The following is a 43,892-nucleotide window of genomic DNA, read 5'->3' as shown; positions in this document are numbered from 1 at the left end:
GAGTGAGGAACGCAGGATCAGCGCCGTATCGAGCCCGGGCACCAGCGTGAGCAGGCCCGCGACCACGGCAAACGCGAGTACCGCATCGAGGGGAGACATGGACCCAGGGTAAAGCCGAGGGCGCTCGGCGGCGGAGTGGTGATCCCCCGACGCCCCACCGGTGTTTTGATGGCACCACTGCGAAGAATTCGGCACATAGCCGCAGTGGTGCCAACGAGCTTCGCGATGGTGGCGACGAAACGGCAGCGAGGTCCGGAACGTCCCGGGGCAGGCGACGTCAGGCCGGTTGGCGCTGCAGCTCGGGTTCGGAATAGTTTCTGCCGGCGCGATTGGCGATCACGGCGCAGACCAGCAACTGGATGAGGTGGAACACCATCAACGGCAGGACCATGATCCCGACTTCCGCCGCGGGGAACAGCAGGAACGCCATCGGTAGCCCGCTCACCTGGCTCTTCTTCGACCCGCAGAAGAACAGGACGATGCGGTCGGCCCGGGGGAGGCGGAACACCTTTCCCGCGCCCGCGAACAAGGACATCACGACGGCCAGGAGAACCACGGACACACCCACCACCGTCAGGAGCTGTGCCGGCGGCACCACCGTCCAGAGCCCCTGTGTGACGCCGGTACTGAATGCCACGTAGACCACCAGGAGCACGGACCCCTGGTCGACGATCGACACCAGAATCCGGTGCCGCCCCAGCCAGTCGCCGATCCGGCGGTGGAGCAACTGGCCCGCGACGAAGGGCACCACGAGCTGCCCGACGATACCGAGGATCGACTCCGGGGTGATGTGCACCTGCGAGCCGATGAGGAGCGCCGCCAGAACGGGGGTGATGACCACGCCGAGCACGTTGGAGATGGACGCCGAACTCACCGCCAGGGCCACATTGCCCCGCGCCACCGAGGTGAACGCGATCGAGGACTGCACCGTCGACGGGAGTATGCACAGGAACAGGAATCCCGTGGCGAGAACCGGACTGAGCAGCGACTCCGGGGCGAGGGTGATGAGGAGCCCGAGAACGGGGAACACGAGGAACGTACTTCCCAGCACCAGGAGTTGGAACCGCCACCTCGCGAAGCCCGCCATCGTCTGGGACGGCGCGAGTTTGGCGCCGTGGAGGAAGAAGAGCAGGCAGATCGCGGCGATGGTCGCGGTGTCCAGTGCGTCCGCCACGCCGCCCCGAGCGGGGAGAAACGTCGCGATGACGGGCAGCGCGACCAGCGCGGTGAGGAACGGATCGAGACGGAACCTGGGTAGTGAAGCCACGGCCCGAGGCTGCCACTGGCGCGAACAACGGGAAACCCCATCGCCGTGGTCATTGTTATCATCAAAACCGATGACCATGGAGCGCGATCTCGACCTTCGACTCGTACGGAGTTTCCTCGCCGTGGCGTCGGAGTTGAGCTTCACCCGAGCCGCGCGTCGGCTGGGCCTGAGCCAGTCAACGATCAGTGCACGTGTGCGTCAGCTCGAAGAACACTTTTCACATCCGCTCCTGGAGCGGGACACCCACTCCGTCCGTCTCACGCCGGCGGGCGAGCGCTTCCTGACCTACGGCCACCGCATTCTCGCGCTGGCTGATGAAGCCCTGGACGAGAGCGGGTTCCACCATCGCCGCCACACCGTGCGGTTCGGGGTCTCGGAGGACTTCGCCTTCACCCATCTGCCGACCTTCCTCGAGCGACTGCGGCTGGAGCATCCGTTGCTCGACGTGGAGTTGTCGATCCATCTCAGTGTGGAGCTGCATCGACGGTTGAGGTCCGCGGAGTTGGACATCATCCTCGCCATGCGCCCGGGGCCCTCGCGGGGCGTGGACGCGCTCGAGGTCGAGCCGCTGTTTACGGATCGACTCGTCTGGGCGGCCCGGGCGGGTTACGAACTGCCTCGTGACGAGCCGCTGCCTCTGGTTCTCTACCCGCGGCCCTCGGTGACGCGAGACGCGGCTGTCGGTGCGCTCGAAAGTCACGCCGTCGCCTACCGCACCGCGGCGACGTCGACCAGCCTCGCCGGACTGCGCGCCGCCACGCTCAGCGGCATTGGCATCATGCCCTTTGCCGAGTCACTGATCCCGGGCGGGCTGGCGCTACTGGAGGAGCCGGAGTTGCCGTCGATGCCCGACGTCGTCTTTGCCCTGGCGACCCGCCGGGCACCCACTCGAGCCACGAGCGACCTGGCGCAGGCTCTGCGAGACCACCGGGCGGATTTCACCGCCGGTAACGGGTGACCTCAGACAGCGGGTAGCCGACGACAGCGCGTTGACGCCGCCAGGCGGGACAGCGCGGCGTGGCGGGATTCCTCACACCCAGTCGACCGGCAGCGGCCGCCGCCGCCCCCAGCCGACGGTCTGCAACAGCGGCTCGTCCAGGTCGAGCGACGGGTACCCGATGCACAGGTAGGCCAGCGGCCTGGCGCCGTCGGGGATCGGCACGGACCCGCTGAGGTGTTCGGGGTCGAGCAGGCTCACCCAGCCCATGCCCAGGCCCTCGGCGGTCGCGGCCAACCAGAGCAGCGTGATAGCCGAGATGACGCTGTACTCCGACGCAGCCGGCATCGCCGTCGTCCCCAACACCGGTCCGTCCGGCGGGAGGTGGCTCACCACCAGGCCGACCGGGGCCTGGAGGATCCCCTCGAGCCGCAGCGTGTCGTACAGCGCGCGCCGCTCGCCGGAGAAGCGCTCGGCCTCGGCGGCGCGCACACCCCGGAAACCGGCATGGACGGCCTCGCGCACCGCGCGGTCCTGCACCACGGTCACGTGCCACGGCTGGCTGAGCCCCACGCTCGGGGCCACCGAGAACACCGAGAGCAGCCGCTCGATCAGCTCCCGCGGGACCGGCGTCGGGTGGAAATGGCGGTGGTCGCGCCGGGTGGCGAGCACCCGCCACAGCGCGTCCGCGTCGGCAGCGTGCAGGTCGTCGGGGTTCACGAGCGTCATGCTCGCACGAAACGCGGACTCCACACGCGGCCGGAGTCGGTCACGCGGGTCCCCGACGCGCCCACGATGAGCAGGCACTTCATGTCGATCGCATCACAGTCGAGCTCGCCCAGCGTGGTGACGGTCAGCGATTCCTCGGCGCGGCCGACGTCCCGGCCCACCACGACGGGAGTGGCCCGGTCGCGGTGGCGCAGAAGCACGTCCCGGGCGTCGGCGACCTGGCGCGTGCGCGAGCGGGACGCGGGGTTGTAGACGGCCAGGACCAGGTCGGCGGCGGCGATCGCGTCGAGCCGGCGCGCGATCACGTCCCACGGCTTGAGCCGGTCCGACAGGCTCACCACCGCGAAGTCCGCGCCGATCGGCGCCCCGGCCCGCGCGGCCACCGCCTGCACCGCGGAGACGCCGGGCACCACGCGGATGTCGACCCCGTCGTGCCGCGGGCCCTCGGCGGCCTCGAACACCGCCGACGCCATACCGAACACGCCCGCGTCACCGCCGGAGACCACGGCCACCTGCTCGCCCGTGGCCGCCAACTCCAGGGCGAGACCCGCCCGGTCGACCTCCACGGTGTTGCCGGAGCTGTGCCGCCGCAGACCGGGCCGCTGCGGCACCCGGTTGACGTACGGCGCGTAGCCCACCACGTGGTCCACCTCGGCGAGTACGCGCGCGGCCTCCGGCGTGAGCCAGTCGTCCGGCCCGGGCCCCAGCCCCACCACGTGCACGACGCCGCGGGCGCCGGGAGCGGCGGGGTCGGGGGTCGGCGCGGTCAGCTGTGCGGGTCGGCGGCCGGTGGGGTCGTGGTGGTGGGAGTCCCCGGGGACGACGACGAGGGAGAAGTACGGCACGGTCTCCGGGTCGACCTCGCGAGCCGGGTGATGCGCCTCTGCATCCGTCGAGGCGCGCTCGACGTACACCGCGCCGTCGAGTCGCCCGGCGGATTCGAGCGCCCGGCGCACGGCGGGGAAGTTGCGGCCGAGCTTCATGATGATCGCGCCGTCGGTATCGGCCAGTCGCCGGGCGAGCTCGGGCTCGGGAAGCGTTCCGGGCAGCACGGTGAGCACGTCGGTCTGCCTGACCAGCGGGGTCGCGGCCGCGGCGGTGGCGGCGGCGAAGGCCGGCACCCCGGGCACGATCTCGGTGAGGAACCGCTCCGCGAGCCGGTCGTGCATGTACATGAACGAGCCGTAGAAGAGCGGGTCGCCCTCGGCCAGCAGGACCACGTCACGGCCCGCGGCGAGGTGCTCGGCAAGACGCTGCGCGCTGCGCTCGTAGAAGTCCGCGATCGCGCCCGCGTACCCGCCCGGATGCTCGGTCAGGCCCGTGGTGACCGGGTACTCGAGCACCTCCTCGATCGCGCCGGCGGGGATGAGGTCGGCGGCGATGCGCCGGGCGTTGGACTGCTTGCCGCGCCCGGCGTGGAAGGCCACCACGTCGGCGGCACCGATCAGTCGGGCGGCCTTGAGGGTCATGAGCTCGGGGTCTCCCGGCCCCACGCCGACGCCGTAGAGACGACCCGCGCCAGCACCCGCTTCTGCGCCTACGTCAGCGTCGCCGGCCACACCGGGGGCATCCGCGCCGGTCATCCCGCCGCTCACTCGGCGTCCTGCGCCAGGGCGTTGACGGCGGAGGCGGTCATCGCCGAGCCGCCGCGGCGGCCGTGCACGGTGACGAACGGGATGTCGATCCCGTGGTCGCTGGCGAAATCGGCCAGTGCCGCCTTGGATTCGGCCGCTCCGATGAAGCCGACCGGGCAGCCGATGACCGCCGCGGGCCGGGGCGCGCCGTCGAGCAGCATCTCGAGCAGGTGGAACAGGGCGGTGGGGGCGTTGCCGATCGCCACCACGGCGCCGTCGAGCCGGTCACCCCACAGGGCCAACGCGGCCGCGGAGCGGGTGGTGCCCATCTGTCGGGCCAGCTCGGGGACCTGCGGGTCGTTCAGTGTGCACACCACGTCGTTGTCCCGCGGCAGCCGTGCGCGGGTGACGCCCGAGGCGACCATGTGGGCGTCGCAGAGGATCGGCGCTCCGGCGTCGAGGGCCGAGCGTGCGGCGTCGACGAGTCCGGCATGCACCTGCAGGTCGGCGGTCAGATCCGTCTGACCCGTGCCGTGCACCATGCGGACCGCGAGCTTCTCGGCGTCGCCGGGGATCCGCGAGAGATCGGTCTCCCGCCGGATGGTGGCGAAGGAATCCAGGTAGATGGCGGGGCCGTCGTCGATGTAGTCATAGCGACGCGGCGGCCGGACGGCACCAGGCATGGGTCCTCCTCGGGGTTCTCGCCCCGGTCAGAAGTCGAAGTCGGCGCGGGAGTGACCGCACGTCCATCCCTCGGCCAGTATCTGGCTGACGGCCCTGGTCAGGGCTTCACAGTGGCGGAACCGCCCCGGAATCGCACCGGGTTCCTCGCCGTGGGATGCCCCTGGAGCCTACGCGGACGCCGTCGAACCCAGGGCGGCGGGCCGGGCGCCGGCGGCGGCCGATAGTCTCGGCGGTGCCGTGGTGTTCGGGAAGCCGGAGGAGAAGCCGGCGCGGCCCTCGCCACTGTAGTCGCGGAGTTCCGCGACCCTCGTCCGTCCCTCATGGGGCGGAGGCCACTGGGCTCACCAGCCCGGGAAGGTCGGTCGCGTGGCGTCGATGCGAAAGCCAGGAGACCGGCCACGGCGACATGTTCCACGAGGGTTTGGAGAAGAACATGCGCCAAGACCGGCGTTCGGCGTCCCCTGACGACGCCGCGGCAACACCCGAGTCGTCCGATTCGCGTGCTCCCCGCATCGCACTGCTGTCCACGTCCGACACGGACCTGCTCTCCGCGCGGGAATCCGGGGCGGCGTTCACGCTCGGCAACCCGTCACGCATCGACGTGGAGACCGACCTCCCGCACCTGCTCACCCGGGCCGACCTCGTCGTCGTCAGGATCCTCGGATCCAGGCGCTCGTGGGACCACGGCTTCGAGGCGGTGCTGGGCGCCGGCGTGCCCGTCGTCGTCCTGGGCGGCGAACAGTCCCCGGACGCGGACCTCATGGAGGTCTCCACCGTCCCCATCGGCACCGCCGCCGAGGCGCACCGCTACCTCGCCGAGGGCGGGCCCGCCAACCTCGCGCAGCTGCACGCCTTCCTCTCGGACACCGTCCTGCTCACCGGAACCGGGTTCGAACCGCCGGAGAGCGTGCCGGAGTGGGGGATCGCGGAGCGGCCGCGGGCCGCGGACGCGGCGAGTGGTCAGAGATCACGCGATCCCCGGAGCGTGACCTGGGAAAACGTGAGCGGAACTGACCAGTCGCCGGGCGGCCACGCCCTGGATCACGCGCCGGGCGACCTGCCGCGCGTCGGCGTGCTCTACTACCGCGCCCACGAGGTGAGCGGCAACGCGGGCTTCGCGCACGCGCTGGCGGACGCGATCGACGCCACCGGCGAGGCCGTGGGCGTGCCGGTGTTCGCCGGCTCGCTGCGGTCGGCGCCGGACGAGCTGTTCGACGCGCTCGGGACGCTCGACGCGCTGGTCGTGACGGTCCTCGCCGCCGGCGGGACCACGCCCGGCGCCGCGGGGGCCGGGGGCGACGACGAGAGCTGGGACGTCGAACGCATCGCCGCGCTGGACATCCCGATCCTGCAGGGGCTGTGCCTGACCTGGGGCCGCGACGACTGGGAGGGCTCCGACGACGGCGTGAACCCGCTCGACTCGGCCAGCCAGATCGCGATCCCCGAGTTCGACGGCCGCATCATCACCGTCCCGTTCTCGTTCAAGGAGATCGACGCCGACGGCCTGCCCCGCTACGTCGCCGACCCCGAACGCTGCGCGCGCGTGGCCGGGATCGCCGTGGCCCACGCCCGGCTGCGGCACATCCCGCGGGCCGAGCGCCGGATCGCGCTCGTGCTCTCGGCATACCCCACCAAGCACTCGCGCATCGGCAACGCCGTCGGCCTGGACACGCCCGTCTCCACCATCCGGCTGCTGCGCCGCATGCGCGAGGAGGGCTATGATCTGGGCCCGGACGACGGCCCGATCGCCCGCTTCCTCACCCGCTCCGGCGAGGGCGGGAGCGTGGCCGGTGACGGTGCCGGGGACGGCGCCGGCAGTGGGCAGGACGCCGGTTTCGCCGACGACACCGCCGCCGGCGACGCCCTCATCCACGCGCTCATCGACGCCGGCGGCCAGGACGAGGAGTGGCTGACCACGGCCCAGCTCACCGACTCCCACGTGCGGATCAGCACCTCCGACTACCTGCGCTGGACCGAGGACCTGTCTCCGGCGCTGCGCGAGGAGATGGTCGAGGCGTGGGGCGAGGCACCCGGCGAGCTGTTCGTCAACGACGCCGGCGAGATCGTCCTCGCGACGCTGCAGGCCGGCAACGTGGTGCTGCTCATCCAGCCGCCCCGCGGGTTCGGCGAGAACCCGGTGGCGATCTACCACGACCCCGAGCTCGCGCCGTCGCATCACTACCTGGCCGCCTACCGCTGGCTGTCCCGCGGGTTCGGCGCGCACGCGTTGGTCCACTTGGGCAAGCACGGCTCGCTGGAGTGGCTGCCGGGTAAGAACGCGGCGCTGTCGGCGGACTGCGCGACCGACGCGGCGATCGCCGAGATGCCGCTGATCTACCCGTTCCTCGTCAACGACCCCGGCGAGGGCGCGCAGGCCAAGCGCCGGGCGCACGCCACGATCGTCGACCACCTGGTGCCGCCGATGGCCCGTGCGGAGTCGTACGGCGACATCGCCCGGCTCGAGCAACTGCTGGACGAGTACGGCAACATCGCCGCGATGGACCCGGGCAAGCTCGGCGCCATCCGCGACCAGATCTGGACCCTCATGCGCTCGGCTCACATGCACGAGGACCTGGGCCTGGAGCAGCAGCCGGGCGACGAGGAGTTCGACGACTTCCTCCTCCACGTCGACGGCTGGCTGTGCGAGATCAAGGACGTCCAGATCCGCGACGGCCTCCACGTACTCGGCCAGGCGCCCGAGGGCCAGGCACGCGTCAACCTGGTGCTGGCGATCCTGCGGGCCTCGCAGGTGTGGGGCGGCGAGTCCGCCGCGGTTCCGGGCCTTCGCCGCGCGCTGGGGCTGGCCGAGGGCGCACCCACCGAGGAGGTGGACCGCATCGAGGCGCTGGCCCGCGAGCTGGTCGTGGCGATGGACGCGCGCGACTGGGACGCCGCCGCGGTGCCCGAGGTCCTCGCTGCCGCGGGGGTCGGAGCAGGTATTGGCGCTGCAGGGCTCGGCGCGGGCGGTGACCTCGCCCGCGACTCCGGCGCCGCGGAAGGGGGCGACGACGACAACGTGACCGGCCGCGACGACGTCGCCCGCGTCCTCGAGTTCGCCGCCCGCGAGGTCGTCCCGCGCCTGGCCGCCACGGTGGACGAGATGGACGGGGTCCTGCATGCACTCGACGGGGGCTTCATCCCGGCCGGGCCGTCGGGCTCCCCGCTGCGTGGCCTGGTCAACGTGCTGCCCACGGGCCGCAACTTCTACACCGTGGACCCGCGGGCCATCCCGTCGCGCCTGGCCTGGGAGACCGGTCAGCTCATGGCCGACTCGCTGCTCGAGCGCCACGTGTCCGAGACCGGTGGGTACCCGGCCTCGGTGGGGCTGTCCATCTGGGGTACCTCGGCCATGCGTACCTCCGGTGACGACATCGCCGAGGTGCTGGCCCTGCTCGGCGTGCGACCGCAGTGGGACGAGGCCTCCCGGCGGGTCAACGGCCTCGAGGTGATCCCGGCCGACGAACTGGGGCGTCCGCGCATCGACGTGACCGTCCGCATCTCGGGCTTCTTCCGGGATGCGTTCCCGCACGTCATCGCCATGATCGACGACGCGGTGCAACTGGTCGCCGGTCTGGACGAGCCCGACGAGCAGAACTTCGTGGCCGCCCACGCCCGCGCCGATCTGGCCGAGCACACCGATCAGCGGCGTGCCACCACGCGGATCTTCGGCTCCGCTCCCGGTTCGTACGGGGCGGGCCTGTTGCAGACCATCGAGGCCGGCAACTGGCGCGACGACCGCGACCTGGCGGAGGTCTACACCCGCTGGGGCGGGTACGCCTACGGCCGCGACCTCGACGGCGTGCCGGCGGCCGACGACATGCGGACGAACTACCGGCGCATCGCCGTGGCCGCGAAGAACATCGACACCCGCGAGCACGACATCGCCGATTCGGACGACTACTTCCAGTACCACGGCGGCATGATCGCCACCGTGCGCGCGCTCACCGGGGCCGAGCCGAGGGCGTATGTGGGCGACTCCACCACGCCCGACGCGGTACGCACCCGCACGCTGGCCGAGGAGACCGTCCGGGTGTTCCGCGCCCGGGTGGTCAATCCGCGGTGGATCGCGGCCATGCAGCGGCACGGGTACAAGGGGGCCTTCGAGCTGGCCGCGACCGTGGACTACCTGTTCGGGTTCGACGCCACCGCCGGCGTGGTGCACGACTGGATGTACGAGACGCTGACCCGCGAGTACGTGCTGGACGAGACCAACCAGGACTTCTTGAGACGGTCCAACCCGTGGGCGCTGCGCGGGATGATCGAGAGGCTGACCGAGGCCGCCGACCGCGGCCTGTGGGCCGAGCCCGACGCCGCGCTCATGGATCAGATGCGACAGCTCTACCTGGACGTCGAGGGCGACCTCGAGGATGCCCACGGTGACTGACCGACCCGCGGCCGCCGCGGACTCGCCGACGCGGCGGATCCACGTGGTGGGTATCGGCTCCGGCGGACTCGATCAGATCACCGTCGAGGCGGTACATGCTCTACAGGCGTCCGACTATGCGGTGGCCGCCCTCAAGCGTCCGGGCGATCCGCTGTTCACCAGGCGCGTCGAGCTCCTGGGCCGGCACGCCCCGGGGCTCGAGCTGGTGGGGGTACAGGATCCGGAGAGGGACCGCTCGTCGTCGTCGACCTCCACCCACGGTGACTACCGCGGCGTGGTCCTGGACTGGCACCAGGCCCGCGCACTGGCCTGGGAGCAGATCCTCACCGAACGGCCCGGGGACGTGGCGATCCCCGTGTGGGGAGACCCCGCGTTCTACGACTCGACGCTGCGGATTCTCGACCGGATCGCCGAGCGCGGGCGCCTGGACCTCGACGTCCGGGTGCTGCCGGGCATCTCCGCGCTGCAGGTCCTGGCCGCGCGACATCGGCTCGTCCTGCACGAGATCGGCGCCACGATCACCGTCACCACCGGCCGGCGGCTGCGCGAGGTCGTGGCCGCGGGCGCCGACAACGTGGTGGTGATGCTCAACTCCGACCTGCCGCTCGACGGCCTGGACGACTGGCGCATCTGGTGGGGCGGCAATCTCGGCGATGTCGGCGAGACGCTGGCCGCCGGGCGGGTCGGCGACGTGCTCGATGAGCTGCGGGCCGAACGCGACCGGCTGCGCGCCGAGCACGGTTGGGTGATGGACGTGTACCTGCTCCGACGTGGTGGCGGGCGCGAGACAGAACGTGACGAGAGGACGATGACGTGACGGCTGCGACGGAGGCGATCACCGGTCAGGTGGTGCTGGTGGGCGGTGGGCCCGGAGACCCCGGGCTGATGACCGTCGCCGGGCGGGAGGCGCTCTTCGCCGCCGACGTGGTGGTGACCGACCGCCTGGGCCCGGTCGCGGTGCTCGAGGAGTTGGACGCACGCATCGAGGTGATCGACGTGGGCAAGATCCCCTTCGGCCGGGCGACCCCGCAGGAGGAGATCAACCGGATCCTCGTCGACCAGGCACGGCGCGGCCGGATGGTCGTGCGCCTCAAGGGTGGCGACAGCTTCCTGTTCGGCCGCGGCGGCGAGGAGTACCTCGCGTGTACGGCCGCCGGGGTGCCGGTGAGAGTGATCCCGGGCGTCACCTCGGCGCTGGCGGTCCCGGCCCTCGCCGGCGTTCCCGCGACCCATCGCGGCCTGTCTCAGGGGGTGTCGGTCATTTCCGGGCACGTCCCGCCGGGCAGCCCGCAGTCGACCCTCGACTACGGCGCGTTGGCCCGGTCGGGGACCACCTTGGTGCTGCTCATGGCCGTGACGAACCTCGAGGCGATCACCGCTGAACTCCTCGCACAGGGCCTGCCCGCCGACACCCCGGCGGTGACCGTCGCCGACGGGTCGATGCCCACGCAGCGGATCCTGCACGGGACAGCGGCCACGATCGCCGCGGCCTGCGCCGAGGCGGGGATCGAGCCGCCGGCGATCACGGTGATCGGAGCGGTCGCCGGGTTGTCGGACCTGCTCACCGCCGTGGTCGGCTGAACCAGTCACCGGCGGCCGGTCGCGGGCCGCGTGCACCGTGCCTACGCTGGCGCTCCCGACACATGGAGGTGCACGATGGGATTTCTGGGTAAGACCATCAAGAGCGGGATCGCCCTCAAGGCCGTTGACGTGGTCCGACGCGAGGCCGCGAAGCCCGAGAACCAGCGCAGGGCAAAAGAGCTTCTGCAGAAGGTGAGCAACAGCGCCCGCAAGCGCTGACCGGCTACCCTGGCCGGGCGGCTCGACGGCGCCGCCCGGCCGGGCCAGCCTCAGCCCAGGTCTGCGTGACCGGTGGGCATGGCGGTACCGCTCACGACCGGAGGGTCAGCTGATGTTGCCGATCCTGCGGAGTCCGGCGAGGGCAACTGACGCATTTGTCCCCGCCGGTGGCCACATAGATGAGGCAGCAGGAACTGCGGCGGACGAAACGTCGGGAGCGCTGCGGCCCGTCGACGTCCACGTACCGCACCGGCAGGAGGGGTGGGCGGCAGACAGTCCGGGCCAGGGCGGCGCCCCTGTCTGCGCCGCCGCCCCCGGCGCCGTCCACACGGTCCCCGTCGCCCACCGCCCGACCCGCCTCCAGCGCCCGGTTCCCGATGGAGTCCGTGGCGATAGCCCACAGGGCCCGCGGCGTCGCCCCGGAAACCTCCGCCAGCGCGGTGATCACCTCGGCGTGCGCCTGGCAGAGCGCGTCCGCGAACTCCTCGACAGAGGCGAGCAGCCGGTCCGACCGGGCGGCCTTGAGGTAGCCGTTGGGCTGCAGTGACACGGTGAGCCGCTCCGGCCGCGGATCCGGGGCGAGGCCGGCGGTCAGCAGCATCGTCAGCGGCGCCGCGACCAGTGATGAGCTGGCCGAATACCACCACAGGGTGCCGTTGACCCGCGGATCGTCGTGACTCCATCGTCGGCCGGTGTCGGCCACCCGCCGGGCGAGCCACCGCGGGTCCGTCAGCACCGATCCGGGCAGGACCCGCGGCCCGTGCTCGATCGTGCGGGCAAAATCCCCGAGCGGGCCCGAGACGCGCTCGTACGCCGAGGCCACGGCCCCGGGCGCGCGGCCCTCGTCGTCGTGACCACCGTGGTCTCCTCGCGCGCGGCGGCCGGGCACGTCACTCATCGGCGAGCCCCCATACGTCGAGGGTGCGGCCACCGGCGCGTCCGGGGCGTACCTCGCCGCGGACGCCGAACACGTCGGCCAACAGAGCGGGGGAGAGCACCTTCTCGGGCAGGCCGTCGGCCACCACCCGGCCGCGCTGGAGGACCGCCATCGCGTCGCAGTACTCGGTGGCCATCCGCAGGTCGTGCAGGGTCAACAACACGGCCAGGCCGTCGGCGGCCAGCCTGCGCAGTAGCGTCAGGACGGACAGTTGCTGGTGCAGATCCAGATGATTGGTGGGCTCGTCGAGCAGGAGGACCTCCGGTTGCTGGGCCAGGGCGCGCGCGATCGAGACCCGCTGCCGCTCGCCGCCCGACAGGGCCAGCACATCGCGCTCGGCCAGCTCCGTCATCCCGACCTGCGCCAGGACGGTGTCCACCACAGCGGAGTCGTCGGTGCCGAACGGTTCGAACATGCCCCGCTTGACGGTGCGGCCGAGTCGGACTGATTCGCGGACCGTGATCCCGCCGAGCGAGACCGGTTCCTGCGTGCTCACCCCCACCGTCCGGGCCAGGGCGCGGCGGCGCAGTGAGGTGATGTCCGCGCCGTCGATCGAGACGAGACCGGCCGTGGTGGGCAGCGCCCGGTAGCAGGTGCGCAGCAGGGTCGTCTTGCCGCTGCCGTTGGGGCCGACCAGTGCGGTGACCCGGCCGGGCATGACGGTCAGTCCCGCCCCGTCGAGGATCTGTCGACCCCCGAGGCGGGCGTCGACATCGAGTGCGGTCAACGTGGTCATACCGAGGCCTTCCCGTAGCGACGCCACAACATCAGCAGGAACACCGGACCGCCGATCACGCCGGTCACCACGCCGACCGGGAGCTCGGCCCCGTCGGACACGGACCGGGCGGCCAGGTCCGCCAGCACCAGCGCCACGGCGCCGAGCACGGCCGCGGTCGGCAGCAGCCGTACCGACGTGCGCCCGGTGAGGTAGCCGGCCAGGTGCGGGATCAGCAGGCCGATGAAGCCGATGGTCCCGGACACGGCCACGGCGCCCGCGGTCAGCAGCGAGACCAGCAGCAGCATGAGGATGCGGAAGCGAGGCACGTTGACGCCCATCGCGGTGGCGCCGTCGTCGCCGGTCAGGAGCAGATCCAGGTGGCGGCTGCAGAGCAGGACCACCGTCCCGGCCACCGCGAGGATGCCGAGCGGGGCCCACAGCATGGTCCAGCCGGCGTCCCCGAATCCGCCGGCCAGCCAGCGCATGACGGTGCCGAGCTGGTGATCGTCACCCAGCACCAGGAGCACGAATGTGTTGAGCGCGCCGAACACCATGGTCATGGCCGCGCCCACCAGGACGATCGCGGTGGTGTCATGCGCGCGGCGCGCGACCAGGATGACGCCGGCCAGCGGCAGAAGCGCGCCGAGAAAGGCGGCCATCGGGAGCGTGAACACGCCCCATACGCCGGCGCCGATCCCGAGCACGGTGAGCACCACCACGCCGAACCCGGCGCCCGAGGACACCCCCAGCAGATATGGGTCGGCCAGCGGGTTGCGGGTGACAGACTGGGCCACGCCACCGGCCACCGCCAGCGACGCTCCGACAGCGGCGGCCATGAGCGATCGGGGCAGCCGGGACTCGATGACGATCGCCTCGCGCGCCTGGGTCCACCACGGTTCGAACGCGCCGGGGGCGATGCGGTGGGCGACGATCGCCCACACGTCGCCGATCGGGATCGACACCGACCCCAGCGAGACGCCGGCGGCGATCGACATCAGCAGGAGCACCACCAGTGGGACCAGGATGAGCCACATCCGGCGTCGGCGCGGCGGCGCTGGTGGTGCGGCGGAACCGGGCCGGGAGGCGCGGCCGGCGGCGTCGGCCACGGGTTCGGCGACGGTGGTCATCACCGGCCCCCGAACGCCTGCGGATGTAGTGCGCGGGCGATGGTCTCGGTGGAGGTCGTCATGCGTGAACTCTCGAAGAAGTCCGACAGCGGCACCACCACGATGCGGTCCTCCCGAACGGCCGGCGTGGTGGACATGATGGGCTGGTTGCGCAGGTAGGCGACCTTGTCCTCCGCGCTGGTGGCACCGTAGTCCAGCACCACGATCGCCTCGGGCTGCCGCTCGCCCAGGATCTCCCACGTCGTCGTGACGTACGGCTTCTCGCCCTCCGTGAAGATGTTGTCTGCGCCGGCGTACTCGCCAATCAACTGCCCGACCCCCACGCCGCCGATCGTGGTGGGCTCCGCCTCGCCGCCGTCGTAGAAGAAGGTCGGAATGCCGCTGACGCCAGCCTCATCCAGCGACTCGCGCACCTCGTTCATGTCCCGGGTGATCCGCTCGGTCAGGTCCTCGGCCCCGTCCTCGACGCCGAGCACGCGGCCCAGTTGCTCGAAATCGGTGTCGAGCATCCCCAGGTCGGGAAAGCCCTCGCCGCAGTACTCGGAGAACAGGAACGTGGAGATCCCCTGGGCCTCCAGGGCGTCGCGGCTGCGGCCCTCCTTCTCATCAAAGGCGCTGCGCATACCGCCGACCACCATGTCCGGCTCCAGGTCGATGATCTGCTCCCAGGTCGGGTACTCCTCGGCCAGGGACGGGATGGCGTGGAACTGCTCGGCCACCTCAGGCAGTACATCGTTCTGTTCGCCGTAACCCATACCGACGATCCGGTCGCCTGCGCCCATTTGGATCAGTGTCTCGGTGACGTGGTCGTTCATCGAGATGATGCGCTGCGGCGGCGCCTCAAAGGTGGCCTCGCGCTCGCAGTTGGTGATGGTCACCGGCTCGGCGAACGTCTCACCCCCGCCGCTGCTCTCGATCGCCTCCCCGCGGGAGCAGCCGGTGAGGGCGACGCCGGCCACGACGAGCGTGGACAGGGTGATTCGGGACTTGCGAGGGAACATGATCAGACCTCGGATCGTGTCATGAGGTCAGACGACACGAGAGACCTGTGGGTGGGTAGGCGTCAGCGACGCCGCATCACCTGCAGGACTCCGGTTCGCAGACCTCGGCGATGTACTCGGAGTCGCGGACATCCGGGCAGGTAATCGGGCTCGCGGCCACCTTGGTGGCCACACACCGTTGCGGGTCAGCGCCGGAGTCTCACCGGTCTTCCCCTGCGTGTTCCGGATGTCAGCAGTACAGGGACAGGGTAAGCACAGGGCTCTCACCGGAGGGTCGTCACCCCCTTGTCCGAGACCGTCTGCGCCTGATCCCGGGCACCCTCCCACGCGGTGATGAGACGGCTCACGGTGTCGGCGTCGCGGACGGCCAGGCGCACGTGCCGCGGGTCGAGCCCCGGGAAGGTGTCGCAGCGGCGGACGGCGACGCCGCGTTCGCCGAGCCGGGCCCGGAAGTCGTGGGGATCGTGCCCCTCCGGCGTCTTGACCAGGATGAACGGGGCCACGGGTGGGACGGCGATCTCGATCCCCGCGCCGGTGAGGGCCTCGCACATCGCCGCGCGGTCGGCGGCGAGTCGCCGCCGGATCCGATCGAGGTGGGCCGACGCCTCGCCCGAGCAGCAGGCGGCCACGGCCTCCAGTTGGAGGGTGCCGAGCGGCCAGTGGACCCGGTGCGCGGCCAGGTCGGCGAGGACCGCCGCGTCCCCCACCGCGTATCCGGCGCGCAGTCCGGCCAGCGCCCAGGTCTTGGTCACCGAGCGCAGGACCACGAGCCCGGGCAGGTCGGCGCCGGCGAGCGACGAGCCGTCCTCGGCGTCGACCACGTCGCAGAACGCCTCGTCCACCACCGTGACCCGCCCGGGGCGGCACAGCGCCGCGATGGTCGCCCGTGGGTGGAGGACGGACGTGGGGTTGGTGGGATTGCCGACGACGACGAGGTCGGCCGACTCCGGAACGAGTCCGGGGTCGAAGATGTACGGCTCGCGCAGGATCACCCGGGTGACGGGCACCCCGGCCCGCCGAAGTTCCACCTCGGGTTCGGTGAACGACGGGTGCACCACGGCGGCGCGCAGACCCCGGCGCGCGGCATGGTCGGCCAGCAGATGGAAGCCCTCCGCGGATCCGGCGAGCGGGAGCACCCGGCCGGGGTCGGCCCCGTGCCTCTCGGCCACAGCCCGGCGGGCCCGGTCCTCGTCGGCGGCGGTCGGGTAGGCGGCCAGATCGTCGATGCGTTGCCGCAGCCGGTCGGCCAGCCATGCGGGCGGGCGGTCCCCGTGGACGTTCACCGCGAAGTCGATCGCGCCCGGGCCGACCTGGGTGTCGCCGTGGATACGAAGCTTGTCGAGGTCCTCAGCCATCGCGCCGCACCGTCCTCGCGTGGGCGACGAGCAGACCGGCGATCATCAGGCCGGCGGTAACCAGCTGGACCCGGTCGTGGAGGCGAACGGCCCGGCCGATGTCCTCGGCGCGGACCGGCCGCCCGTCCCCGAGGACCGCGCGCTGCTGCACGCCGTACGGGTAGGGGGTCGGGCCGCCGAGCCGGACCCCGAGCGCGCCGGCGCACACCGACTCCACCACTCCGGCATTCGGGCTGGGGTGCGTGCGGGCGTCCCGACGCCAGGTCCGTAGGGCGCCGGAGGGGCTGCCGCCGATGGTGCCGGCGACCGCGACGCCGATGAGCCCGGCGAGGCGGGCCGGAACGAATCCCAGGACGTCGTCGAGCCTGGCCGAGGCGGTGCCGAAGTGCTGGTACCGCGGTGAGCGGTGACCGACCATCGCGTCCAGTGTGTTGGCGGTCCGGTGCATCGCGGCGCCGGCCGGGCCCGCGATCGCGGCCCAGAACAGCGTGCACACGGCCGCGTCGGAGGTGTTCTCCGCGACCGATTCCACGACCGCGCGGGCCAGGTCGTCGGGGTCGAGGGCGTCCGGGTCGCGGCCGCACAGCCACGGCAGGAGGGCCCGGGAACCGTCGTGATCGCCGGAGCGCAGGAGAGCGTCCTGTCGGCGTGCCACCGAGAGCAACGAGCTCCCGCCGAGGCAGGCCCACGCGACGGCGGCGTTCCACGCGACGGTCCCGGCGGTGCTGCGGGACAGGAGGCGGCCCACGGTATGAGTGGCCGCGGCGCTCCCGCCGACGAGGACCCCGGTGAACAGCACACCCGCCGCCCGCTGCCCGGCTGCGGATCGGCGGGGGTCCAGAAGCCGGTGCTCGACTGCCATCGCGACCCCTCCGAATCCGGCGACGGGGTGCCACCGCCGGGGATCCCCCACCACGCGGTCCAGCGCGACGCCCAGGCCGAGCCCGGCGGACCGGGCGGGTAGTCCGGAAGGGGAGGCCCGGACGCGAACGCGCCGGCGGGCGGCCCGGGCGCGGTTAGCGACGGCCTCGCCGCAGTCAGCCGGAGCGGGTGCGCGCATCGTGGTGCTTTCGAGGTCGCGGGCCTTGAAACGCGAAGCCCGATCTTGACCTGGCGGTGGTCACCGCGAGGGCCAGCCGGTATTCGGACTCGGGATCACCTGGCCGGGAGCGCCTTCCCGGGTCTACCGACCCAGTGGCATCGTGCCCCTGCCATCTCCCTCACCGCTGCGCGTCAGTTCCGGATTCGCACCGGATTCCCGCGACCTGTTGGTCTCGCTGGCCAGGACAACGTAACACGACTGGTGACAACCCATTTCGGGCCACACCGGCAGCGCCCCGGGCTGGACGGGGTCGCGCGGAGCGTCACCGGGCGAGCGGCCACCCGCCGCCGCCCACCTGGCCGAATGCTGACCGAAGTGACGGCTCGCAGTTCGCTGGAGGTTCGCTCCCGGCCTGCTGGCGGGTTTCGAGGCATTCCCCGGCACGAGAGGGCCTCGAGATAACCCTGGTTGACCGCGGCCGATCGGCGCGTCAGGCCTTGATCGAGAAGCCTCGGATCACGTTGAGCACGCCCAGGACGAGAAGTGCGATGCCGGCGAGCCACCACAGGAAGCCGGCTCCCCACAGGGGCGTGCTCACCAGCGAGATGCCGGCGAGCACGGAGATGATCGCGAAGAAGATCGTGATGCCCTTCGAGCTGGCTTCGCCGAGGTTGAACAGGGCAGTGAAGCCCTCGAAGATCCACATGACGCCGATCAACACGGTGGCGAAGATCGCGAGGAAGGCCGCCGACTGCTGCAGTGAGACGAAGGCGTAGATGCCCGCGACGATGTAGAGCACGCCGAGCAGGCCGTGGCCCACCCGACTGCCGGTGGAATGGCCGGTGGTGGCGAACGACACAGCGATGTAGATGAGCCCGGCCACGATGGCCCAGACCGCGATGACGCCGGTGATGACGACGGCGGTCTTGCCCGGCCAGACGAGCACGGCGATGCCGAAGGCGATCGCGATGAGACCGCCGGCTATCAGGGCCAGGCGCATGCCCTTGGCGACAGGGGTGAAGGTGGAAGTGGTCATGTGGGGAACCTCGTTTGTGGAAGCAGGCGAGAACGATCGTGTTCAATAAGAACTTAATCACTTCGGTCGCGAGAAGTGCCCGATCGAGCTCTTTGCCCGCGTGACGCTGCTCACCCGTCGGTGGGCCGGCAGTAGGTGCAGCGGCAGATGCTGGGACCTACGCAGCGACGGAGCCGAGGTGCGCCCGGGTGGGCGCGTGGTCGGTCATGCAGTACACGCGGGCCCGCTCGGAGACGGGCTTGCCATGACGGACAGCACTGGCGGTGTCGAGGGCGAACCACAGCTGGGCGAGAAGGTCGATGAAGGGACGGAACGGCGACATGATTTCCCTCCTTGAGGGGTCGGGCTAGGAGGTGGGTATACAGGTCTGTAAACCTCGGCTTCAGACTATGTATACAGACCTGTCAAGTCAAGGGGTGCACGACTACCGAATTTCCCGGTCTCAGTGGTCGTCCGCGGCCACGCTCGTCGCCGCTGCGAGGCCGTCTCGCACCGCCCGATCCACCGGGCCCCGGACTGGCCGACCCCGGATCAGGACTGCGGCGCGCGCAGCGGTGCCTCGTGCTCCTCGCGGATGAACTCGGGCAGGGGGCCGGCGGAGCGCAGGATCCCGGCGAGAGCCGGGTCGGCCAGGTGCAGGCGGCCCACGGAGATGAGATCGAACTCCCCGCGGTTCATGAGCTCCACGACCGAATCCACGTTGTCCGACACCCGGACCTCGGCCCCGGACTTCTGCTCGCGTAGCGAGGTGCCGATGCCCACCCCGCCCACGGCTCCGGACGCCTTGCCCGTGAGCCGGCGGGCCCAACCGGCCAGGGTGACCTTGCCGTCGTCACCCTCGAGGTCGGGGAACGCCGGATCGCTGAACCGGCGCGTCGACGCGTCGAACAGATCCACGCCGGCCTCCGCGAGCGCGCCCAGGTAGATGCCCAGCTCCTCGGGGTTCTCGGCCTTGCGGGCCGTGTAGTCCTGCTGCGTGTGCTGGGAGAAGCGGTAGAACAGCGGCGCGTCGGGGCCGATCGCCTCGCGGACCGCCGCCACCACGGCCGCCGGGTAGCGGACGCGCGCGGCCAGATCGCCACCCCAGGAGTCGGTGCGGCGGTTGGTGTCGGCCCAGACGAACGCGTCCGGCAGGTAGCCGTGGCCGCCGTGGAGGGTCACGCCGTCGAAGCCCGCCTCCATCGCCAGCTTCGCCGACCGCGCGTACGCCTCGATCGTCTCGGCGATCTCGGCCTCGGTCATTGGCTCGATCTCCGGCGACCACCGTGCGACGCTGCGCTCGGAGTAGGTGGTCACGCCCGGGGTGCCCCACAGTCCCGACGGCCGCATCGGCCGCATCTCCATCAGGCGGTCGCGGTTCGGCTTGTCGAACCGGGCGTTGGCTCCCCAGAGCGGCCCCACGTGCCAGAGCTGGGCGATGATGCTGCCGCCCGCCGCATGCACCGCGTCCGTCACCAGTCGCCAGGCCTCGACCGACTCCGGCGTGTCCAGGCGCGGAATCCAGGAATGGTCCACCGAGGTCGGGTGGTCCACGCCGATGCCCTCCGTGACCACGAGCCCGGTCCCACCGGCCGCGCGGGAGGCGTAGTACGCGCGGTTGACCTCGTCCGGCAGTGCGTCGGGGCAGCCCATGCGGGTCATCGGCGACATCGCCAGGCGGTTGGCGAGCTGCAGGGAACGGATCTCGAGCGGCTGGAACAGTGCTTCCCGACCTGGGGCGACCGACTGGGTCATCGCGCGACCTCTCATCTCTTCGTGCGGCGACGGTTCCGGAGCTCGGCGCCGGTCCGTCGTCAGCGGTGTGCCGTCTCCGTCGAGCATAGGTTCGGCCAGCTAACCAAGCAAATGCTTGATTGGCGTGGGGTATGGCCGCGGCGCGGCCCGACCGGTTGCGGGGTTCCTGTCCGGGGGAGGAGGGTGGCGCCACACGACGACGACGAGGCGCCGCCCGCAGGGTCGGCCCCGTGACAGGTGTGGAGGGCCCATGGACCGATCTGTGAACCTGGTGGTCGACGGCCACGAACACTCGCTGAGCGTGGACCCCCGGACCACCCTGCTCGACGCCCTCCGCGACCACCTGCAGAACTTCTCCCCGAAGAAGGGCTGCGACCACGGTCAGTGTGGAGCGTGCACGGTCCTGGTGGACGGTCGGCGGCTCAACTCCTGCCTACTGCTGGTGCTGAGCCAGGACGGCGCGGAGATCACCACCTCCGACGGCCTCGCCGCCGAGGGCGACCTCGCCCCGGTGCACCGCGCCTTCCTGGACCGCGACGCCTTCCAGTGCGGATACTGCACGCCCGGCCAGGTCTGCTCCGCGGTGGGCGCGATCCGCGAGGCGGCCGACGGCGCGCCCAGCGTGGTCACCGAGAACCTCGAGGCGCGTGTCGACCTGTCCGACGACGACGACGAGATCCGCGAACGCATGAGCGGAAACCTGTGCCGGTGCGGCGCCTACGTCAACATCGTGGCCGCCGTACGCGATGCCGCCCGGGAGGACCGATGAAGCAATTCGAGTACGAACGGGCCACCGATCCCGGCCACGCCGTGGCCGCCGTCGCCGACCGACCCGGGGCCGTGTTCCTCGCCGGCGGCACCAACCTCGTCGACCACCTCAAGCTCGGGATCGCCGCGCCGGACACGGTCGTGGACATCGGGCGTCTGGAGCTGGACGCGGTCGAGGACTCCGGCGACGGCGGGGTCCGCGTGGGCGCCATGGTCCGCAACAGCGATCTGGCCGCCCACCCACGGATCCGCCACGACTACCCGGTGCTGTCGCGCGCCCTGCTCTCCGGCGCCTCCGGCCAGCTGCGCAACGCCGCCACGACGGGCGGGAACCTCCTGCAGCGCACGCGCTGCGTCTACTTCCAGGACGTCACCACGCCCTGCAACAAGCGCGAGCCCGGGTCGGGCTGCTCGGCGATCGGCGGATATGTGCGCTATCACGCGATACTCGGCGCATCCGAGGCCTGTGTGGCCACCCATCCCTCGGATATGGCGGTAGCGCTCGCGGCACTCGACGCCGTCGTCGTCGTCCTCACCTCCGACGGGGAGCGCCGGATACCCGTGACGGACCTGCACAGACTGCCCGACGACCGGCCGGACAAGGACACGGTGCTGGGCCACGGCGACCTCATCTCCGCGGTCGAGCTCCCGCCGCCGCCGGCGGGCCGGTCGACGTACCGCAAGATCCGCGATCGCGCCTCGTACGCGTTCGCGCTGGCCTCCGTGGCCGCGGTGGTCGACCTCGACGACTCGGGGCCCGAGCCCGTGATCCGCGAGGCGTCGATCGCACTCGGCGGGGTCGCGCACAAACCGTGGCGCGCACGCCGCGCCGAGGCCGAGCTGCGCGGCGCACGGCCCTCACCGGAGACCTTCCGCCGGGCGGCCGACGCCGAGCTCGAGGCCGCCGCGCCGCTGGAGGGCAACGAGTTCAAGGTGCCGATGACGCGCGGGGCGATCATGACCGTGCTCGGCGAGCTCACGGACACGGAGGTGTAGACGATGGCCGAACTCCTGCCCGCCTCCGCGATCGGCACCGACCGGGTCCGGTCCGACGGCGCCGACAAGGTGCGTGGCCGGGCCCGCTACGCCTACGAACACCCCGGGCCCGACCCGCTGTACCTCTTTCCCCTCCAGGCGACGATCGCGCGCGGCCGGGCCCTGGTGCTGGACACGTCCGCGGCCGAGGCGATGGACGGGGTCGTCCACGTCCTCACACCGGACAACGCCCCGCCGCTGGCGGAGACCGACGACCGGGAACTCGCGATCCTCCGCGACGCCGAGATCGGGTTCCGGGGGCAGTACCTGGGTGCGGTCGTCGCCACCACGCCCGAACAGGCACGGCGCGCCGCGGACCTGGTCGAGGTGACCTACGAGACCGAGCCACACGACACGGACTTCCGGCGTGACCACCCGTCCGCCCGGCTCCCCGAGGACCCGGACTCGGCCGAGTACATCCTCGGGGACGTCGACGCGGCACTGGCGGACGCGGACATCGTGGTGGACGCCGTGTACGGCACCCCCATGGAGCACAACAACCCCATGGAGCCGCACACCACCGTCGCCCGATGGGACGACGACGAGCTCACGCTCTGGCTCTCGACCCAGGGTGCGCACCCCGCCCGCGACATGATCGCGCCGATCCTCGGCCTCGACCGCGAGCAGATCCGCATCATCAACCCTCATGTGGGCGGCGGGTTCGGATCCAAGGGGATGCCCCACGCCGATCTCATGCTCACCGCACTCGCGGCCCGGGCCGTCCCGGGGCGTCGGGTCGCCTATGCGGTCTCCCGGCAGCAGATGTTCGCCCTCACGGGGCACCGCCCCGCCACCTCGCAGCACGTGCGGCTGGGGGCGGATCGCGAAGGTCGGCTCACCGCCATCGGGTTCGACGCCGTGTCCATGTCCTCCCACACCAAGGAGTTCCCGGAGCTGGCGATCAAGCCGGTCCGGATGATGTACGCCGCCGAGCACCGGCGGCTCACGCAGAAGGTGGTCCCGCTCGACGCCCCGGTGCCGTCCTGGATGCGCGCGCCGGGGGAGGCGGCCGGCATGGTGGGCCTGGAGATCGCGATGGACGAGCTCGCCGTGGCCACGGGCCTCGACCCGATCGAGGTGCGCGTCCGCAACGAGCCCGCCCGGCACCCGGACACCGGGCTGCCCTTCAACCAGCGACGGCTGATCGACTGTCTGCGCTCGGGCGCCGACCGTTTCGGGTGGTCAGGCCGCGACCCGGCGCCGCGGTCCCGCCGGGAGAACGGGTGGCTGATCGGCACGGGCGTCGCGGCCGCCACGTACCCGGCCCTGCGGCAGCCGGGCTCCATCGCGCGCATCCGCCGGACCGACGACGGCTACCGGGTCGACATCGGCGCCGCGGACATCGGCACCGGCACCTGGACCGTGCTCGCCCAGGTGGCGGCGGACGGGCTGGGCGTGCCGGTCGAGCAGATCGATCTGGGGATCGGCGACACGGATCTACCGAACGCCACCGTCGCCGGCGGATCGACCGGACTGGCGAGCTGGGGCGCCGCGATCCTTCTGGCCGCCGAGAAGTTCCGTCGCGAGCACGGCGCCGACCCCGCGCCCGGGGCCGAGTCGCAGGCCGAGGCGGGGGAGAACCCCGCCGAGGAGGAGGTCGCGATGCACTCGTTCGGCGCGCACTTCGCGCAGGTCAGCATCAACGAGCTGACCGGGGAGATCCGGCTCGATCGCATGCTCGGGGTCTTCTCCGCCGGGCGCATCGTCAACCCCCGTACGGCGCGCTCGCAGTTCATCGGCGGAATGACGATGGGTGTGGGGATGGCGTTGCACGAGAAGGGCGAGATGGATCCGCGGTTCGGCCACGTGGTCAACCACGACCTCGCCGAGTACCACGTGCCGGTCAACGCCGACATCCCCGAGATCGAGGTGGAGTGGCTCGACGAGTCCGATCCCCACGCCGGGCCCCTCGGCGCGCGCGGCATCGGCGAGATCGGGATCGTCGGCGCGGCCGCGTCGATCGTGAACGCCGCCTATCACGCGACCGGGGTGCGGGTGCGGGAGCTGCCCGCGTTCGGGGACGCGTTCCTGCGGGCGTGAGCTCCCAGCCCGAGCCGGGCCCGGCCCGGCGTGAGCAGCTGGAGGGACTTCTCCTCGCCGCCGGTGAAGGCCGCCGCCTCGGCCGGGGACCCAAGGCACTGTTGCAGCACGGCGGCGTGACGCTGGTCGAGCACGTCGCCGACGCGATGCTCGCCGGCGGGTGCGGCCGCGTGACCGTGGTGACCGGGGCGGGCGCTCGCGAGGTCGCGGAGGCGCTCGGCCCGCTCCGGGACGTGCGGTGCATCGAGAACCCGGACTGGGCCGCGGGGATGGGCACATCGCTCAGGTGTGGTCTCGAGGCCCTCGGCGCCGGGGTGGACGTGCTGGTGATGCCGGTCGACCAGCCGGGAGTCAGCGCCGCCGCCATCGAGCGGGTGATTCACGCACACCACCCGGGTGGCATCACCGCGGCCGCCCACCGCGAGCCCGGCGGGCGCCTGCGACGCGGGCACCCGGTGCTGTTCGACGCCCGCTGGACCGGCGACGCGGCTGCCGCCGCGCACGGCGACGTCGGGGCGCGCGGGTTGCTCAGCACGCAGCACGAACTCGTCCGGTTGGTGGACTGCTCGGACCACGATGACGGCGCCGACGTGGACACCCCCGACGATCTGACGCGACTGGCGCCCTGACCCGGGCCCTGATCAGCTCTCCGGCGAATGCAGAGGCGCGTCGTCGTCGCTCAGTGAAGTGACCCGGGGCCGGCGCTCGCGGACGGCGATGACCTCCGCGAGGATCGAGACCGCGACCTCGGCGGGAGTCACGGCGCCCAGCCCCAGGCCGATGGGGGAGCGCAGCCGGGCCAGCGCCTCGTCGTCGACCCCGGCATCGCGGAGCGCGGCCCGGCGGTCGCGGTCACTGCGCCTCGACCCCATGGCGCCGACGTAGGCCACGTCGAGTTGCAGCGCCAGACTGAGCGTCGGTATGTCGATCTTCGGGTCGTGGGTGAGCACGCAGATGATGGTGCGTGAGTCGACGTCGCCGGACTCCGCGGCGTCGGCGAGATAGCGGTGGGGCCAGGCGCGGACGACCTCGGCGCCCGGGAACGCGCCGGGGTCGGCAAAAGCGGGCCGCGGGTCACACAGCGTGAGGCGGTGTCCCAGCGGACGGGCGGCCTCGACGAGCGCCTGACCGAAGGCGTTCGCGCCGCAGATCACCAGGTGCGCAGGTGGGCGGTGCGACTCGACGAACAACTCGACCGGCTCCGCTGACTCGCCGGCCGCCGCGACCCGCACGAGGCCGGTGTCCCCGCGCCGCACCATCGCGGCGACCTGGCGGGTGGCGTTGGCGAGCACGGTCCGCGGCACGAGGGGGGTCAGCGCCGCTGCGACGGCGTCGTCCTCGCAGGTGTCGATAGCGGCGACGCCGGGCAGGCGGGCGGGCGACGGTCCGGGAACGCGGGCAACCATTGCTGCGGGCGAAGCGGTCGCCGAGGCGGCAGGTGATTCGGCCGGGGCAAGGGCCTGGCCCGGGGTCGGCGTTGGTGCCGCAGGAGCCGACGTCGCGAAGCGCGGGTCGAGCGGCTGCACCAGGACGTCGATCGTGCCGCCGCACATGAGACCGACCGCGAAGGCGTCGTCGTCGCTGTATCCGAACCGGTGGACGGCGGAGCGCCCCGTCTCGAGGGCCTCCTGACAGGCCACGAGCACGGCGCCCTCAACACACCCGCCGGTGAGCGATCCCCGCATCCTGCCACCGGACTCGACCAACATCGACGTGCCGACGGGCAGGGGCGCCGACCCGTCTGCCGCGATGATCGTCGCGATCGCCGTCGCAGCCGAACCCGCAGGCGCCGCAGACTCCGGCTGCCGGCCCGGCTGCACCGCCGGCCCGTCATCAGCAGTGGTCAGGACGTCCAGCACAGTGCTCAGCGTACGTGCGTACCGCCGGCGGGCAACCCGTCGTCTGCCGGGGCCACCCGGGCCTCTGGTGGGGTCGGGCGGAGGAGGCGGCGGAGGGAAACGGAGGCCTCCCGCTACTCCGCGTCGAGATCCTGCTCGACGAGCCGGGCGATCTCGGCCACCGCGTCGGCGTTGTCGCCGCTCACGGTCACCTCGGCGCCCTTCTCGGCGCCGAGCGCCATGATGAGCATCGCGGAGTCGGCGTCGGCCTCCTCGTCGCCGAAGGTGATGACGATGTCGTCGTCGTACTTCTCGGCGGCCTCGGCGATGATCCCGGCAGGGCGGGCGTGCAGGCCCTCGGCGGAGCCGACGATCACGGACTTACTGGGCATGGTGTCTCCTCTGGGATGGTTCGGGGTCTGATCGGGCCGGGTTTCGGTCGAGCCGGGTTCCGGTCGGGAGGGAAAGGTCAGGCGGCCACGGTGGCCGGGGCGACAGCCGGTGCCGGCTCGCGGCGGGCGGACTTGGCGATCACCACGGCCGCGCACGAGACCAGCATGCCCGCGAGGATCGCGACGAGGTAGCCCCACACCGGGTTGATCGCGAACAGCACGAAGATGCCGCCGTGCGGCGCGTACGACTCGACCGAGAACGCCATGATCAGCGCACCGGTGACGGCGCCACCGGCCATCATCGACGGGATCACCCGCAGCGGGTCGGCGGCCGCGAACGGGATCGCGCCCTCGGTGATGAAGCTGGCGCCCAGCAGGAACGCGGCCCGGCCGTTCTCCCGCTCGGCCTCACTGAACAGCCGCGCGCGCACGACCGTGGCCAGGGCCATCGCCAGCGGCGGGACCATGCCCGCGGCCATCACGGCGGCCATGATCTTGAGCGATGCGGCATTGTCGATCGCCAGCCCGGCGGTGGCGAACGTGTACGCCGCCTTGTTGACGGGCCCACCGAGGTCGAAGCACATCATCAGGCCCAACACCACGCCCAGCACGATCATGGACGAGCCGGTCATGCCGTTGAGCCACGACTCCAGCCCCTCGGACACGGCGGCGAGCGGGCGTCCGAGCAACAGAAACATGAGCAGGCCGATCACCAGCGAGCCCAGCAGCGGGATCAGGACGACGGGCATGAGCCCGGCCAGCCAGCGCGGCACGTTCCACGAGGTCATCCAGCGCACGAGGTAGCCGGCGACGATGCCGGTGATGAGCGCGCCGATGAAGCCGGCGTCGAGTGACACCGCGATCGCGCCGCCGACGAAGCCGGGGGCGAGCCCGGGCCGGTCGGCCAGCCCGTAGGCGATGTAGCCGGACAGGACGGCGATCATGAAGCCCATCGCGGCCTGCCCGATCGCGAACAGCACCGCACCGATGTAGAGGCTCAGCCCGGTGCGCGAGAGCACCTCGGCCCCGGCGGTGCCCGCGGTGACGATCTCGCCGTCGAGCGCCCAGATCTCCCCGGGCAGATCGGTCAGCGAGAAATCGGTGGCGAGCGACTGCCAGACATAGGCGACGTCGTAACCGCCGAAGAGGAAGCCGAGAGCCATGAGCAGGCCGCCGGCCGCGACGAACGGGATCATGTAGGACACGCCGGTCATCACGGCCCGCTGCAGGCCGCGCGCCCAGTGCTCGTTCGCGCCGGAACCGCCGGCCTCGGCGCCGGAACCGCCGGCCTCGGCGCCGGAGCCGCCCGAGTCGCCGGTGACGGTACGCGCGTTCGGGTTCCGGGCCGCGGCGACGGCGTCGTCGAGCACCTCCTCGGGCGCGTCGATGGCCTTCTTCACGCCGTACTCGACCACGGGTTTGCCGGCGAACCGGCCGCGGTCGCGCACGCCGACGTCGGTGGCGAACACCACGGCGTCGGCGGCCTCGATCACCGCCGGGTCGAGCGGGGTCGCACCGGCGGATCCCTGGGTCTCGACCTGCAGGTCGATGCCGCGCGCCGTGGCCGCCTGGGCCAGCGAGTCGGCGGCCATGTAGGTGTGGGCGATGCCGGTGGGGCAGGCGGTCACCGCGACCAGCCGGGTGGTGGATCCGTCGCCGCCCGAGCCGCCGGAGGTCGCCGTCGCTACGCCTGTCGTGGCCGCCGCGCCTGCCGCACCCGCGGCGGCACCGGACTGGTCGGAGGGGGACGGTGACGACGATGACGACGACGAGGACTCCTCCGCCGGAGTCAGCACACCCTGGATCACATCGACTGCCTCCTCCGGCGTCGCCGCCGCCCGCAGCGCCGCCACGAACTCCGAGCGCACGAGGTTCCGGGCGAGGGTGGCCAGCAGTTTGAGGTGCTCCTTCCCGCCGCCGGCCGGCGCACCGATGAGGAACACCAGATCGGCGGGCCCGTCCTTCGCACCGAAGTCCACGGCGGGGTCGAGCCGGGCGAACCCGAGGCTGGGCTGATCCACGGCCTCGGACTTGCAGTGTGGGATCGCGATCCCGCCCTTCATCCCGGTGGCGGCCTTGGCCTCGCGGGCCAGCAGGTCGGTGACCATCGTGTCGAGGTCATGGGCGCGGCCGGCATCGACGAGGGCCCCGGCCAGCGACCGGATGACCTCCTCCTTGCTGCCGCCGAGATCCGCGTCGAGCCGCACGGTGGCGGTCTCGATGATCGGGTTGTTCATGGCCGTACTCCGTGTCCTTGGTAGGGCGAGGGGGGTCTTGTCGGGTCGGTGGGGGGTGCGCCGGCTGCCGGGCGGGACGCGCCGTTCAGTCGAGTCGGCGCAGCGTCGCGCGGAGGGTTGCGGGGTCGAGGCCGAGCGGCAGCCCGGTGCCGGGCAGCGACGCGGCGACGCTGCCGTGGCAGACCGCCCACTCGAGTCGCTCCTCCGGTCCGAGCCCGCGGGCCTCGGCCAGCAGGTAGCCGGCCAGCGAGGAGTCGCCGGCACCGACGGTCGAGCGAACGCGCACGGCGGGGGCCTGGGCGAACCAGGCCTCGTCGTCGTCGACAAGGACCGCGCCGGCACCGCCCAACGTCACCAGCGCCGCGCCAACGCCCTTGTCGCGCAGGGCGCGGGCGGCCCCCACGACCGGCGCGAGGTCGCCCGCCGCGGCGCGCTGCTCCAGCTCGACGCCGTCCACGCAGGCGAGCTGGCCGAGCTCCTCGCCGTTGGGTTTGACCAGGTCCGGGGCGGCCTCGGGGAAACGCGCGGCGAGGGCCGCCAGCGGAGCGTCGGAGGTGTCGACGGCGACGCGGACGCCGGCCGCACGGAGTTCGATGACCAGGCCCGCATAGAAGTCGTCCGGCACGCCGCGCGGCAGCGACCCGCACAGCACCACCCACGAGGCCTCCCGCGCGAGATCGGCGACGGTGGTCCGGGCGCGGTCGAGGGTCGCCGCGTCGAGCTCGGGGCCGGGGGCGTTGATCTTGGTGGTGGTGCCCTCGGGGTCGACGGCGGTGAGATTGACCCGCACCGCCCCGTCGGCCGGCACGACGGTCGTCGAGACCTCGGCGGCGGCGCACATCGCGATGAACGGGTCCTCGGCCGGGGCCGGGAAGACCGCGCGCGCAGCGGTGCCGCCGGCGGCCACCACCCGGGCCACGTTGACGCCCTTGCCTCCGGGGGAGTCGTCGATCCCCGCGATGCGGTTCACCCCACCGATCTGGAGCGGCGCCGGCAACGTGGCCGTGCGGTCGACGGACGGGTTCATGGTGAGCGTGACGATCATGGCAGCAGGACCTCGATTCCGCGGGTGTCGAGCGCGGCGGCCAGTGCGCCGGTGGGACGGGTGTCGGTGACCAGGATGTCGATGCGGTCGAGGTCGGCGAACGAGACCAGGAAGTCGCGGCCGAACTTGCTCGAGTCGGCGAGGAGGACGACGCGGCGGGCGGCCCGGCAGATTGCCGACTTCACCGCTGCCTCCTCGGTGTCCTGTGTGGTCAGGCCCCGCTCCGCGTCGAGGCCGTTGGTGCCGATGAAGGCCACGTCCACGCGGATCGCGTCGAGGGCCCGGAGGGTCTGGGAGCCGACGCAGGCACCGGTCAGGCCGCGGGCGGTTCCGCCGAGCAGGTGCAGGGTCTCGCGCCCGGCGCGGTGGATGGCGTCGGCCAACGGTACGGAGTTGGTGATGAGCGTGAGTCCGCGTCCCTCGGCGGGGCTGCCGGACATGGCCTCGACGAGACATGCGGCGGTGGATCCGGCGTCGAGCAGGACCGTCCCTCCCACGCTCGGGAGCAGTGGGAGGGCGGCCCGGCCGATCGCCGACTTGGCGTCCACGTTCTCGGCGCGGCGGGCGGCCAGCGTGCGCTCCATGCGGCCGCCCGGGACCGCGGGGACGGCGCCGCCGTGGGTGCGCTCGAGCAGGCCCTCGGACTCCAGTGCGGACAGGTCGCGGCGAACGGTCTCGGCGCTCACATCGAGCTGGGTCGAGAGCTCGGCGACGGTGACCCGGCCGGTGGCGGCGAGGGACTCGGCGATGTGGCGTCGTCGCTCGCTCCCGTACATCGGGCTCCACCCTCCACTCGTGACCGTTTGTGTTGATGTTTGCCCGATTCGGTTGGAAAGTCAAGTTGTTTTAGTTACTCTCGTCACAATCCTAGTATTCGACGTGGGTAGCCGTGCCCGATCTCCTAAGGAGAGCCCTATGGCCCTTGACGCGCAGACCGGAACGACGATCCGAGGAAACGGGAGGGTGCCGGGCCTCGCCTACGGGGTGGCCCGATGGGTGCAGCGCGCTGAGTTGGTCAGCCCGGGCACGACCCGCGACGGCGCGGCTGCGGACGGAACCGCCACCGCCACCGCCGCCACCGCCACCGCCGCCGCCGCGCCGGATGCCGAGCAGGTCGAGCGGGAGCGTCAGCGCTTCATCGACGCCGCCGGCACGGTGAGCGCGCGGCTCGACGCGCGGGCGACGGCCGCCACCGGGGTCTCTGCCGAGGTGCTCGCGGCCAACGCCGTGCTGGCCCGGGACCGCGGCTGGGCCAAGGCCGTGGGCAAGGGGCTGAAGAAGGGGCTCGGGGTGGAGGAGGCCACTCTCGCCGCCACCGAGACCTTCGTGGAGATGTTCACCAGGGTCGGCGGCCGTCAGGCCGAGCGGATCACCGATCTGCGGGACATCTGTGCACGGGTGATCGCGGAGCTGCGCGGCCTGCCCGAGCCGGGGATCCCGACCTTCGACCAACCGGGCGTCCTGTTCGCCGACGACCTCGCCCCCGCCGACACGGCGGAGCTCGACGCGGCGATGGTGCTCGGGATCGTGTGCGAGTTCGGCGGGCCCACCTCGCACACCGTGATCATCGCCCGCGACCTGGGGATCCCGTGCGTGGTCGGGGCGTCCGGCCTCACCGCGATCGAGGACGGGACCCCCGTGCTGGTCGACGGCGGCAGCGGCACCATCCAGGCGGAGCCCGACCCGCAGTCCGCCTCCGCGGCCGCCGCCGCGGACCGGGAACTGCGGGACAAGGCGGCCGCCTGGACCGGGCCCGCCGCCCTCGCCGACGGCCACCCGGTGGACCTGCTGGCCAACGTCAAGGACGGGGAGGGCGCGGAGGACGCGGCACGGGGACCGGCCGGCGGGATCGGACTGTTCCGCACCGAGATGGCGTTCCTCTCGCGGCCCAGCGAACCGAGCGTGGAGGAACAGGCGGAGCTCTATGCCCGGGTCCTCGGGGCGTTCCCGGGCGCCAAGGTCGTGACCCGGACACTGGATGCGGGCTCCGACAAGCCGCTGGCCTTCACCGGGATGCCGGACGAGGAGAACCCGGCCCTCGGGGTGCGCGGGATACGCGTGGACCTGCTCGACCGCGGACTGGTCGACCGGCAGCTCGACGCCATCGCCGAGGCGGGCCGCCGGGTGGGCGCCGCCCAGGAGTCGCCGTGGGTCATGGCCCCGATGATCGCCACCGTCGACGAGGCCCGCGACTTCGGTGAACGCTGCCGGGAGCGAGGCCTGACGCCCGGGATCATGGTCGAGGTGCCGGCGGTGGCGGTGGCCGTGGACCGCTTCCTGCCCCACGTCGACTTCCTGTCGATAGGCACCAACGACCTCACCCAGTACGTGATGGCCGCCGACCGCATGTCCTCCGGGCTCGCCGCGCTGAACGACCCGTGGCAGCCCGCCGTGCTCCGGCTGATCCACCGGGTCGTCGAGACCGCAGCTGCCTCCGCCGCGGGAGGGACCGGCCGGATCGTGCCGGTCGGCGTCTGCGGCGAGGCCTCGGCCGACCCCCACCTGGCGATGGTGCTGCTGGGCCTCGGCGTCAGTTCGCTCTCGGTGGCGCCGGCGGCCCTGCCGTTCGTGGGCGCCGCGCTGGCCGAGGTCACGCTCGAGCAGTGTCGCGAGTTCGCGACGCTCGCACTGGACGCCGACACCGCCGATACGGCCCGGGCCGCCGTCCTCGCCGTGGTCCGGGATTGAGCAGACTCACTCGACGGCTTGGCTCTCGACGTGCCGCCCGCCAATCGGTTGCAAGACACCGCCCCGCGATTGCCGGACATAGTGTGCGAAATTTCAGCTCGGATCGCACCTGACGTCGTGCAACCGGAGATCCATGTCTGGCAACTGCGGGCAGGGGGGCGGTCGGCGGGGCGGTAACGGGCGGTGACGGGCGGTCGGCGCGAGCCAGGGTGCGAGGCGCGGGCGCCGACTCAGACGTCGATCGTGTCCGAGGAGCCGGAGCGGGCCAGGGCCGCGAGCTGACGGGTCGTGGCCCCCGGCAGGTAGGCCCGGCCGATGGCCAGCCCGATGCGCGGCAGGTCCGCCTCGTCGCGGAAGCACAGGTAGACGGGGTCGATCCGCGGATTGAACTTGGCCTTGAAGTGATGCAGCGACCGGAACCCGTAGTAGGGCTCGAGCGCCTGACCGAGCAGGTCGAGTCCCCGGTCGAGAACTGCCATGTCAGCGTTGTCGTCGTCGTCCCCGCTGTGCGCCAGCGGCGCGCCCGACAGTGACAGGAAGTCCGCACCCTCCTCCTTAAACTCCAGCGCCGAACGCGCGATGAGGAACTCGACCATGTTGTTGGCGCCCGGCCCGTTCCGCTTGCGCATGAGGTCCAGGGTCCAGCCGCGCGCGCCGCCGGAGGGTCCGCCGCGGTAGACCGGCAGCCACGACAGCGCTGCCTGGACCACGCCCTCGGCGTCCACCGCGAGGGCGATGCGGACGTCGTCGTCGAGCGCCTCTTCGACCGTGCCGAGGGTGAAGCCCATCTCGGGTAGCTCCTTCTCGCCCACCCACTGCTCGGAGATTTCCCGCACCTGCATCAGGATCTCCGCCGGCTGGTCACGCAGCAGACCCGAGATATAGGTGGTGCCGTTCTTCTGCGCCTTGTTCATGGCGGTGCGGATCTTCTGCCACTTCTTGCCGGCGAACTCCAGGTCCGGCAGGTCCATGAGGGTGTCCTCGGCGATCTGCAGTGCCCGCCAGCCCTTCCCGCGCATGGTCTCAGCGGTGTCGCCGGAGACGGAGAACAGGCAGGGGACCGCGGCCTGGGACTCGGCGAAATCGACGAACTCGGCCAGGAGCCGCGCACGGTCGGCTGGTTCGGCGACCGGGTCGGCCAGGCCGATGACCGTCCCGACGTGCATGCGGTAGCCGACCACGCCCGCGGAGTCGTCGCCGCCGGGGCCGAAGAAGTAGTTCATCGGCTGCCACGTGATCATCCACGACATGGTGCTGCCGCCGTACCGGCGGATGAGGGCGCGGACGCGGTTGACCACGTCGTCGGGGTGGACGGTGGATCCGGTGACGCGGCGGCGCAGGTGGACACCGAACGCGTTGCGGCCGGCGATGAGCAGGACCGCCTCGCCGGCCCACAGTAGGCCGGTGCCGAGGGTGACGGCGCCGATGGACTCGAAGTCGGCGGCTACGACCAACCCGGTGATCACGAACGTGCTCAGGGTGGTGAGCACGGCGTACGCGAGCGCCACGGCCCAGGCGGCCCGGTAACCGCGGCGCAGCAGTTCGGCGGTCACGGCGGCGACCAGGACCGACAGCAGCATGCTGGCCAGGCTCACGTCGTCGGCCTCGGTCGGGCCGAGGGGGCCGTCGGAGGGGATGAAGTAGACCACCACGTGGACGGCCGCGATGAACCACATGCCCGCCGAGACCACCAGCCGGGTCTCGCGGCGGGTCCGGGGCCGCAGCCCGCGCTCGCCGCTCGAGAAGAACTTCTCGCCTACAGCCAAGAACACCGCGAAGGCGATGAGATGGGTGAGGTCCGCCAGGCTCCCGACGAACAGGAACGAGACGATCACGTATCCGTACAGGATGGCCCGGGCGCGCAGTCGCCACGGCGAGACGAGGGTGGCGGTGGCGGCGGCCAGGACCGAGACCACCGCGGTCGAACAGCCCACGTCCAGCACCAGGGAGAGCTCGGTGGCCCAGGCCCATCCCACGGCGTGGCCGGGGACGATCACCGCGAACGCCCCCAGCACCCCGATGAGTTGCCCACCGATCGCGGCGATCAGGGCACGCACCGGCCCGAGCCGCCATTCACCCACACCGATGCCGACCGCCACCAGCACGATCAGCGACGCGTGCTGTAGTGGCGTGAGTCCGAACCACGGCCCGGCGCCGAGCGTCCACCACCGACCGCCCTCCAGGGCGGGCAGGCCGTAGGCCACACCCTCGAACCAGCTGGCCCGGTAGGCGTGACGCCACAGGGCCTGGAACACGATGCCGGTGACGATGAGCGCCGCCACGAATGCGGCGGTGACGGGCAGTCGCCGCGCGGCCGTCACGACCAGTCCGCCCGCCCGGGCCAGCGGGGACGGTGGGGTGGGCGCGGCGGGTTCGTCGGTGCTTTCGGCGACCTTGTCGGTGCTCACGGGTTCCTTCCGCCTTCAGGTGGGGGTGTGTCCGGCCGCCGGGGCCGGTCAGCCTCCCACCCTATGGGGCCGCGGGGCCGGTGGCGGTCACAACACCAGCACGCGCCCGCACACGACCAGATGCACCTCGTGGCACTGCGCGGCCACGGACTGGTTGAGCGCGCCGAGCAGGTCGCGGAAGACGCCGCCGGCGCGGTGGGCGGGCACCACGCCGGAACCGACCTCGTTGGTCACCAGCACCACGTCGTCGCGGCCGGCCAGCGCCTCACACAGCTCCGTGACCTGAGCGTCTACGGCCAGGCGCGCCTCGTCGACGGGGGCGTCCCACAGCCCGAGCCGGTCGACACACCCGGTCAGCCAGGTGCCCAGGCAGTCGACCAGCACAGGACCGAGGGTCTCGCGGAGCGCCGCGGCGACGTCCGCGGTCTCGAGCGTGTGCCACCCGGCGGGTCGGTGGGCGCGGTGGTGCCGGACGCGGGCGGCCCAGTCGGGGTCGTCGAGCTCGTCGGCGGGACGGCCGGGGGCGATGAACGTGACCGGGGCGGGGGTGTGGCCAGGGGCGCCCGGGTGCGGCGGGCCCTGGTGCGGCGGGTCTGCGTGCGACGGGCCTGGGCGCGTCCGGTCCTCGAGCAGGCGCGCGGCGTGCCGGGACTTTCCGGACCGTGCACCGCCGGTGACGAGAACCCGCATCAGGCGACGACGACGAGGGGCGCGCCTGCCGACAGCGCTGCCGGTCTCCGGGTGTGCGGCATGGTCGGTGACGGCGTCGTCGTAGTCGTCGTCATCATCGCCCTCGAGGGAACGATCACCGACGTCCCCGGGTGAAATACAGGGCCGGCCCGATGAAGTTGATCGCGATCACCGCGGCCCAACGACCCTTGCTGCCCCGCACCTGCGAGGGGTTCCGGGAGGCGAGGTCGGCCCACGCGCTGACGGCCAGCGAGACCTGGACGGCGGCGAGCGCCATCAGCCCGGCCCGCTGCCCGTCGGTCAGGTCTTTCCACTTCTTCTTGGCCATGTCCGCCTCCCGGTCCGTGTGACTTCCGACTCTAGAGCCTCCCGATCGGCCTAGGGTGGCGACGAGGGATACATGGGTCCACACCGCGGCAGGGAGGCCGTCATGGCAGGCAGGCTCGAGGGCAAGGTCGCGTTCATCACCGGGGTCGCGCGGGGGCAGGGCCGGGCGCACGCCGTCCGGCTGGCGTCGGAGGGCGCGGACATTATCGGTCTGGACCTGGCCGGTCCGCTGCCCGCCGCCGTGCCCTACGACCCGGCCACGCCGGAGGACCTCGAGGAGACGCGCCGGCTGGTCGAGGCGCGGGGCCGCCGGGCATTGCTGTCCGTCGGGGATGTCCGAGACCTGGACGGGATGAAGAAGATCGTCGACGACGCGGTGGCCGAGCTCGGGCGCCTGGACGTGGTCGTGGCCAACGCCGGGATCTGCACCCCGCAGGTGTGGGACGCGATCGCGCCGGAGGACTTCGCCGCGACCATCGACATCAACGTGACCGGCGTGTGGAACACGGTGATGGCCACCGCCCACCACGTGATCGCGGCAGGCGGCGGCTCGATCATCCTGATCAGCTCGTACGCGGGCAAGAAGATCCAGCCGTTCATGGTCCACTACACCGCCTCCAAGCACGCGCTGGTCGGGATGACCCGCGCGTTCGCCGCCGAACTCGGCCCCCGCAACGTGCGCGTCAACAGCGTCCATCCCGGCGGCGTCGCGACCCCGATGGGTGGCGGCGACATGGTGGGCCAGCTCGAGAAGGTGGGGGAGTCCAACCCGCCGCTCAATCTCATGGGCTCGACGTTCCTCGAACAGACCTACGCGGAGCCGGAGGAGATCTCGAACGTCGTGGCCTTCCTGGCCTCGGGCGAGTCGGCATTCATCACCGCCGAGCACATCAGCGTGGACGGCGGCTCCCAGTACTTCTGACCGCTACACTTCTGAGCTCCACATCCCGGAGCCCGGTCGGCGGGCAGGAAGCAGGACGATGATCTGGCCTCTGACCGGGTACAGCATCGGCTGGATCCCGGCCTGGGTCGCGATCGCCGCCCTGGTGGTGGAGGTCGTGATCCGGCTGGTCGCGATCGGCGTGATCCCCGGTGGGCGTCGCCCGAGCACCGCCATGGCGTGGCTGCTCGGCGTCTTCCTCGTCCCGGTGGTCGCCCTACCGTTGTTCGCGGTGCTCGGTACCAACCGGCTGTCGAGGCGGCGGCAGGAACTGCAGCGGGAGATCAACGAGGAGCTGGCCGAACTGCTGGTCGGCACCGACGACGGCGACCTCGTGCTGGCCCACAGCCGGCGGCTTCGGGCGACCGTGGACATGAACCGCAGGCTGGGGGCGTTCCCCGTCCACCTCGGCAACGACCTGACGCTCATCTCGGACTACGAGGAGACGTTCCGGTGGATGGTCGAGGCCATCGACTCCGCCGAGACGTACGTCCACATGCTCTTCTACATGGTCTCCGACGACCCGGACTACGCCGGGCCGGTGTGGGACGCCCTCGACCGGGCCACCGAGCGGGGCGTCGCGGTCCGGGTCCTCTACGACCACGTCGGCACGGCGCAGGTCAGGGGATACCGGGCACTCCGTCGGCGGCTGGCCGGCTCGGACATCGAGTTCTCGCCGTCGCTGCCGCTGCGGGTGACCCGCTGGCGCCCGTCGCGGCCTGACCTGCGTAACCACCGCAAGATCCTCGTCGTCGACGGTCGGCAGGCACTGACCGGCAGCACCAACCTCATCGAGCCGCACTACCGACGGCGATCCGCGGTCCGCATGGGCCGACGCTGGGTGGAACTCAACGTCGTGGGCACCGGGCCGATGGTCACCTCGCTGGACCTGGTGTTCGCCTCCGACTGGTACATGGAGACCAGCGACGACCTGCGCGACGTCGTGCGCGCCGAGATCGACCCGGCCCGGCACGAGCTCACGGGATCGCCGGTGCAGGTACTGCCGTCGGGGCCGGGCTTTCCCGACGAGAACAACCTGCGCCTGTTCAACGACCTGATCTACCGGGCGGTCGACCGCGTGGCGATCTGCACGCCGTACTTCGTGCCGGACGATTCGCTGCTGTACTCGGTCACCAGCGCCGTCAAACGCGGCGTCGACGTCACGCTGATGATCTGTCAGAAGGCGGATCAGGTGATGATCCACCACGCCCAGCAGTCCTATCTCGAGGAGCTGCTCGAGGCGGGGGTGCGGATCCTGCGCTACCCGGCGCCGGACGTGCTGCACTCCAAGTTCGTGCTGGTCGACCGCGACATCCTCGCCATCGGCTCCTCCAACATGGACATGCGTTCGTTCGGCCAGAACGGCGAGGTCACGCTGATGGTGCTCGACCCGGAGGTCGTGCGCGCGACCGACGAGGTCCTCGCGGACTACGCGTCCCGCTCCGACGAACTCGACCTGGAGAGGTGGCGGGCCCGGCCCTGGTACGAGAAGTACCTGGACAACGCCTTCCGGCTGCTCTCGGGCCTGCTCTAGCGCCGCACCGACCGCCACACCGACGCCCACTGGTTCGCGTCGAGGTCGCGGGGGAGGTCCCGCGGTCGGACCCCTGCGCGATCCAGCGCCCGGCGGACGGTACGCATGTCGACGTGCGCGGCGTGGTGGAGAATCCGCGCCAGTCCGACGCCGCGCCCGGTGAACACGGCCTTGACGAACTTCTCGTACTCGCGGCGCTGAGAGCGAGGCACGAGCGGGTGGGAACGTCGACGGATCGTGATGATCCCGCCGTCGACGGACGGCACCGGTCGAAAATGCCGCGCCGACACCCTGGAATCGAGGGTGAACTCGTACCAGGGATCGGCCTGCGCGGTCATCATGCTGCGGCCGCCCACCCCGGCGCGCTTCCGGGCGACCTCCCACTGCGTGACCAGGACCGCATCGGACCAGGCGGGTGAGCCGAGCAGGCGGCGAAGGATCGGCGTGGTGATGTGGAAGGGGATGTTCGACACGATCGTGTCGGCGGTCAACGGGTGCCGCAGTGCGTCCGCGTGCTCGATCCGCACGCCCGGCAGCGTACGGCGCAGCCGGGACACACGGCGTTCGTCGAGGTCGATCGCGGTGAAATCCCTGTCCAGTCGGGCCAGCGACCGGGTGAGGGCTCCGTCGCCGGAGCCCAGCTCCAGTATCGGGCCGGATGTCCGGGCCGTGAGTGCGACGAGGTGGTCGATCGTCGGGCGATGACGGAGGAAGTTCTGGCCGAGTTCATGACGGCCACCGTGGGAAGAACGGGACATGTGCGCGCTCCGGGTTGGAAGGGGCGTCTCGGGAACAGCGTCGTACGCGTGTGACGGTTCGGTGACACGGTGGGGGCCGCTCCGAGGCGGGATGGGCTACTCGGAGGTGGCGCACCTGCTCACCGGGCTGCGACGTACGGCGTCGGCAGTCGTCGGAGTGGCAGACGCGCCCTCGGGTGCGGTCGCGGACCATGGCCGCGACCGCCACCGTGGTGGCGGGAGTCATCGAACACATGCCTTCATGCTAGGGCACCGGAGGGGCGCGATGAGCCCTGCGGCGCGAAAATTTTCGGTGGAATCCGGTGTCACGGGTTGCGCTTGACGTGACGTCAAGCGGGAGAGTCGGCTCCGCACCGGAAATCGAACGACACGAGGAGTTGGACAATGGTTGGGTCCCGGCGGTCCCGAGGAGACCAGGAGTGGTCGATGCAGGAAATCGTCAAGGTTTCCGGCGCGACCAGTCGGACGCTGCGGCACTACCAGGCCGAAGGGCTGCTCGAGCCCTCACGCATCGGTCATGGTGGGCGGCGCTTCTACGACCGTCGGGGGCTGCTGCGTCTGCAGCGGATCCAACTGCTGAGGGAACTGCGGATGAGTCTGCAGGACATCGGCCGAGTTCTCGACGGCGACGTGGACGCCGCGGACGCCTTGCGCCGGCACGTCGAACAGCTGGAGCAGGAGCGCGAGCGGCTCGACACGATCGCGGATTCGGTGCGTGCAACGGCAACCATGCTCGAAGAAGGAGGAGAGCTCGTGGCAGACACCATGTTCAACGGTTTCGACCATACGCGGCACAGGGAGGAGGTCGAGCAACGGTGGGGCAGAGACGCCTACGCGAACAGCGATGCCTGGTGGCGTTCGCTCAGCGCCGAGGCGAAGCAGGCCCACCAGGACGAGATGACCTCGCTCGCCGAGGGGTTCGCAGCAGCCTCCGCCGAAGGCCTCGACGTGCGGAGCCCGCAGACCCAGGAGCTGGCTCGTCGTCAGTTCGAGTGGGTGCGTGCCGGCTGGGGCGGTACCGCTCCCGGCGCCGACGCGTTCATCGGACTGGGCCAGATGTACGTCGATGACCCCAGGTTCGGCGAGGCCTACACCGTCGAGGGACGCAACTGTGCGGACTATGTCCGGGATGCGATGACGGTCTTCGCTCAGGAGAACCTCGACTAGCGTCGCGAACACAGCGGTGACAGCGATCCCCGGGAACGGGGATCGCTGTCACGCGCTCTGTGTCTGACGGTGTGGGATCAGTACGCGGCGTCTGTGCCGGAGCGGAGCAGGCCCACGGTGTCGTCGAACAGGTCGGTGAGTGCGGCCGGGGTGGCGGTATCGTCCGCCCAGCCGCGCACATCGTGGAGGAGCTGGTCATCTGCTTCGACGACGAGGCCGAGCGCCGCCGCCAGCCGATGGGTGGCGCTCACCAGGGTGCACACGTGGATGCGGTACCGGCACCGGAACCGGGAGGCGTCCACCTCGGACAAGGCGAGGATCAGCACGGCCGCGGCACGCCGGTACCCGCTCTCGGGCAGGTGGCCGAACGTGGCGATTGCGGCCTCGGCCTCACTGACGGGGTCGATCTCCGGCGGATTCGCGGTGGCGGCACGCACGGCGGCGGCCGAGAGCACGTCGGTCTCGTCCAGCACCGAGTGGACGAGGCCGGAGACGGTGCCGCCGCCGTGCACGGGCTGCGCCATGTCGCCGGGCGTCACCTCGGAGAGGTGTGCGGCGAAGTCCTCGGAAGCGGCGTGCAGGGTGGAGACGTCCATGGGAGGTCCTCCTTCTGGTCGGTATCGGTATCGGTGGCGGTCGACCTCTGGCGAGCGCCAACGAGGGCGAGGAGCTTGTCGGTGGCGAGCCCGAGCAGGAGCCCGGCCACGATCCCCACGGCGACGGCGACGCCGGGGGAGTCCCGGAACAGATAGCCCGCTCCGACCCCGATCGCGACGGAGTACCCCGACCACAGGCCGGCGGCGAGTCCGGCGAGTGGGAGGAATCTCGACCTGGGATAGGCGACGGCCCCCGCGGTCATGTTGATGACGACCCTCGCCACCGGCACGAACCGGCCGGTCAGGATGACGGTCGTCCCCCTGGTGGCCAGGGTGCGGCGGGCCTTGTCCAGGCTCGCGCGGCCCGTGGCGGTGCGGAACACCGCCAGCCGATCGAGGGGGATCCGTGATCCGATCGTGTGGGCGAGCGCGTCGCCGGCCCACGCGCCGGCGGCCGCCGCGAGCGCCAACGGGAGCAGGTGCAGCGCCGAGCCCTCACCCGCCACGGCGAGGCTCGCGACGCCGATCACCACCGACTCGCTCGGCACCGGCGGGAACACCCCGTCGATGCAGGCCAGGGCCAGGACGACGAGAAAGAGCCACGGCGAGAGGCCCAGCCCCACGACCGCGGTCTCGAGCCGGACCACCGCATCGGCGATCTCGGTCAGTATCTCCACGGCCATCTCGCCTCCACACGTCGACTGCCACGGTCGACGCTATTGCCGCCCCCGGGCGGCCGACATGGCACTGAGCCCACGACCGAGTCGGCTTTGCCGCCGTCGCATCGTGGAGAAATGTGCACCGCGGCGCGCGGTCGCTCCGTCTAGCCCCGGTGATTCACGGGGATCTGAGGATTGCCGGGCGAAAATAGACCGAAGTGCTTCCTGAACAGGGGAAACTGGGACTTGTCGAAGGTTCCATGTCCCCACACAGAAAGCACTCGGTAGGTGAAGCGTACGTCGTGGTCGTCTGGTCTGTCCGTTACTGCTGATGGTGTCGGGGTGGTCTCCCACGCCGGGGCCATCGCGCCTCGCCTTCTGGCTGATCAGGTGGGGCTGACCACCGAACTGTCGGGGGCGATGGCTCGCCGCCGGTTCATCCCGATCCATGACCGTGGCCGGGTGTTGATCGACGTCGCGGTGATGCTCGCCGATGGTGGCGAATCCATCTCCGATATCGGCGTCCTGCGCCACCAAACGGAGGCCCTGGGCCCAGTGGCCTCGGCGCCGACGGTGTGGCGCACCCTCGATGAGGTTACCGCCGGCAAGCGCAAGAAAATCCAGGTCGCGCGAGCCCGCACGCGGCGGCACGTGTGGTCCCACCTGCCCGGTGGGGTTCCCGCATCCAAGTGTGCGGGCCGGGATCTGGGATCGACGGTCGCGGCTGATGTGGATGCCACCATCGTGGTCACCCACAGCGAGAAGGAACACGCGGCGCCAACCTATAAGCGCACCTTCGGCTATCACCCGATCGGGGTGTGGTGCGACAACACGACCGAGTTCCTCGCGGCGAGCCTGCGCCCGGGCAATGCCGGGTCCAACACCGCCGCCGATCACATCGAGGTCCTGGGCCAGGCAATCGCGCAGATCCCCGCGGCTCACCGGCGTGATCTGCTGATCCGCTCCGACGGCGCCGGCGCCTCCCACGACCTGTTGGAGTGGATCACCGAGCAGAACCGCGTCCGTGGTCGACGGGTGGAGTACTCGGTCGGGTTCTCCATCACCGCCCCGATACGTCGGGCAATCGCGACCTGCCCCGAAGTCGCGTGGGGACCAGCGCTCAACCCCTCGGGCGACATTCGTGACGGGGCCGAGGTCGCCGAGTTGACCGGGTTCCTCGCTCCCGGGATGCTCGCCAAGTGGCCGGCGGGGATGCGGGTCATCGTCCGCCGCGAGCGGCCCCACCCGGGCGCCCAGTTGTCGATGTTCGAGGAGATCGACGGGTGGCGCTACCAAGCATTCGTCACCAACACCGCCACCGGTCAGCTGCAGTTCCTCGAGGCCAGACACCGGGCTCACGCCCGGGTCGAGGACCGCATCCGCCACGCCAAGGACACCGGGCTCGGCCGGCTTCCCTCCCGGGAGTTCGCCCTCAACCAGGCGTGGCTGGTGGCGGTGATGCTCGCCGCAGATCTCGTGGCCTGGACCCGGATGCTCGCCTGCACCGGCGACGCAGCAGTCCTGGCCTTGTGCGAGCCCAAAGCGCTGCGCTACCGCTTCCTGCACGTCGCGGCCCGACTGGCCCGCAGCGGCCGGCGACGACGGGTGAAAATCCCCGAAACGTGGCCCTGGGCCACCGCCATCGTCGCCGTATTCAACAAGATCGCCGCCATTCCCAAACCTGCCTGACCCCGCCTGCCCGCCTTCGACAGCACCACCCGGAGACCCGCCCACCGGCAGCGCCAGCCGGCGCCTCCGCACGCCCACACGCGAAATCAAGCCCGCCGTCCCCCGACAGCCGCAGTCCTCACGGCTCGTGAATCACCGGGGCTAGGGTCGAGGTCGTGGCTGGAAGTGAGGCTCCCGCGACCGTGGGTTTCCCCCATCTGCTCCGGCGTATGGGGGCCGAGACCATCTACCTGGTCACCGGTGGCCTGCTCGTGCTCGCGCCCACCGTGGGCATCGGCGTCGTGCTGGTCGTGGCGCTGTCCTATGCGGTCTTCGTCCCGTCGAGCTTGGAGGTCCCCTGGGAGGACCGCGCCGCCGTGCTGTGGAGCGGTTTCGTCTGGACGATGCTGGTGATCCTGCCGGCCGTCGTACTGATCGCCTGGTTCTCGGCACGGCTACACCGCACCCGGGCCGTCGCGCTGCTGGGGGTGGACCTGGCCGACCGGGAGCCGGGCCGTGGGGGTCCGCGCCGGGGCCGACTCGTCGCCTACCACCTCGCGGGCACGATGCTCGGCCCGATGATGCTCGCCGGGGTTCTCGTGTGCCTCATCGGCGGCCCCACCCTCATCGTCTTCTCGGTGGACGCCGTCTCCTCCGTCACGGTGCTGCCGTCGATCGCGGTGCTGTGGATCCTCGCCGGAACGGTGGTCATCCTCGGATCGCCGTGGATCCTGCACGCTCTCACCACGCTTGACCTGGCGTTCCTCTACTGGGTAT

The 43,892-nt window shown here is 71.6% G+C and carries 39 protein-coding genes and 4 riboswitches (1 of these 43 cut by a window edge); of the genes, 15 read left to right on the top strand and 24 right to left on the bottom strand.

Going from position 1 to position 43,892, the window contains the following annotated elements; genetic code table 11:
- Positions 1 to 277: 277 nt before the first annotated feature.
- Positions 278 to 1,267, bottom strand: coding sequence for a bile acid:sodium symporter family protein (locus tag ACWIE7_RS07735; RefSeq protein WP_454068946.1), 990 nt, complete (start codon positions 1,265 to 1,267; stop codon positions 278 to 280).
- 70 nt (positions 1,268 to 1,337) lie between these two features.
- On the opposite strand from ACWIE7_RS07735, the gene ACWIE7_RS07730 reads away from it, so the two are divergent.
- On the top strand, positions 1,338 to 2,225 hold the full coding sequence (locus ACWIE7_RS07730; protein WP_454068945.1) for a LysR family transcriptional regulator: 888 nt from the start codon (positions 1,338 to 1,340) through the stop codon (positions 2,223 to 2,225).
- A 72-nt stretch (positions 2,226 to 2,297) separates the two neighbouring features.
- On the opposite strand, the gene bluB is transcribed toward ACWIE7_RS07730, so the two are convergent.
- From bluB to ACWIE7_RS07715, 3 genes are all read right to left on the bottom strand, one after another.
- Entirely contained in the window at positions 2,298 to 2,933 is a 636-nt protein-coding gene (gene bluB, locus ACWIE7_RS07725; protein WP_454068944.1) for a 5,6-dimethylbenzimidazole synthase, read from the bottom strand.
- Entirely contained in the window at positions 2,930 to 4,402 is a 1,473-nt protein-coding gene (locus ACWIE7_RS07720) for a precorrin-2 C(20)-methyltransferase (RefSeq protein WP_454068947.1), read from the bottom strand. The genes bluB and ACWIE7_RS07720 overlap by 4 nt, the downstream gene beginning before the upstream one ends.
- A 122-nt stretch (positions 4,403 to 4,524) precedes the next feature.
- Entirely contained in the window at positions 4,525 to 5,190 is a 666-nt protein-coding gene (locus ACWIE7_RS07715; RefSeq protein WP_454068943.1) for a precorrin-8X methylmutase, read from the bottom strand.
- A gap of 57 nt (positions 5,191 to 5,247) precedes the next feature.
- A riboswitch (cobalamin riboswitch) is annotated at positions 5,248 to 5,377 on the bottom strand.
- A 35-nt stretch (positions 5,378 to 5,412) separates the two neighbouring features.
- Positions 5,413 to 5,606: riboswitch (cobalamin riboswitch) on the top strand.
- Between ACWIE7_RS07715 and cobN the strand changes: the two genes are divergently transcribed.
- From cobN to ACWIE7_RS07695, 4 genes are all read left to right on the top strand, one after another.
- On the top strand, positions 5,598 to 9,575 hold the full coding sequence (gene cobN / locus ACWIE7_RS07710; protein ID WP_454068942.1) for a cobaltochelatase subunit CobN: 3,978 nt from the start codon (positions 5,598 to 5,600) through the stop codon (positions 9,573 to 9,575). Its footprint overlaps the riboswitch before it by 9 nt.
- Positions 9,568 to 10,392, top strand: a complete 825-nt coding sequence (gene cobF, locus ACWIE7_RS07705; protein WP_454057279.1) for a precorrin-6A synthase (deacetylating) — start codon at positions 9,568 to 9,570, stop codon at positions 10,390 to 10,392. The genes cobN and cobF overlap by 8 nt, the downstream gene beginning before the upstream one ends.
- Positions 10,389 to 11,156 carry a uroporphyrinogen-III C-methyltransferase gene (gene cobA / locus ACWIE7_RS07700; RefSeq protein WP_454068941.1) on the top strand — a complete coding sequence of 256 codons (768 nt, stop codon included), beginning with the start codon at positions 10,389 to 10,391 and terminating at the stop codon, positions 11,154 to 11,156. Before cobF ends, cobA begins: the two co-directional genes overlap by 4 nt.
- Before the next feature lie 75 nt (positions 11,157 to 11,231).
- The gene (locus ACWIE7_RS07695; RefSeq protein WP_454057277.1) at positions 11,232 to 11,375 is read left to right on the top strand and encodes a hypothetical protein; all 144 of its coding nucleotides are present in this window, start codon (positions 11,232 to 11,234) and stop codon (positions 11,373 to 11,375) included.
- A gap of 91 nt (positions 11,376 to 11,466) precedes the next feature.
- On the opposite strand, the gene ACWIE7_RS07690 is transcribed toward ACWIE7_RS07695, so the two are convergent.
- From ACWIE7_RS07690 to ACWIE7_RS07650, 9 genes are all read right to left on the bottom strand, one after another.
- Positions 11,467 to 12,273: a (2Fe-2S)-binding protein gene (locus ACWIE7_RS07690; protein WP_454068940.1), complete on the bottom strand. Its 807-nt coding sequence runs from the start codon at positions 12,271 to 12,273 to the stop codon at positions 11,467 to 11,469.
- Complete coding sequence (locus ACWIE7_RS07685) at positions 12,266 to 13,048, bottom strand: ABC transporter ATP-binding protein (RefSeq protein WP_454068939.1); 783 nt, start codon at positions 13,046 to 13,048, stop codon at positions 12,266 to 12,268. Before ACWIE7_RS07685 ends, ACWIE7_RS07690 begins: the two co-directional genes overlap by 8 nt.
- A complete protein-coding gene (locus tag ACWIE7_RS07680; RefSeq protein ID WP_454068938.1) occupies positions 13,045 to 14,157 on the bottom strand; it encodes a FecCD family ABC transporter permease in 1,113 nt (370 codons plus the stop codon). The genes ACWIE7_RS07685 and ACWIE7_RS07680 overlap by 4 nt, the downstream gene beginning before the upstream one ends.
- Complete coding sequence (locus ACWIE7_RS07675) at positions 14,157 to 15,158, bottom strand: ABC transporter substrate-binding protein (protein ID WP_454068937.1); 1,002 nt, start codon at positions 15,156 to 15,158, stop codon at positions 14,157 to 14,159. The genes ACWIE7_RS07680 and ACWIE7_RS07675 overlap by 1 nt, the downstream gene beginning before the upstream one ends.
- Positions 15,159 to 15,288: 130 nt before the next feature.
- Positions 15,289 to 15,386, bottom strand: a riboswitch (adenosylcobalamin-variant (AdoCbl-variant) riboswitch).
- Positions 15,387 to 15,421: 35 nt separating this feature from the next.
- Complete coding sequence (gene cobC / locus ACWIE7_RS07670) at positions 15,422 to 16,513, bottom strand: Rv2231c family pyridoxal phosphate-dependent protein CobC (protein ID WP_452098121.1); 1,092 nt, start codon at positions 16,511 to 16,513, stop codon at positions 15,422 to 15,424.
- Positions 16,506 to 17,573, bottom strand: coding sequence for a CobD/CbiB family cobalamin biosynthesis protein (locus ACWIE7_RS07665; protein ID WP_454068936.1), 1,068 nt, complete (start codon positions 17,571 to 17,573; stop codon positions 16,506 to 16,508). The genes cobC and ACWIE7_RS07665 overlap by 8 nt, the downstream gene beginning before the upstream one ends.
- A 57-nt stretch (positions 17,574 to 17,630) precedes the next feature.
- Positions 17,631 to 17,810, bottom strand: a riboswitch (cobalamin riboswitch).
- A gap of 235 nt (positions 17,811 to 18,045) precedes the next feature.
- Complete coding sequence (locus tag ACWIE7_RS07660) at positions 18,046 to 18,591, bottom strand: HdeD family acid-resistance protein (protein ID WP_452098119.1); 546 nt, start codon at positions 18,589 to 18,591, stop codon at positions 18,046 to 18,048.
- 157 nt (positions 18,592 to 18,748) lie between these two features.
- On the bottom strand, positions 18,749 to 18,913 hold the full coding sequence (locus tag ACWIE7_RS07655) for a hypothetical protein (protein ID WP_452098118.1): 165 nt from the start codon (positions 18,911 to 18,913) through the stop codon (positions 18,749 to 18,751).
- 209 nt (positions 18,914 to 19,122) lie between these two features.
- On the bottom strand, positions 19,123 to 20,325 hold the full coding sequence (locus tag ACWIE7_RS07650) for an oxidoreductase (RefSeq protein ID WP_454068935.1): 1,203 nt from the start codon (positions 20,323 to 20,325) through the stop codon (positions 19,123 to 19,125).
- A 250-nt stretch (positions 20,326 to 20,575) separates the two neighbouring features.
- Between ACWIE7_RS07650 and ACWIE7_RS07645 the strand changes: the two genes are divergently transcribed.
- The 4 genes from ACWIE7_RS07645 to ACWIE7_RS07630 are packed head-to-tail and all read left to right on the top strand — an operon-like array spanning position 20,576 to position 24,797.
- The gene (locus tag ACWIE7_RS07645; RefSeq protein ID WP_454068934.1) at positions 20,576 to 21,094 is read left to right on the top strand and encodes a (2Fe-2S)-binding protein; all 519 of its coding nucleotides are present in this window, start codon (positions 20,576 to 20,578) and stop codon (positions 21,092 to 21,094) included.
- Positions 21,091 to 22,089, top strand: a complete 999-nt coding sequence (locus tag ACWIE7_RS07640) for an FAD binding domain-containing protein (RefSeq protein WP_454068933.1) — start codon at positions 21,091 to 21,093, stop codon at positions 22,087 to 22,089. The genes ACWIE7_RS07645 and ACWIE7_RS07640 overlap by 4 nt, the downstream gene beginning before the upstream one ends.
- Before the next feature lie 3 nt (positions 22,090 to 22,092).
- The gene (locus tag ACWIE7_RS07635; protein WP_454068932.1) at positions 22,093 to 24,168 is read left to right on the top strand and encodes a xanthine dehydrogenase family protein molybdopterin-binding subunit; all 2,076 of its coding nucleotides are present in this window, start codon (positions 22,093 to 22,095) and stop codon (positions 24,166 to 24,168) included.
- The gene (locus ACWIE7_RS07630) at positions 24,165 to 24,797 is read left to right on the top strand and encodes a nucleotidyltransferase family protein (protein WP_454068931.1); all 633 of its coding nucleotides are present in this window, start codon (positions 24,165 to 24,167) and stop codon (positions 24,795 to 24,797) included. Before ACWIE7_RS07635 ends, ACWIE7_RS07630 begins: the two co-directional genes overlap by 4 nt.
- A gap of 12 nt (positions 24,798 to 24,809) precedes the next feature.
- On the opposite strand, the gene ACWIE7_RS07625 is transcribed toward ACWIE7_RS07630, so the two are convergent.
- The 5 genes from ACWIE7_RS07625 to ACWIE7_RS07605 form a co-directional block, all read right to left on the bottom strand.
- Positions 24,810 to 26,027, bottom strand: coding sequence for an XdhC family protein (locus ACWIE7_RS07625; protein ID WP_452098112.1), 1,218 nt, complete (start codon positions 26,025 to 26,027; stop codon positions 24,810 to 24,812).
- A 113-nt stretch (positions 26,028 to 26,140) separates the two neighbouring features.
- Complete coding sequence (locus ACWIE7_RS07620; protein ID WP_452098111.1) at positions 26,141 to 26,398, bottom strand: HPr family phosphocarrier protein; 258 nt, start codon at positions 26,396 to 26,398, stop codon at positions 26,141 to 26,143.
- A 77-nt stretch (positions 26,399 to 26,475) separates the two neighbouring features.
- Positions 26,476 to 28,635 carry a PTS fructose transporter subunit IIABC gene (locus tag ACWIE7_RS07615; protein ID WP_454068930.1) on the bottom strand — a complete coding sequence of 720 codons (2,160 nt, stop codon included), beginning with the start codon at positions 28,633 to 28,635 and terminating at the stop codon, positions 26,476 to 26,478.
- 85 nt (positions 28,636 to 28,720) lie between these two features.
- Complete coding sequence (locus ACWIE7_RS07610; protein ID WP_454068929.1) at positions 28,721 to 29,680, bottom strand: 1-phosphofructokinase family hexose kinase; 960 nt, start codon at positions 29,678 to 29,680, stop codon at positions 28,721 to 28,723.
- Complete coding sequence (locus ACWIE7_RS07605) at positions 29,677 to 30,456, bottom strand: DeoR/GlpR family DNA-binding transcription regulator (RefSeq protein WP_454057264.1); 780 nt, start codon at positions 30,454 to 30,456, stop codon at positions 29,677 to 29,679. The genes ACWIE7_RS07610 and ACWIE7_RS07605 overlap by 4 nt, the downstream gene beginning before the upstream one ends.
- 139 nt (positions 30,457 to 30,595) lie before the next feature.
- On the opposite strand from ACWIE7_RS07605, the gene ACWIE7_RS07600 reads away from it, so the two are divergent.
- A complete protein-coding gene (locus ACWIE7_RS07600; RefSeq protein WP_454068928.1) occupies positions 30,596 to 32,368 on the top strand; it encodes a putative PEP-binding protein in 1,773 nt (590 codons plus the stop codon).
- Positions 32,369 to 32,598: 230 nt separating this feature from the next.
- Here the strand turns inward: ACWIE7_RS07600 and ACWIE7_RS07595 are convergent, their stop codons facing one another.
- From ACWIE7_RS07595 to ACWIE7_RS07585, 3 genes are all read right to left on the bottom strand, one after another.
- Positions 32,599 to 34,776, bottom strand: coding sequence for a bifunctional lysylphosphatidylglycerol flippase/synthetase MprF (locus ACWIE7_RS07595; protein WP_454068927.1), 2,178 nt, complete (start codon positions 34,774 to 34,776; stop codon positions 32,599 to 32,601).
- Between the two features lie 87 nt (positions 34,777 to 34,863).
- Positions 34,864 to 35,466, bottom strand: coding sequence for a bifunctional adenosylcobinamide kinase/adenosylcobinamide-phosphate guanylyltransferase (locus ACWIE7_RS07590; protein WP_454068926.1), 603 nt, complete (start codon positions 35,464 to 35,466; stop codon positions 34,864 to 34,866).
- Positions 35,467 to 35,581: 115 nt separating this feature from the next.
- Positions 35,582 to 35,794 carry a PLDc N-terminal domain-containing protein gene (locus ACWIE7_RS07585; RefSeq protein ID WP_344996955.1) on the bottom strand — a complete coding sequence of 71 codons (213 nt, stop codon included), beginning with the start codon at positions 35,792 to 35,794 and terminating at the stop codon, positions 35,582 to 35,584.
- Positions 35,795 to 35,896: 102 nt separating this feature from the next.
- On the opposite strand from ACWIE7_RS07585, the gene ACWIE7_RS07580 reads away from it, so the two are divergent.
- Together ACWIE7_RS07580 and cls are read left to right on the top strand one after the other, a co-directional pair.
- Positions 35,897 to 36,715: a mycofactocin-coupled SDR family oxidoreductase gene (locus tag ACWIE7_RS07580; protein ID WP_454068925.1), complete on the top strand. Its 819-nt coding sequence runs from the start codon at positions 35,897 to 35,899 to the stop codon at positions 36,713 to 36,715.
- A 58-nt stretch (positions 36,716 to 36,773) separates the two neighbouring features.
- Positions 36,774 to 38,267, top strand: a complete 1,494-nt coding sequence (cls, locus tag ACWIE7_RS07575; RefSeq protein WP_454068924.1) for a cardiolipin synthase — start codon at positions 36,774 to 36,776, stop codon at positions 38,265 to 38,267.
- Here the strand turns inward: cls and erm are convergent.
- Positions 38,264 to 39,025: a 23S ribosomal RNA methyltransferase Erm gene (gene erm / locus ACWIE7_RS07570; protein WP_454068923.1), complete on the bottom strand. Its 762-nt coding sequence runs from the start codon at positions 39,023 to 39,025 to the stop codon at positions 38,264 to 38,266. The two genes, cls and erm, sit on opposite strands and share 4 nt — an antisense overlap.
- 426 nt (positions 39,026 to 39,451) lie before the next feature.
- Between erm and ACWIE7_RS07565 the strand changes: the two genes are divergently transcribed.
- Positions 39,452 to 40,192 carry a MerR family transcriptional regulator gene (locus ACWIE7_RS07565; protein WP_454068922.1) on the top strand — a complete coding sequence of 247 codons (741 nt, stop codon included), beginning with the start codon at positions 39,452 to 39,454 and terminating at the stop codon, positions 40,190 to 40,192.
- A gap of 77 nt (positions 40,193 to 40,269) precedes the next feature.
- Here ACWIE7_RS07565 and ACWIE7_RS07560 read toward each other — a convergent pair whose 3' ends face one another.
- Both ACWIE7_RS07560 and ACWIE7_RS07555 read right to left on the bottom strand, forming a co-directional pair.
- Positions 40,270 to 40,788 carry a hypothetical protein gene (locus ACWIE7_RS07560; protein WP_454068921.1) on the bottom strand — a complete coding sequence of 173 codons (519 nt, stop codon included), beginning with the start codon at positions 40,786 to 40,788 and terminating at the stop codon, positions 40,270 to 40,272.
- Complete coding sequence (locus ACWIE7_RS07555) at positions 40,728 to 41,471, bottom strand: DedA family protein (RefSeq protein ID WP_454068920.1); 744 nt, start codon at positions 41,469 to 41,471, stop codon at positions 40,728 to 40,730. The genes ACWIE7_RS07560 and ACWIE7_RS07555 overlap by 61 nt, the downstream gene beginning before the upstream one ends.
- Before the next feature lie 264 nt (positions 41,472 to 41,735).
- Between ACWIE7_RS07555 and ACWIE7_RS07550 the strand changes: the two genes are divergently transcribed.
- Entirely contained in the window at positions 41,736 to 43,136 is a 1,401-nt protein-coding gene (locus tag ACWIE7_RS07550) for an IS1380 family transposase (RefSeq protein WP_454068919.1), read from the top strand.
- A gap of 155 nt (positions 43,137 to 43,291) precedes the next feature.
- On the top strand, positions 43,292 to 43,892 hold the start of the coding sequence (locus ACWIE7_RS07545) for a sensor histidine kinase (protein WP_454068918.1). 692 nt of this gene lie beyond the right edge of the window; only the first 601 of its 1,293 coding nucleotides appear in the window; its start codon is at positions 43,292 to 43,294; the stop codon falls past the right edge of the window.

It is taken from the genome of Dietzia sp. NPDC055343 (genome assembly GCF_053645265.1).
This window is presented reverse-complemented; position numbering and strand designations above follow the sequence as displayed.

Bases quoted from the DNA above. Each gene is read 5' to 3' on its own strand.
- ACWIE7_RS07730 (WP_454068945.1), top strand. From the start codon at position 1,338: ATGACCATGGAGCGCGATCTCGACCTTCGACTCGTACGGAGTTTCCTC.
- bluB (WP_454068944.1), bottom strand. From the start codon at position 2,933: ATGACGCTCGTGAACCCCGACGACCTGCACGCTGCCGACGCGGACGCG.
- ACWIE7_RS07720 (WP_454068947.1), bottom strand. From the start codon at position 4,402: ATGACCCTCAAGGCCGCCCGACTGATCGGTGCCGCCGACGTGGTGGCC.
- ACWIE7_RS07715 (WP_454068943.1), bottom strand. From the start codon at position 5,190: ATGCCTGGTGCCGTCCGGCCGCCGCGTCGCTATGACTACATCGACGAC.
- cobN (WP_454068942.1), top strand. From the start codon at position 5,598: ATGTTCCACGAGGGTTTGGAGAAGAACATGCGCCAAGACCGGCGTTCG.
- ACWIE7_RS07695 (WP_454057277.1), top strand. From the start codon at position 11,232: ATGGGATTTCTGGGTAAGACCATCAAGAGCGGGATCGCCCTCAAGGCC.
- ACWIE7_RS07690 (WP_454068940.1), bottom strand. From the start codon at position 12,273: ATGAGTGACGTGCCCGGCCGCCGCGCGCGAGGAGACCACGGTGGTCAC.
- ACWIE7_RS07685 (WP_454068939.1), bottom strand. From the start codon at position 13,048: ATGACCACGTTGACCGCACTCGATGTCGACGCCCGCCTCGGGGGTCGA.
- ACWIE7_RS07680 (WP_454068938.1), bottom strand. From the start codon at position 14,157: ATGACCACCGTCGCCGAACCCGTGGCCGACGCCGCCGGCCGCGCCTCC.
- ACWIE7_RS07675 (WP_454068937.1), bottom strand. From the start codon at position 15,158: ATGTTCCCTCGCAAGTCCCGAATCACCCTGTCCACGCTCGTCGTGGCC.
- cobC (WP_452098121.1), bottom strand. From the start codon at position 16,513: ATGGCTGAGGACCTCGACAAGCTTCGTATCCACGGCGACACCCAGGTC.
- ACWIE7_RS07665 (WP_454068936.1), bottom strand. From the start codon at position 17,573: ATGCGCGCACCCGCTCCGGCTGACTGCGGCGAGGCCGTCGCTAACCGC.
- ACWIE7_RS07660 (WP_452098119.1), bottom strand. From the start codon at position 18,591: ATGACCACTTCCACCTTCACCCCTGTCGCCAAGGGCATGCGCCTGGCC.
- ACWIE7_RS07655 (WP_452098118.1), bottom strand. From the start codon at position 18,913: ATGTCGCCGTTCCGTCCCTTCATCGACCTTCTCGCCCAGCTGTGGTTC.
- ACWIE7_RS07650 (WP_454068935.1), bottom strand. From the start codon at position 20,325: ATGACCCAGTCGGTCGCCCCAGGTCGGGAAGCACTGTTCCAGCCGCTC.
- ACWIE7_RS07645 (WP_454068934.1), top strand. From the start codon at position 20,576: ATGGACCGATCTGTGAACCTGGTGGTCGACGGCCACGAACACTCGCTG.
- ACWIE7_RS07640 (WP_454068933.1), top strand. From the start codon at position 21,091: ATGAAGCAATTCGAGTACGAACGGGCCACCGATCCCGGCCACGCCGTG.
- ACWIE7_RS07635 (WP_454068932.1), top strand. From the start codon at position 22,093: ATGGCCGAACTCCTGCCCGCCTCCGCGATCGGCACCGACCGGGTCCGG.
- ACWIE7_RS07620 (WP_452098111.1), bottom strand. From the start codon at position 26,398: ATGCCCAGTAAGTCCGTGATCGTCGGCTCCGCCGAGGGCCTGCACGCC.
- ACWIE7_RS07615 (WP_454068930.1), bottom strand. From the start codon at position 28,635: ATGAACAACCCGATCATCGAGACCGCCACCGTGCGGCTCGACGCGGAT.
- ACWIE7_RS07610 (WP_454068929.1), bottom strand. From the start codon at position 29,680: ATGATCGTCACGCTCACCATGAACCCGTCCGTCGACCGCACGGCCACG.
- ACWIE7_RS07605 (WP_454057264.1), bottom strand. From the start codon at position 30,456: ATGTACGGGAGCGAGCGACGACGCCACATCGCCGAGTCCCTCGCCGCC.
- ACWIE7_RS07600 (WP_454068928.1), top strand. From the start codon at position 30,596: ATGGCCCTTGACGCGCAGACCGGAACGACGATCCGAGGAAACGGGAGG.
- ACWIE7_RS07590 (WP_454068926.1), bottom strand. From the start codon at position 35,466: ATGCGGGTTCTCGTCACCGGCGGTGCACGGTCCGGAAAGTCCCGGCAC.
- ACWIE7_RS07585 (WP_344996955.1), bottom strand. From the start codon at position 35,794: ATGGCCAAGAAGAAGTGGAAAGACCTGACCGACGGGCAGCGGGCCGGG.
- ACWIE7_RS07580 (WP_454068925.1), top strand. From the start codon at position 35,897: ATGGCAGGCAGGCTCGAGGGCAAGGTCGCGTTCATCACCGGGGTCGCG.
- cls (WP_454068924.1), top strand. From the start codon at position 36,774: ATGATCTGGCCTCTGACCGGGTACAGCATCGGCTGGATCCCGGCCTGG.
- erm (WP_454068923.1), bottom strand. From the start codon at position 39,025: ATGTCCCGTTCTTCCCACGGTGGCCGTCATGAACTCGGCCAGAACTTC.
- ACWIE7_RS07565 (WP_454068922.1), top strand. From the start codon at position 39,452: ATGCAGGAAATCGTCAAGGTTTCCGGCGCGACCAGTCGGACGCTGCGG.
- ACWIE7_RS07560 (WP_454068921.1), bottom strand. From the start codon at position 40,788: ATGGACGTCTCCACCCTGCACGCCGCTTCCGAGGACTTCGCCGCACAC.
- ACWIE7_RS07555 (WP_454068920.1), bottom strand. From the start codon at position 41,471: ATGGCCGTGGAGATACTGACCGAGATCGCCGATGCGGTGGTCCGGCTC.